The 56,973-nt window shown below is 71.1% G+C and carries 50 protein-coding genes and 4 tRNA genes (2 of these 54 running past the window's edge); 24 read left to right on the top strand and 30 right to left on the bottom strand.

Annotated elements, in window-relative coordinates:
* From ACZ5K7_RS17545 to ACZ5K7_RS17535, 3 genes are all read right to left on the bottom strand, one after another.
* On the bottom strand, positions 1-72 hold the 5' end (the start) of the coding sequence (locus ACZ5K7_RS17545) for a response regulator transcription factor (RefSeq protein ID WP_194078854.1). The gene continues 669 nt to the left of window position 1, outside the view; 72 of the gene's 741 nt are visible here — the first part of the coding sequence; its start codon is at positions 70-72; its stop codon lies off the left edge, out of view.
* A 306-nt stretch (positions 73-378) separates the two neighbouring features.
* Complete coding sequence (locus tag ACZ5K7_RS17540) at positions 379-1,251, bottom strand: DUF2797 domain-containing protein (RefSeq protein WP_468914401.1); 873 nt, start codon at positions 1,249-1,251, stop codon at positions 379-381.
* Positions 1,252-1,321: 70 nt separating this feature from the next.
* Complete coding sequence (locus ACZ5K7_RS17535; protein ID WP_468914399.1) at positions 1,322-1,690, bottom strand: HGxxPAAW family protein; 369 nt, start codon at positions 1,688-1,690, stop codon at positions 1,322-1,324.
* Between the two features lie 196 nt (positions 1,691-1,886).
* Between ACZ5K7_RS17535 and ACZ5K7_RS17530 the strand changes: the two genes are divergently transcribed.
* The 3 genes from ACZ5K7_RS17530 (at position 1,887) to ACZ5K7_RS17520 (ending at position 5,481) form a co-directional block, all read left to right on the top strand.
* A complete protein-coding gene (locus ACZ5K7_RS17530; protein WP_468914398.1) occupies positions 1,887-2,447 on the top strand; it encodes a MarR family winged helix-turn-helix transcriptional regulator in 561 nt (186 codons plus the stop codon).
* Between the two features lie 83 nt (positions 2,448-2,530).
* Complete coding sequence (locus ACZ5K7_RS17525) at positions 2,531-3,052, top strand: hypothetical protein (protein ID WP_351695677.1); 522 nt, start codon at positions 2,531-2,533, stop codon at positions 3,050-3,052.
* 122 nt (positions 3,053-3,174) lie between these two features.
* On the top strand, positions 3,175-5,481 hold the full coding sequence (locus ACZ5K7_RS17520) for a hypothetical protein (RefSeq protein WP_468914396.1): 2,307 nt from the start codon (positions 3,175-3,177) through the stop codon (positions 5,479-5,481).
* A 454-nt stretch (positions 5,482-5,935) separates the two neighbouring features.
* Here the strand turns inward: ACZ5K7_RS17520 and ACZ5K7_RS17515 are convergent, their stop codons facing one another.
* Entirely contained in the window at positions 5,936-6,157 is a 222-nt protein-coding gene (locus tag ACZ5K7_RS17515; RefSeq protein ID WP_351695681.1) for a hypothetical protein, read from the bottom strand.
* A 228-nt stretch (positions 6,158-6,385) separates the two neighbouring features.
* Positions 6,386-8,344, bottom strand: coding sequence for a SpoIIE family protein phosphatase (locus ACZ5K7_RS17510; RefSeq protein ID WP_468914394.1), 1,959 nt, complete (start codon positions 8,342-8,344; stop codon positions 6,386-6,388).
* Positions 8,345-8,592: 248 nt separating this feature from the next.
* Here ACZ5K7_RS17510 and ACZ5K7_RS17505 point away from each other — a divergent pair, with 248 nt between their 5' ends.
* The gene (locus ACZ5K7_RS17505; RefSeq protein WP_468914392.1) at positions 8,593-9,546 is read left to right on the top strand and encodes a DUF5996 family protein; all 954 of its coding nucleotides are present in this window, start codon (positions 8,593-8,595) and stop codon (positions 9,544-9,546) included.
* A gap of 277 nt (positions 9,547-9,823) precedes the next feature.
* On the opposite strand, the gene ACZ5K7_RS17500 is transcribed toward ACZ5K7_RS17505, so the two are convergent.
* Positions 9,824-10,159, bottom strand: a complete 336-nt coding sequence (locus ACZ5K7_RS17500) for a hypothetical protein (protein WP_468914390.1) — start codon at positions 10,157-10,159, stop codon at positions 9,824-9,826.
* A 1,625-nt stretch (positions 10,160-11,784) separates the two neighbouring features.
* Positions 11,785-13,068, bottom strand: coding sequence for a calcium-binding protein (locus ACZ5K7_RS17495; protein WP_468914388.1), 1,284 nt, complete (start codon positions 13,066-13,068; stop codon positions 11,785-11,787).
* 449 nt (positions 13,069-13,517) lie between these two features.
* On the opposite strand from ACZ5K7_RS17495, the gene ACZ5K7_RS17490 reads away from it, so the two are divergent.
* The gene (locus ACZ5K7_RS17490; protein ID WP_468914385.1) at positions 13,518-13,682 is read left to right on the top strand and encodes a hypothetical protein; all 165 of its coding nucleotides are present in this window, start codon (positions 13,518-13,520) and stop codon (positions 13,680-13,682) included.
* 23 nt (positions 13,683-13,705) lie between these two features.
* Here ACZ5K7_RS17490 and ACZ5K7_RS17485 read toward each other — a convergent pair.
* Both ACZ5K7_RS17485 and ACZ5K7_RS17480 read right to left on the bottom strand, forming a co-directional pair.
* A tRNA-Arg gene (locus ACZ5K7_RS17485) sits at positions 13,706-13,778 on the bottom strand.
* Between the two features lie 255 nt (positions 13,779-14,033).
* Positions 14,034-14,124, bottom strand: a tRNA-Ser gene (locus tag ACZ5K7_RS17480).
* Positions 14,125-14,296: 172 nt separating this feature from the next.
* Between ACZ5K7_RS17480 and ACZ5K7_RS17475 the strand changes: the two genes are divergently transcribed.
* Together ACZ5K7_RS17475 and ACZ5K7_RS17470 are read left to right on the top strand one after the other, a co-directional pair.
* Positions 14,297-14,719, top strand: a complete 423-nt coding sequence (locus ACZ5K7_RS17475; protein ID WP_468914382.1) for an SSI family serine proteinase inhibitor — start codon at positions 14,297-14,299, stop codon at positions 14,717-14,719.
* Between the two features lie 303 nt (positions 14,720-15,022).
* Positions 15,023-19,162 carry a hybrid sensor histidine kinase/response regulator gene (locus ACZ5K7_RS17470; RefSeq protein WP_468914379.1) on the top strand — a complete coding sequence of 1,380 codons (4,140 nt, stop codon included), beginning with the start codon at positions 15,023-15,025 and terminating at the stop codon, positions 19,160-19,162.
* Between the two features lie 119 nt (positions 19,163-19,281).
* Here ACZ5K7_RS17470 and ACZ5K7_RS17465 read toward each other — a convergent pair whose 3' ends face one another.
* The 8 genes from ACZ5K7_RS17465 to ACZ5K7_RS17430 form a co-directional block, all read right to left on the bottom strand.
* A complete protein-coding gene (locus ACZ5K7_RS17465; RefSeq protein ID WP_468914376.1) occupies positions 19,282-20,937 on the bottom strand; it encodes a long-chain fatty acid--CoA ligase in 1,656 nt (551 codons plus the stop codon).
* A gap of 125 nt (positions 20,938-21,062) precedes the next feature.
* Positions 21,063-21,620, bottom strand: a complete 558-nt coding sequence (locus ACZ5K7_RS17460) for a SigE family RNA polymerase sigma factor (protein ID WP_351695693.1) — start codon at positions 21,618-21,620, stop codon at positions 21,063-21,065.
* Positions 21,621-21,813: 193 nt separating this feature from the next.
* Positions 21,814-22,980 carry a lipid-transfer protein gene (locus tag ACZ5K7_RS17455; protein WP_468914373.1) on the bottom strand — a complete coding sequence of 389 codons (1,167 nt, stop codon included), beginning with the start codon at positions 22,978-22,980 and terminating at the stop codon, positions 21,814-21,816.
* Positions 22,977-23,399, bottom strand: a complete 423-nt coding sequence (locus ACZ5K7_RS17450) for a MaoC family dehydratase (RefSeq protein WP_468914370.1) — start codon at positions 23,397-23,399, stop codon at positions 22,977-22,979. Before ACZ5K7_RS17450 ends, ACZ5K7_RS17455 begins: the two co-directional genes overlap by 4 nt.
* 16 nt (positions 23,400-23,415) lie before the next feature.
* Positions 23,416-24,663, bottom strand: coding sequence for an acyl-CoA dehydrogenase family protein (locus tag ACZ5K7_RS17445; protein ID WP_468914367.1), 1,248 nt, complete (start codon positions 24,661-24,663; stop codon positions 23,416-23,418).
* Position 24,664: 1 nt separating this feature from the next.
* Positions 24,665-25,621: a bifunctional MaoC family dehydratase N-terminal/OB-fold nucleic acid binding domain-containing protein gene (locus ACZ5K7_RS17440; protein WP_468914364.1), complete on the bottom strand. Its 957-nt coding sequence runs from the start codon at positions 25,619-25,621 to the stop codon at positions 24,665-24,667.
* Positions 25,605-26,774, bottom strand: a complete 1,170-nt coding sequence (locus ACZ5K7_RS17435; RefSeq protein ID WP_468914361.1) for an acyl-CoA dehydrogenase family protein — start codon at positions 26,772-26,774, stop codon at positions 25,605-25,607. Before ACZ5K7_RS17435 ends, ACZ5K7_RS17440 begins: the two co-directional genes overlap by 17 nt.
* A gap of 342 nt (positions 26,775-27,116) precedes the next feature.
* Positions 27,117-27,434: a hypothetical protein gene (locus ACZ5K7_RS17430; RefSeq protein ID WP_468914359.1), complete on the bottom strand. Its 318-nt coding sequence runs from the start codon at positions 27,432-27,434 to the stop codon at positions 27,117-27,119.
* 359 nt (positions 27,435-27,793) lie between these two features.
* Between ACZ5K7_RS17430 and ACZ5K7_RS17425 the strand changes: the two genes are divergently transcribed.
* Positions 27,794-28,768 carry a bifunctional DNA primase/polymerase gene (locus ACZ5K7_RS17425; RefSeq protein ID WP_468914356.1) on the top strand — a complete coding sequence of 325 codons (975 nt, stop codon included), beginning with the start codon at positions 27,794-27,796 and terminating at the stop codon, positions 28,766-28,768.
* Positions 28,769-29,216: 448 nt separating this feature from the next.
* Here ACZ5K7_RS17425 and ACZ5K7_RS17420 read toward each other — a convergent pair.
* Together ACZ5K7_RS17420 and ACZ5K7_RS17415 are read right to left on the bottom strand one after the other, a co-directional pair.
* Positions 29,217-29,303 (bottom strand) — tRNA-Ser (locus ACZ5K7_RS17420).
* 60 nt (positions 29,304-29,363) lie between these two features.
* Positions 29,364-30,845, bottom strand: a complete 1,482-nt coding sequence (locus ACZ5K7_RS17415) for a S1C family serine protease (protein ID WP_351695709.1) — start codon at positions 30,843-30,845, stop codon at positions 29,364-29,366.
* Between the two features lie 257 nt (positions 30,846-31,102).
* Here ACZ5K7_RS17415 and ACZ5K7_RS17410 point away from each other — a divergent pair, with 257 nt between their 5' ends.
* The 4 genes from ACZ5K7_RS17410 to ACZ5K7_RS17395 all read left to right on the top strand — a co-directional run bounded on the left by ACZ5K7_RS17410 (position 31,103) and on the right by ACZ5K7_RS17395 (position 34,092).
* Complete coding sequence (locus ACZ5K7_RS17410) at positions 31,103-31,930, top strand: glycerophosphodiester phosphodiesterase (RefSeq protein WP_351695710.1); 828 nt, start codon at positions 31,103-31,105, stop codon at positions 31,928-31,930.
* A gap of 13 nt (positions 31,931-31,943) precedes the next feature.
* Entirely contained in the window at positions 31,944-32,090 is a 147-nt protein-coding gene (locus ACZ5K7_RS17405) for a hypothetical protein (protein WP_468914353.1), read from the top strand.
* 141 nt (positions 32,091-32,231) lie between these two features.
* Entirely contained in the window at positions 32,232-32,870 is a 639-nt protein-coding gene (locus ACZ5K7_RS17400) for an ATP-binding protein (RefSeq protein ID WP_351695712.1), read from the top strand.
* 232 nt (positions 32,871-33,102) lie between these two features.
* Positions 33,103-34,092 carry a DUF5926 family protein gene (locus tag ACZ5K7_RS17395; RefSeq protein WP_351695714.1) on the top strand — a complete coding sequence of 330 codons (990 nt, stop codon included), beginning with the start codon at positions 33,103-33,105 and terminating at the stop codon, positions 34,090-34,092.
* Between the two features lie 269 nt (positions 34,093-34,361).
* Here the strand turns inward: ACZ5K7_RS17395 and ACZ5K7_RS17390 are convergent, their stop codons facing one another.
* Together ACZ5K7_RS17390 and ACZ5K7_RS17385 are read right to left on the bottom strand one after the other, a co-directional pair.
* Entirely contained in the window at positions 34,362-35,081 is a 720-nt protein-coding gene (locus ACZ5K7_RS17390) for a hypothetical protein (RefSeq protein WP_468914350.1), read from the bottom strand.
* A gap of 54 nt (positions 35,082-35,135) precedes the next feature.
* On the bottom strand, positions 35,136-35,810 hold the full coding sequence (locus ACZ5K7_RS17385) for a bifunctional DNA primase/polymerase (protein WP_351695716.1): 675 nt from the start codon (positions 35,808-35,810) through the stop codon (positions 35,136-35,138).
* Positions 35,811-36,423: 613 nt separating this feature from the next.
* On the opposite strand from ACZ5K7_RS17385, the gene ACZ5K7_RS17380 reads away from it, so the two are divergent.
* The 3 genes from ACZ5K7_RS17380 (at position 36,424) to pdxR (ending at position 40,880) form a co-directional block, all read left to right on the top strand.
* Entirely contained in the window at positions 36,424-37,809 is a 1,386-nt protein-coding gene (locus ACZ5K7_RS17380; RefSeq protein WP_468914347.1) for a PP2C family protein-serine/threonine phosphatase, read from the top strand.
* A gap of 105 nt (positions 37,810-37,914) precedes the next feature.
* Positions 37,915-39,423 (top strand): aminopeptidase P family protein, encoded by a 1,509-nt coding sequence (locus ACZ5K7_RS17375; RefSeq protein WP_468914345.1) that lies wholly within the window; start codon positions 37,915-37,917, stop codon positions 39,421-39,423.
* Positions 39,424-39,515: 92 nt separating this feature from the next.
* Positions 39,516-40,880, top strand: coding sequence for a MocR-like pyridoxine biosynthesis transcription factor PdxR (pdxR, locus tag ACZ5K7_RS17370; protein WP_450971817.1), 1,365 nt, complete (start codon positions 39,516-39,518; stop codon positions 40,878-40,880).
* Between the two features lies 1 nt (position 40,881).
* Here pdxR and ACZ5K7_RS17365 read toward each other — a convergent pair whose 3' ends face one another.
* The 4 genes from ACZ5K7_RS17365 to ACZ5K7_RS17350 all read right to left on the bottom strand — a co-directional run bounded on the left by ACZ5K7_RS17365 (position 40,882) and on the right by ACZ5K7_RS17350 (position 43,813).
* Positions 40,882-41,697 (bottom strand): triphosphoribosyl-dephospho-CoA synthase, encoded by an 816-nt coding sequence (locus ACZ5K7_RS17365; RefSeq protein WP_351695721.1) that lies wholly within the window; start codon positions 41,695-41,697, stop codon positions 40,882-40,884.
* Positions 41,698-41,707: 10 nt separating this feature from the next.
* Complete coding sequence (locus ACZ5K7_RS17360) at positions 41,708-42,640, bottom strand: intradiol ring-cleavage dioxygenase (RefSeq protein WP_468914342.1); 933 nt, start codon at positions 42,638-42,640, stop codon at positions 41,708-41,710.
* Positions 42,641-42,761: 121 nt separating this feature from the next.
* Positions 42,762-43,337: a GNAT family N-acetyltransferase gene (locus ACZ5K7_RS17355; RefSeq protein ID WP_468914341.1), complete on the bottom strand. Its 576-nt coding sequence runs from the start codon at positions 43,335-43,337 to the stop codon at positions 42,762-42,764.
* Between the two features lie 38 nt (positions 43,338-43,375).
* Positions 43,376-43,813, bottom strand: a complete 438-nt coding sequence (locus ACZ5K7_RS17350; protein ID WP_468914339.1) for an ATP-binding protein — start codon at positions 43,811-43,813, stop codon at positions 43,376-43,378.
* Between the two features lie 240 nt (positions 43,814-44,053).
* Between ACZ5K7_RS17350 and ACZ5K7_RS17345 the strand changes: the two genes are divergently transcribed.
* From ACZ5K7_RS17345 to ACZ5K7_RS17305, 9 genes are all read left to right on the top strand, one after another.
* Positions 44,054-44,962 (top strand): hypothetical protein, encoded by a 909-nt coding sequence (locus ACZ5K7_RS17345; protein WP_468914338.1) that lies wholly within the window; start codon positions 44,054-44,056, stop codon positions 44,960-44,962.
* 159 nt (positions 44,963-45,121) lie between these two features.
* The gene (locus ACZ5K7_RS17340) at positions 45,122-45,856 is read left to right on the top strand and encodes a YcnI family copper-binding membrane protein (RefSeq protein ID WP_351695731.1); all 735 of its coding nucleotides are present in this window, start codon (positions 45,122-45,124) and stop codon (positions 45,854-45,856) included.
* 129 nt (positions 45,857-45,985) lie between these two features.
* On the top strand, positions 45,986-46,639 hold the full coding sequence (locus tag ACZ5K7_RS17335; RefSeq protein WP_351695733.1) for an SCO family protein: 654 nt from the start codon (positions 45,986-45,988) through the stop codon (positions 46,637-46,639).
* A gap of 77 nt (positions 46,640-46,716) precedes the next feature.
* Positions 46,717-47,178 (top strand): copper chaperone PCu(A)C, encoded by a 462-nt coding sequence (locus ACZ5K7_RS17330; RefSeq protein WP_450971882.1) that lies wholly within the window; start codon positions 46,717-46,719, stop codon positions 47,176-47,178.
* 14 nt (positions 47,179-47,192) lie between these two features.
* Positions 47,193-49,250 (top strand): copper resistance CopC/CopD family protein, encoded by a 2,058-nt coding sequence (locus ACZ5K7_RS17325; protein ID WP_468914336.1) that lies wholly within the window; start codon positions 47,193-47,195, stop codon positions 49,248-49,250.
* Between the two features lie 8 nt (positions 49,251-49,258).
* On the top strand, positions 49,259-50,542 hold the full coding sequence (gene efeB, locus ACZ5K7_RS17320) for an iron uptake transporter deferrochelatase/peroxidase subunit (protein ID WP_468914334.1): 1,284 nt from the start codon (positions 49,259-49,261) through the stop codon (positions 50,540-50,542).
* 178 nt (positions 50,543-50,720) lie between these two features.
* Entirely contained in the window at positions 50,721-51,656 is a 936-nt protein-coding gene (pheA, locus tag ACZ5K7_RS17315) for a prephenate dehydratase (RefSeq protein ID WP_468914332.1), read from the top strand.
* Between the two features lie 530 nt (positions 51,657-52,186).
* Positions 52,187-53,464 (top strand): serine--tRNA ligase, encoded by a 1,278-nt coding sequence (serS, locus tag ACZ5K7_RS17310; protein ID WP_351695741.1) that lies wholly within the window; start codon positions 52,187-52,189, stop codon positions 53,462-53,464.
* Positions 53,461-54,258, top strand: coding sequence for an HAD family hydrolase (locus ACZ5K7_RS17305; RefSeq protein WP_468914331.1), 798 nt, complete (start codon positions 53,461-53,463; stop codon positions 54,256-54,258). The genes serS and ACZ5K7_RS17305 overlap by 4 nt, the downstream gene beginning before the upstream one ends.
* 43 nt (positions 54,259-54,301) lie before the next feature.
* On the opposite strand, the gene ACZ5K7_RS17300 is transcribed toward ACZ5K7_RS17305, so the two are convergent.
* From ACZ5K7_RS17300 to ACZ5K7_RS17280, 5 genes are all read right to left on the bottom strand, one after another.
* Positions 54,302-54,407 (bottom strand) — tRNA-OTHER (locus ACZ5K7_RS17300).
* Positions 54,408-54,620: 213 nt separating this feature from the next.
* Positions 54,621-54,836, bottom strand: a complete 216-nt coding sequence (locus tag ACZ5K7_RS17295; protein ID WP_351695745.1) for an SGM_3592 family protein — start codon at positions 54,834-54,836, stop codon at positions 54,621-54,623.
* Positions 54,837-54,915: 79 nt separating this feature from the next.
* Positions 54,916-55,635: an ABC transporter permease gene (locus tag ACZ5K7_RS17290; RefSeq protein WP_351695747.1), complete on the bottom strand. Its 720-nt coding sequence runs from the start codon at positions 55,633-55,635 to the stop codon at positions 54,916-54,918.
* A 10-nt stretch (positions 55,636-55,645) separates the two neighbouring features.
* Positions 55,646-56,557, bottom strand: coding sequence for an ABC transporter ATP-binding protein (locus ACZ5K7_RS17285; protein ID WP_351695749.1), 912 nt, complete (start codon positions 56,555-56,557; stop codon positions 55,646-55,648).
* A protein-coding gene (locus ACZ5K7_RS17280) for an ABC transporter permease (RefSeq protein WP_351695751.1) crosses the window boundary here: on the bottom strand, positions 56,554-56,973 show its end. It continues 489 nt past the right edge of the window; 420 of the gene's 909 nt are visible here — the last part of the coding sequence; its start codon lies beyond the right edge, outside the window; it ends in the stop codon at positions 56,554-56,556. The genes ACZ5K7_RS17285 and ACZ5K7_RS17280 overlap by 4 nt, the downstream gene beginning before the upstream one ends.

Genomic DNA, 56,973 nt, shown 5'->3' with positions numbered 1-56,973 from the left:
CACAAGCACTCGGACGGGGCTCCCGTCCGGCCTCAGCAGTTCGGTGCGCCCCTGGGGCGAGGTCGTGGTCATGGTGGACACCTTGTCGGGGTCCTCTGAGAACACGCTTTCACTAATCTGTGATTTCCCTAAGAAACACACAGGCGCCTCTCAGGGAACGCCTGGGAATCCCACCACGTGCGCACCAACTCGGGCCCGGCGCCCACCTCCCGGCTGTGCGGATCATGTACGTCCGGTGTGCGTCCGGCCCACTGATGAAAGGCCGATGAACCGCTGATGAGAGCGTACCGGGGTGGGCGACAGGGCGCCTGGTGGGTGGATTCGGGCGGACCTCGGCAGGTCCGTCCCGGGGGATCCTTCCCGGATGTCCGGCACGGGTCAGAACAGCCCCTCCTGGGGTGCGGTGAACTCCCGCACGGGTACGCCGAGTTCCCCCTCGTCCCCGGCTCCGGCGGCGATCAGCTCCCACCCGGGCAGCAAGCGCGTGTCGAGGACGACGACCCCGCGCCGGGTGGCGAGATGCAGATCCGGCCCGGCGGCCGCGACGAGCTCACCGCTCACCACGCCACCCGGGACCAGCTCGACCACCTCGCCGACGGCGGCGGGCACCCCGTCAAGCCCGAACACCCGCACGTGGTCGACGACTTGGCAGGGCTCGGGAACGAGCGCCTCGGGCCAGGCCCCGAGCGCCAGGGCCCGCGCATGCAGCACGACGACCTCGGCGGCACGCTCGGCATCGCTTGCCGGCAGGGCGGCCCGTACGACGCGCTTGTCGCCGTAGGGAATCCGGTCGGGCACCTTGAGCGCGGCCCGCAACAACTCCTCGGCCCGCCGCGCGGCCATCAGCGGCCCGGCACCCAGCCAGCTGAAGCACACGGCCCCCTGCTCCAGCAGCCGCGCCGGCCCGCGCTCGGCGGCGGTGATCCCGACCTTGACCATGCCGGGCCCGAACCACGCCAGGTACACGTGGTACGGCCGAGGATCATCGGCGATGCCGTCGGCGGCCACGGAGTGCGCCCGGTCCAGCCGGGCACACTCTTCGCAGCGCGCACCGGTACTGCGCGCGGACACGGACGCGCGGACCGCGCAGGGATGCCCCCGCGCCCCCACGCACTCCCGCACAGCTCCGTCGGCCGTCCTGAAGGCGACGCGCTTCCCCGGCCCGAGCACACTGCGCCGCCCGCCGCTCCACACCAGCACGGGCCCGCCGTCCGACCACCGCAGCCCCGAGCATTTCCACACCTGTGCCATCACTCGCGAGCGTAGAGGGCGGCACTGACAACGGAACGGGCGACGTGGGAGGGGGAGCGCGGACTCCTGGTCAGCCGCCGGCCCGGGCGGTCGCGGGCTCGGTCTCACCGGTGGTGGTCACCGGCTCCAGCACGGACCCGGTGCGTCGTCCGCGGCCCGCCAGACGGCACGACACACATCCGGGGTGACCGTCGCGGGCGCCGGTGTCCCGGGCCCCGAGCGGCCACTGCGTCCGGGGCCGGGGGCCGGGCGGCTTGCCCCAGCCGGCGAGGTGCAGAGACCAGGTGACCAGGACGCTCACGGCACTCACCGCGGCCCCTCCGACCAGGGCCGGGACCGAGACGGCACACACCCCCAGCCCCAGCAGACCGCTTCCGACCGTCGCGATCGCGGTACCCGTCCACCCGGCGACCGTGTGACCTTCGTCGTGCTGACTCACCTACCCGCCTCCCCTTCATAGGCAGCGGAAACTTCATGGCAGCAGAAACACAACGTCCGACGCGAGGACGACTAGAATCCCTCACGGGCTAAGAAATTTACCCCGTAGATCTCTCACGCGCTAAGGGATTCGGCGAATCTTCGAGGATCGACGGGTCTCCAGGGACCCGCGAACCCCCAAGGAATCGGGAACGACCATGCACGGCAAGCCCCGACCGCCCGCGGACCCCGCCCGGGCCCGGTCCGCGATGGACCACCTGATCGCGGCCCACGTGATCGGCCAGCAGGAGCTGGCCCGGCGGCTCGGGGTCAACGTCACGGACCTCACCTGCTTCGGCTTCGTCCTGGAGGCGGGCGAGGACCTGCTGACGGCGGGCGACCTGGCCGCCCGCGCGCATGTGACGACGGGCGCGGTGACGGGCATCCTCAACCGCCTGGAACGCGCGGGCTACGTGACCCGGCGCCCCGACCCCGACGACCGCCGCCGGGTCCGGGTGGCCGCGGTCCCGGACGCGGTCGTCCGCGTCGAGGCGGTGTACGCCGGCCACTACGCACGCCTCGCGGACCTGTTCGCCGACTACACGCCCGACGAACTGGCCACCCTCACCGACTGGTTCACCCGCGCGACGGAGCTGGCCCACGAATACCTGGAACGACTGAACCGCAGCGGCTCCAAGGACACCAAGGACACCGTGGCCTCCAAGGACACCGCCGGCTGCGGCGACGTCACGAGCCGTGCTGAGTCCTCCCCCGGGTAGAGCGGCCGCATCCACCCGTTTTCCACCCTGCTTCCACCCATGGGTCCAAGTGCCGGACGGGGTCGGAACCGGATAGTCGGGGCATGACGATTTCCGACTGGATCATCGATGTGGCGCTCATCCTCGTGGTCATCAAGCAGATGCGGGAGGAGCGGCTGACGGCCTTCAGGCTGCTGCTGCCCCTGGGCCTGGTCACCTGGGTGGCGACCAGCTACCTGCACGACATCCCGACCGCGGGCAACGACCCCTCCCTCATCGCCGCGTTCGCCGGAATCGGCATCGCCTGCGGCGTGGCCGGCGGCCTGCTCACCCGGGTCCGGTTCGCGGACGGGCACGTCCGGGTCAAGGCGACCCTGGGCGCGGCGGCCCTGTGGGTGCTCAGCATGGGCTTCCGCCTGGGCTTCGCGATCTGGACCTCCCACCCCTCCGGCGAGACCCACATAGCCCACTTCTCCGCCACCCACGACATCACCGGCGGACAGGCATGGGTCGCCGCGCTGGTCCTCATGGCCGTCAGCGAGGTCGTCATCCGCCTGGGCATCATCGTGGTACGCGGCCAGACCCTCCGCGGCCGCGAGCGCACCCGCGTCCTCACCACGGCGTGAGCCGGAACCATCACGGCGGCCCACGGATCCACCGCCACGACCCCCGGCCCCCCACGCTCCTTGTCAATTCCCTGTGTTAGGTTGCGCGCCTTGATCGTGAAGGTTACGTGGGGGGCCCGTTCATGAAGTCGGCGAGATTCTCGCTGCCAACCACCGCAGCACTGCTCGTGGGACTGACGACCGTCATCGGTCCGGGCGCCGTCGGCGCGTACGCGGCATCGGACACACCGCTGCCGATCGCGCACTTCGCGCACATGGTCGTGGACGCTCCGCACGGACACCTCTTCATCAGCGGCGGCGCCGACACCGACGGCATTCTCGTCACCGACCTCGACGGCGGAAACCCGACACTGATCGACGACGAGCCGGGGGCCACCGGCCTCGCCGTCTCCGCCGACGGATCCACGTTGTACGCGGCTCTCCCGGGCCAGGACGCGATATCGGTGATCAGCACGGAGAAGCTGACCGAGTCGGCCCGTTACGCCACGGGCGCGGGCACCCGTCCGGACTCCCTGGCCGTCGCCGGGGGCACCCTCTGGTTCGGATACGGCACGGCGGGCGCCGGCGGCATCGGATCCGTCGACGGCACCGGCGCGGTCACCCTCCAGCAGGATCCGGGCAGTTGGACGGCACCGCCGATGCTGGCCACGACACCCACGGCCTCCGGCGTCCTCGCGGCGGCCGCGCAGACGGGCGACACCTCCGCCTTCGTGACGTACCGGGCCGAGGACGGTGCCCTGACCCGGCAGGCCGCGAAGCAACTGCCCGTCCCCGACCTGAGCGACCTCGCGGTCACGGCGGACGGACAGCATCTGGCGGTCGCGTCCTGGCTGAGGGCGACCTCCATCCGGTACCGGACCTCGGACCTGGCCGTGGACGGGCAGTTCCCCGAGGCGCTGGCAGGCAAGTCCGTCGCCGTGGCCCCGGACGGCACCCTGGCCGGCTGCGGCTGCAACTACGGGTTCGAGGCCTTCCCGGAAACCGGCAGGGGCAGCTACAACCTCTACGAGATCGACGCTCCGCTGCATCTGGCCCCGGCCGGCCTCGCCTGGGCGCCGGACGGCAGCCGGCTCTACGGCGTGGCCGTGGACGCCTCCGGCGGAACACCGACGCTGCGGATAGCCCGCAACCCGGAATCCGCGTGGGTCAGGCTCTACGGAGGCCCGACCACCACCCCGCTCGCCCCCGGCGAGGCCTACTCGTTCCGGACGCGCTTCGATTCGGACCTCATGCTGAGCCCCGGTCAGACCCTGCTGCCGGGCACCGTACGGATCACGCGCTACGACGACGCCGACCCGGACGGCGTGCTCGTCCCGGACCCGACGACCACCCCGGCGAGCATCGCCGACTTCTTCGGCTCCTACTACGTCGCCGGCACCGCTCCCCTCACCGGCCCGCTGAGCTTCCACGTCGACTACTCGGGAAGCGGCCACTACGGCCCGGCCGCCCAGACCTTCACCGTCCCCGTCGCGAAGTACGCGCCCACCCTGACGCTGACCGGTCCGGCCACCTCCGGCCGTGCCGCGCCGCTGACCGTCACCGGGCGGCTCACCTGGCCGCACGCGCATGTGAGGACGGGCGCGGTGCACGTCGTCAAGACCGACCTGGCGCACCCCTCCGGCTACTCGGTGGGCACCGCGTCCGTCGCCGCCGACGGCACCTTCGCCTTCCACGACACCCCGCAGGTCGGCGGTACGAACACCTACGCCTTCACCTACGACGGCGGCACGTCCTACCTCCCGGTCTCGGCGTCGGCGAAGGTCCAGGTGTCCCGGGCCGCTCCCGCCCTGACCGTGACGACCGACGCGAAGTCGTACCGCTCCGGCGCGACCGTCAAGGTCACCGCCCACCTGGGGAACACGTACAACTCCCGCACCGTGACGCTCTACGACCAGCCCGCGGGCAAGCCCAGGGCACAGCTCAGGAGCGGCAGGGCCGACGCGCACGGCAACCTCGTCACGTCGTTCAAGGTCACCCGCAACACCGTCTTCAGCGCCGCCTTCGCGGGTGACTACCGCTACGCACCGCGCACGGTGACCACCACCGCAACCGTCACACCGACGACCCGGACGCAGATGCAGTGGCCGCTCTCGACCACCCGCATCGGCTCCACCACCTACCAGGTCTTCTACAAGCCCCAGGTCAACATGGGCTTCAACGTCCAGGTCACGCCCCGTCAGTCCAGCGGCTGCACATCGGTGTTCGTCGAGCACTACCACTCGGGGTCCTGGCACCAGGTCACCTCGAAGAGCTGCGTCCCCCTGTACGCCGACGGCTGGTACGGCTACGGCCGGTCTCTCAAGCTCTTCACGAGCAACGACCGCTACCGCATCCGCGCCCACTACACACCGCCGGCCAAGGGCGCCCAGACCGGCAGCACCTGGACCCGGTGGACCTACCTCACGGTCCGCCCCGGCAATCCGTCGTAAGCCCTGACCCCTCGGCCACCCCGCCCCGAAACGCCAAAGGCCCCGGACCGAACCGGGGCCTTTGCTGTCGGTTGCCGAAGCTGAGGACGTTGGGGGGCGGTAACGGGCGCCGGCTCCGTCACGCCCTTCCGGGGCGTCCAGACGCCCGCGCTCCACGCGGCACCGCAGCGCCACGACACTCGGCGGTCATCCGTCGAACCGGCCGCTAGGCAGCCTCGGGCCGCGTCGCGCGTGCGTCCGGGGCGGGCTCCTGTCCGTCCTCGGGCCAGGAGATCTCGTCTTCTCCGAAGTCCGGGGCCTGGAAGGGCTTTGTCGTCGGAGGCGGCGATACAGCGGTGGAACGGCGGGGTTGCCCTTCCAGGGCGGAGAACAGCGACGTCGAGTCGATGAGAGGTCTGCCTTTCGTTACAGGTCCCTGACGGGGCCTGGCGTGCCGCGACCGGGCACGGCGGTCCTACAGCTTGGTCATCTTGGCGTACGGGCTCAAGATCCGCATTTGCGCCGAACCGAAGTCGACGAGCGCGGCGGTTCCCTCTTCGATGCCGATGACCCGGCCGAGACCGTACACATCATGGGTGACCTGATCGCCCATCGCAAAGTGCTTGGGAGCTGGTGCGACCGGGGCTTTGAAGGGGCTGGTAGGCAGGTGACGCTTCGGTGCCGCAGGCTTTGTCATGGCTCAGTATGAGCCTACGCGCGGCCCGTTTGCTGTGGCCGTCGGCACAGATCCAGATGTGCACCCTCATGCCAGGCCGCTGACCTGGTGTTTCGAGACGCGGTGCCGTCAGAACCTCCATCGAGCCGGGGCCGCCTCACTCGCATGTTCGCCCCGCGCTCGGCTCAGGGCATGTCGGCCAGGGCTTCTGCACACCCATCTGTGCCGATCGGGCGGGCAAGGGGCGCGTCATGCGCGTCGGACGATCAGCACGGCGACGTCGTCGGGGTTGTTGGAGGCGATGGCGGCGTCGAGGATCCGGTCGGCGGTCTCCTCGGGGCTCAGGCCGTCGTGGAGGGCCTGAGCGGCCAGTGTGCCGGTCTGCTCGAGCCCGGCGTCCAGCGGGAGGTCCGGCCCTTCGACCACGCCGTCGGTGACCATGACCAGCGCGGTGTCCTTCTCCAGGGTGAAGGCCTCCTGCGGGTAGTCGGCGTCCGGCAGGACGCCCAGGAGCGGACCGCCCGGCAGCCGGCGTACGTCATGGCTGCCGTCGTCGCGGGCGCACAGCAGGGGCACATGGCCGGCACTGGCGCCGGTGACCTGTCCGCTGCCCGAGTCGATGCGCAGCATGCAGCAACTGGCGAACCGTGGTGCGTCCATCGCGACGAGCAGCTGGTTGGCGTTTCTCAGCACGGTTCCGGGGTTCGGCTCGTGGGCGGCGATCGCGCGCATGGAGCCGCGCACCTGACCCATGAAGGCGGCCGCGTCCACGTCGTGCCCCTGGGCGTCGCCGATCTCCAGGGCAACCGTGCCGTCCGGCATCAGGAAGGCGTCGTACCAGTCTCCGCCGATGTCGAGCCCGGAACCGCAGGGCCGGTAGCGGGCAGCGACCCGCAGGCCCGGCAGGTGCTCGGGCAGCTGCGGCAGCATGGTGCGCTGGACCGCCGTGGCCAGCTCGACGCGGGCCTGCTGGGATCTGATGCGCACCAGTGCCTGGCCGGCCAGCTCGGCCATGGTGAGCGTGAACGCGCTTTCGTCCGGGGACGGACGGTGCCCGATCTCGTAGGTCACCACCCAGGCCCCGAGGGGGTGGTCGACGGCGAGGCCGAGGGGGGTGATCGATACGGCGACGTCGGGGCCGACCCGCTGCTGGGGCGCTGCGCACGCGTGCGGCCAGCGGCGCAGAAGCTCCGTCCGATCGGCGATGAACTGCGGCTCGCCCGTACAGATCACCTGGGACAGCGGATGCCGCTCGTCAAGGTCCATGCTGCGCACCTCGCCGGCGTGCCACGCGGGGAACCCGCCGTCCGAGGAGACGGAGAGGTGCCCGTCGTCGACGAGCGCGAGTGCAGCGCTGGTACCGCCGAAGGTCGCGGCGAGCCGTGTCAGAACGACCTGCTGTAGCTCCTGCTCGGAGGCGGTGCGGATGAGGGCGGAGGAGAATTCGGCGATCTCGTCGGCGCGGCGCCGCTCGGCCCCCAGCCTGGCCAGCATCTCCTTGCGGCGGGCCTCGTGCTTGGTGTCGTCGCGGATCATCCCGAAGACCTGCTCGGGACCGTCGTACCCCAGACGGACCCTACGGGTCTGGCAGGCCAGGTCGTACCGGTCGCCGTGGTCGGTGTGGAACCGCAGTCTGGTCCAGGTGCGCTGGGGAGCCTCCGCGGCCAGGAGCCGTCGCAGGGAGTTCCGATCGTCGGGGTCGACGTGCCGGACCACCCAGGGCAAGGACACCGAGGCCTCCGGGAACAGCGCGCCCACGTCGGCCGCGCCTCCCAGCCATTCGAGCTCCTGCACCTCGGGGTGGTAGATGCACAGGCCGAGGCCGGCGGCCCTCGCCGACAGCCGGAACGGCATCAGCAGGCTGCCGAGGTCCTTCTGCACGTTCAGGGAGTGCATCCAGACGAGCTGCTCGCCCCCGTCGGTGGTCACGGGCCGCGCCTCGACGAGGAAGGCCAGAGATGCTCCGTCGGGACTGGGAAGGTCCAGCACCCGCATCGCCAGCCGCTGCCTGCTCGCGTGGGTCACCAGGCGAGCGACCACAGGGCGCTGGCTCTCGGGCACCAGCTCCCATGCGTACCGGCCCACACACTGTTCCGCCGGCCTGTCGAGCGACGTGGCCATCGCCGTGTTCAGGGAGCGGACGATGCCGTTGGGATACAACAGAGCCGACGGTTCAGCCCCTCGCAGGAGTTCGTCCGACGCATCCATCTGTCGCTCCTCGCGATCACCGAGGGATCAGCCGGTAGTTCCAATCATTGCATTCCGGTCATTTCGTCGCGCCGTCAACGCTTTGGGGCAATGCTTTGCCTCAATGCCCTGGGCAACCTCTCGGGGGCACGGGTGCCGAAGCCCTGCGGTGGACGAGGAGCGGAGACCCGGACCTGCGTGTGACAATCGGTTGGTGGATCGCGGTTCCGCGTCCGAGGCTCGCCCGTCGCCGCGATGGGAGGCTCTCCGTGAGCGACCGTCTCAATGCGTGGCCGACGCTGGTGCGAGTGGACCTGGCGCCGATGGTCGACTACCTGAACCGGGTGGTACAGGTCGCGGGCAAGTACACCCTCGACGAGCCGTTCGAAGCCGGCTGGGGAAACACCGTCCTCGATGTCACCCCCCGTGGGCTCAGAACGCCGACACTTCGGCAGCGAGGCACGACCTTCACGGTGCACTACCGCCTGCTCGACGGTGATGTGGCCATCGAGACCGACAAGGGCTCGCGGACGGTGACCTTGTCCAAGGGATCGGTCGCCACGTTCTACGCGTCTTTCTGCGCCGCGGCGCACGAGCTCGGCATACCCCGACCGCGCAGCTCGCTGATATGCGAGATTCCGGATGCGCCGCCACGCTTCGAGGACGATCACGTCGAACGCGTCTGGGACGGCCACGCCGCCCGGCTGATCTGGACGGCGCTGGACCTTGCCGCTGACGGGCTCGAGGCGTGGCAGGCCCCCTTCCTGGGATACCGCCCCCGGGTCGGCGTGATGTGGGGCGGCTTCGACCTGTCCGCCACGCGTTACCGTGCGCGGCCCGCCGTGCCGACGCCCCACCAGCCGCCATTCCTGCAGAACGCCCAGCTCGACACGTACGTGTCGGTGGGATTCTCCTTCGGGGACGCCAAGGCGCCGAACGTCGGCATGTACGCGTACATCTGGCCCCCGCCGGACGGTCTCGGCGACCGGTCCTGGGGTGTTGAGGGCGCCGCATGGCATCCCGACGCCGGCCTGGTCCGTCTGCCGTGGGCCAGGCTCAGGGAGACAGCGGACCCGCACCAGGCCATCGTGGCGTTCGGTGACGCCGTCTACGACGCGGCCGTCGAGACAGCGGGCTGGCCGTCAGACCTCGTCGGACCCCGTGTCGAAGGCTGGTACATGAGCAGGACACCGCCCGGGTCCGTCCAACCCCAGCACGACTGACCCACCGGCCGCCGTCCATCCGTCCGCGTGGTCGCCGGAGTTCGAACCAGGGCCCTTTCACTTCGCCGCCGTACGCCCCCCGAAACAACAAAGGCCCCGGACTGATCCGGGGCCTTCACTCTGTGTGCACTCGGCAGGATTCGAACCTGCAACCTTCTGATCCGTAGCTCTGCAGAGATCGGTCGTTAGAGGTCATACAGGCTGCGGGGAGGGGCGTGACGGCCGACATTGGGTGCTGACGGTTGCTGGGATTGCTGTACTCCGTTGCTGTACCGCATCACAGATCCACTCGGGTCTCCGTCTCCCGGCTCCCCTGCCGCAGCACGACGTGGGCCGGCCTGAACGGCAGACCGCGAAGGGTCGGCTCCATCACCTTGAAGAGCGCCTCCGCATCCGCCCCGTAGGCGTACAGCACGGCTTCGCCTCCGCCGAACTCGTTCCCATCCACTTCACCGACTCCCGCCTCTCCGACGGCGGCCGTCATGGTGCGCTCAGCATCAAAGATCGCTTCCCGCTCGGCACGCGAGCCGTACTGGTCATCGCTCAGCCGATAGCGAGCAATGACGGCTTCTTCTGGCGTCTCCGGTTCGGGAAGATCAAAGAGCGTGTCCATGCGGGCACGATGCCACCAGCCTCTGACAACGCGCCCACACCGTGTCGGCCGGCCGCGAGCGGACCGACGCACGCTTTCCAACTGTCTTGGTGAGGTGTTGGGCTGGGTGCGGGGGCGTTCACCTGCGTTCATGGGTGGCTGGCCGCTGGTGCGGGGACGGCTCCGGGTCTCGCCTGAACGGCCGTGAACGGGGCTGAATGAGACGGAAACCGAGACGGAAAGGCATCGTCTGACCAGGTTGTTCGATTACGGGCCGCCGGCGCGTTCGGCTGCTTCCGTCAGATGCCGTGGGTGTCCGTCATCGTCGGTCGATGTCGGCCGACCTCGCACGGCCGAGAGACGACCCGGCGATCGGCCGCTATAGAGGCCTGGCCGTGCCCAGTGAGAGACTCAGCGTGCTGATCACTCGCCCCAGCCGCCTGGCCTCTGGCCAAGCGGCTGCGCGCCGGCTCTTTCCAGTTGCCGTTGGGGTGTGCTCGGCGCTTTCTGGAAGAGCGGGTGGGGGCCGTTCTTCCAGGAGGAGCGCACCATGGTGCAACCGGTAAGCCGGCCAACGATCAGCGCTGAGCAGTTCAGTCGAGTGTGTGACGAGATCAGGAGCGCGGCGGCGCCCGAGATGGGCGCTCAGTCCGTCCGGGACTGTGCTCTGCGCATCGTGCAGACCCTGGGCCTGGCGCTGTCCACGGATGATCTGAGCGGGCTCCTCGCCGGACTCATGGTCCCTGGTGCGGCCCCACCACCTGAGAGCCCTCGGTATACCCGAGAGCCCATCCTGGACATGCCTGACGAACGGCCAGGAGAAGATGAAGGTCCGGTCAGGTAGGCCGGGCCTTCACGACCACGAACCACGACCCACGCGACGATGCCACTGTCCTGTACCTGGACTGGCCCCGGGCCGTGAGCACCTCGGCCGGCACTTCGGCGAACGTCGGCCGACGATATCGAAAACCGTCGTGGCTCGAGTCACCGTGGGTTCAAATCCCACACCCACCGCGTGACGTTGACGGCCCCTGACCAGGCAGTACGGTCGGGGGCCGTTGACGTGTGCGCTGCCCGCCGGACACCGCTGTTCCCCCTGGTTTCCCGCTCTATCGGGCACGGAAGCGGAGCGAGGCTTCCCGACACGCCGTTGCCGCCCTGTACGTGCCGACGCTGCCGGGGCGGCCAGGCGGACATGAGCGAAGGGGCCGCACTCGGCACCGTCTCGATGTGCGTCGCGGCGGCCGGGCTCCTCGACCAGCCGACGCCGATGGGCCGCGAGACTCTTCGCCGAGGACTTCCGCCTGATCCGTAGGCGCGTGCAGCACCATCACGAACCGCTCGCCTGCTGGAATCTGTCGGCTCGTCCACCGATCACGGGCGTGCCACGGTGCGCGGTTGTACGCCTCTGTTGATGTCAGCTACTGATGTCACGCAACATGCCCAGGTCGGGGGCAGCTGCTGGAGTTGCGGTACTTCACTGCTGTACGCCTGTCCCGGGAGACGGCTCCGCGTGCGAGCAGGCTTACTCTCCTCGGTTGGACAAAGCGTTGAAACGGGCCTCGTGCGTTGGTCGCCGCTGCGACGAGGGGTGCGCCGGGGCCCGTTTCTGATGTTCGTCGATCAGGTCGGCGGTGTGGGGTGGGTCAGGGGCAGCCGGGTCCGGTGGAGGGGTTGAAACAGCCGTTGGCGCCGGGGCCGCCGTCGTTGGTGTTGGTACCAGGGCCGCCGAAGAGGGCGTCGTTGCCGGGGCCGCCGAAGAGGGCGTCGTTGCCGTTGCCGCCGTTCAGGGCGTCGGCGCCGTTGCCGCCCTCGATGCGGTCGTTGCCGTCACCGCCGGACAACGAGTCGTTGCCGTCGCCGCCGCAGATGAGGTCGTTGCCACCGCGGCCGTCGACCACATCGCTGCCGCCGAGAGCGAAGATCACGTCATCGCCGGGAGTGCCGACCAGGAAGTCGGGGCCGTTGGTGCCGGTGATGGTCGGCGTGGCGGTCGCGCAGGTGGGGGGGACCGGCTCGTAGGTGATCGTCACCTTGGCCGCTCCTGTGGCAGGTCCGGAGGTACCACCCGTGGGGACGAAGTTCGACGCACCACCGCCGCCACCAGGACCGCCACTGGGAGAGGCGCCACTCGTGATGATGTTGCAGCCTCCGCCGCCGCCTCCACCGAACCAGCCGCCCCCGCCTCCGCCGGCCCCGAAGCCGCCTCCGCCGTTGCCGCCCGCACCGCCGGTGCCCGGAGTGCCGGATGTACCGATGGAGGGGCATGCGGCTCCGCCCGCGCCACCGGCTGTCTGGGTTCCGCCGCCGCCGCCCTGGCCGCCGGCCGGTCTCTGGCCGCCGGCCCCGCCGGTGTTTCCGGCGTCTCCGCCGGTGGCCTGCGGGACCTGGCCTCCGGGGACGCCGGTTCCGCCGCCGCCTCCGCCGCCCGCGACGATGAGGCGGGGGTCGGTGCCGGGGACGCCGGTCAGGGTGCAGCCGGGGACGGCCGAGCTGCAGGTGCGGACATCGCTGGAACCGCCGCCGGCACCGCCCGGGAAACCCGCCACTCCGCCGCCGGCGCCCCCGCCCGTGCCGACGTTGACATAGAGGGTGGTGGTGCTCGGCGGCACGGTGACGTTGCCGGTGACGGTGGCGCCGCTCCCGCCTGCGGCGCCGTTGGACCCGTTCTGGCCTGCGGCGCCGGTGGCGGTGACGGTCAGTTGGGTGACGCCGGCCGGGACGGTGAAGGGCTGGTTGGCGCCCGCGTTGAAGGTGACGGTCACGGGCACCGCCGCAGCGGCGGGCGTGGCCGTGGGCACCACCAGGGCCGCCGGCAGCGCCACCGTGGCGAGCAGGACGGCAGCACGCCGGGCCGGGTGCCGCAGCCACTCACCAGCGGTTTTGGCACCACACCGTTGGAACACAGCATGTCGCAGGGTCGGTCTCACGATGGGGGACTCCTCGACAAAGAGCGCGGCACTCAGGGCGTGCCGCGGACGTCGGTTGATGCTCAGGCCCCTGCCGGGACCGCCCGACGATCAAGCCACACCCACCCTGCGCGGCCGTACAGACACACCGTCATACCGCCCGCGATCAACCGACCAGCCGCTGCCCGACCACGAACTCGGTCCTGTAATCCGTAGGCGTGTTCACCTCGAACAAGCACACCGGGCCAGCCTGGCCAGAGGATGGCCGTGCGAGCCCGTCACCGGTTCCGTCCCAGCCGACTTCAGCCATCGTCGCCGAGCGCCGCAGAGGCCCAAGAGGATCCTCACATGCACCTGCCGCCCGGCAGTTGCGCCTCCGCAGGCTGGCGAGCATACCGCTAAGCGTCAACATGACGATAAAGTCTCTGGCGGGGGTGCGCCCGCTCGACGTTGGCAAGTAGCCACCAAACATGAACACGACGCTCAAGGCCGCCGCCGATCGCAGGGACGACGCTCTTGGGCTGGAAGACCCGAAGGAAGATTCACAGAAAGAGCAGGAGCCCGAGAGCGAGGAGCGAGCGGCGCTCTCAGCCGCGTTGATGTCAGCCGTTGATGTCAAAGGCCCCGTCGGATGAACCGACGGGGCCTTTCACCTGTGTGCACTCGGCAGGATTCGAACCTGCAACCTTCTGATCCGTAGTCAGATGCTCTATCCGTTAAGCTACGAGTGCTTGTTCTCTTGTCTTTTTTGTCTTCGCTTCCGGCCCTTCCGGCCCGCTCGCGGCGACAGGAAGAACATTACATGACTGCCGCCGCCATGTGAAATCCGTTAGGTGCACCCATTGTGACCTGCGGAAACGCCATATCTCGGGGTCCTGCACGCACCGGCCGGCAGGGGTGGTGGTGATCACGTCGGAGCGCTGACGGGACCGTAAACGACTCAGGGAGCCCAGACCGAAAATGGTCGGGGCTCCCTGAGTCAGGTGCGGAGGCGGAGGGATTTGAACCCTCGATGGGATTGAAGTCCCAAACCGCATTAGCAGTGCGGCGCCATAGACCGGACTAGGCGACGCCTCCCGCACAGCCGCCCGCGCGAGCGCGAGTGGTGCGTGCAGATGATGACACAGTCGAGCGTGCTGTCACCAATCGGCTCCCACGGTACTAGGCAGTCGGGCCGCAGGGCAAAGCCCTTCCCGTGAGCCCCGGGGGCGCGCCGCAACGTCCGGGCGGCCGGCGCGTTGGGCAGGGCATGTCTCACTTCGCCGTGCGGGGCGCCCTCGGGGCCGTCGCCGCCGTTCTCGGATCCTTCCCCGCCCTGCCCGCCTCCGCCTCCGCCGCTGTCCAGGGCGACCACCTCACCGTCACCGTCCGGCACGCCGGGGACGGGCGGGACGGCACGTACGAGCTGTCCTGCCATCCCGGCGCCGGCAGTCACCCGGACGTGAGCGGGGCCTGTCAGGCGCTCGACCGGAACACGCGCTGGGGACGGGACACCTTCGCCCCGGTCGCCCCCGACACCGCCTGCACCATGCTGTACGGCGGCCCCGCCACCGCCCATGTCACCGGCACCTGGGCCGGCCGCCCGGTCGACGCGACCTACGACCGCAGCAACGGCTGCGAGATCGGACGCTGGAACCGCATGGTGCCCCTGCTGCCCGACCTGGGTTCCTAGGGTCCTGCCAGACCTGGGTTCCCAGGGTCTGGCGGCCCGGTCGCCCATCGAGCGATTCAGCCGTCAGGGCGGCACAGCGGTTTCATGGCGGGGGCCCCGTTCCCGTAGAAGTCTCGCGGAGGTACGGCGGAGGTGAGGCATGTCGGTCACATGTTCACCGTCACTTCGTCGTGCGACCTCCCTCTCATCCGGCGCCCTGAGCGCAACCGGTGCCTTTAGACTCCCTCGCGTGACACGCCGCGGGCCGGTTGGCAAGATGGCCCGAGCGGTCGGCAAGGTGCGGTAACAGGGAGGAAGCGTCTCGTGAGCAGCAGGCCATCCCGAGGCGCTGCTCGCCTCGCAGCCATACTCGATGCGCTGCCGGACGCGTTGGTGCTGGTCAACGCCAACGGGACCGTCGTCAACGCGAACACGATCGCTCTGGAGGCGTTCGAGGCACCGGGTACCGCGCTGGTCGGGCGAGGGCTGCTGGATCTGCTGCCGCAGTTCGACTCCCGGCTCATCCCGGGGTCCATGCGGCGGCCCGATCACATGGATCCGCGCGGGCGTACCAAGCCGACCCGGATGGTGGCGCGACGGACCGACGGCTCCGAGTTCCCGGTCGAGGTCACCAGCGCCAACCTGGAGAACGGGCAGCAGGCGTACGACGGTTACGGCTACGGCGCCGACGAGCTGCTGATGCTGGTCGTGCGCGACCTGACCGGCACCGTGGACACCGAGGCCGAACTGGCCCGCTCGCAGCGGCAGACCGAGATGATCCTGCGGGCCGCGAGCGAGGGTGTCGTGGGGACGGACACCGACGGGCGGATCGTGCTCGTGAACCCGGCCGCCGCTCAGATACTGGGTTACCGGGCCGGTGAGCTGGGCGGCAAGGAGCTGCACAATCTGGTGCTGCACGCGCGCGCGGACGGCTCGCCCTTCCCGTACGCCGAGTCGCCGCTCGCCGACACCCTGCGCTCCGGGCGCAAGCACCGGGTGCGCGGCCAGGTGCTGTGGGCCAAGGGCGACAAGAAGGTGCCGGTCGATCTGACGACCGCGCCGGTACGCGACGGCGACCAGCTCGTCGGCGCCGTGATGACCTTCACCGACCGGCGGCCGTACGACGCCCTGTCCGAGGAGAAGGACACCCAGGAGAAGACGCACGCCGAGGAGCTGGAGCGGCTCGCCGAGGAGCACGCCTCCGACCTGACCGCGCTGCGCCAGAAGCACGTCACCGAGGTCGAGGAGCTGCGCGAGCGGCACGCCGAGGAGCTGGCGTCCGGCGAGGAGCGGTACGCGGCCCTCGGCGAGCGCGAGAAGGACCGGTACGAGGCCCTCTCCGGGCGGCACGAGCAGCTGCTGACCCTGCTCGCGCAGTCGCTGCGCGGCCCGCTCGACGAACTGCGCCGGGAACTGGCCGCGCTCGCCGCCGACGACGCCGGGCAGCTGTGGCCCGAGGCCAACCAGGTGCTCCATCACCTTTCGGCCGGTTACTCGCGCATCACCCAGCTCATCGACAACGTGCTCGGCTACCAGGCGCTGGACGCCGGGACCGAGGACATCAACCGCACGAAAGTGATGCTGGACGCGGTCGTCGCCGCCGGTGTGGACGGGGCGGTGGAGCTGATCGGCCCCGGGCGGGTCCAGTTCGCCGTGCACGCGCCGCCCATCGAGGCCGAGGTGGATCCGCAGCGGCTCGCCGTCGCGCTCGCGCATCTCGTCGCGGACGTCGCGGGTGTCGACGCGACCGGCAACGCGCCCGTCTCCGCCGGCGGCTACATGGACAACACCGTGGTGGTCGCGGCGGCGCAGCGCGGTGAGGTCGTCCGTATCGAGGTGCGCGGGCCCTACCCCGGGGGAGACCCGGTGCACGAGCCGATCGTGCGCGGGATCGTGCGCGCGCACGGCGGTGTGCTGCAGACGCACGAGGTGCCCGGCATGAGCGGCAGTGCGTTCGTCCTGGAGGTGCCGATCGGAGGCGGCGCCGGGGCCGTGCCCCCGCCGCCCGGTACGGCGGTGGCCATGATCCCGGCCGCCGACGACAGCGGTGCCGGTGGGCGGCGGCGGGCCCGGCGGTCCTCCGTGGATGCCTTCCTGGAGAGCGATGTGCCCGGCGGCGAGGGCGGCGAGGGCGAGGTCCCGGCCGTGGCGCCGACCGGGCGGCGGCGCCGGCGTGCCGCCGAGGCGGCGGCCCTGGAGAGCGGGCCCGCCGCGATCGAGAGCGCCGCGAGCGTCGAGAGCGCGGAGTCGGGGTCCGGCGGTACCGGGCGGCGCCGCGGCCGGCCGGCCGACGCGGGCGCCGACGGAGACGCGGGGGACGCCGGTGTCGCCGGCGTCTCCGAGGGTGCCGTGGTGACGGCGGCCGAGCAGGGCGCCGGTACGGCCGCCGCGGGTACGGGGCTCGGTGGCACCGTTCCGCCGCAGGGCGTGCCCGCGCCGGCGGCGGGGCGACGTGCCCGGCGTGAGCCCGACGAGCGGCAGGCGCTGCCGCCGGCGCTGCCCGCCCCCTCGGCCACACCCGCTGCCGCTGCCGTGCAGGACGACGAGGGGCAGCCGAGCGGGCGGCGGCGCCGTGCGCTGGCCGCGGCCGCCGAGCGGGCGGAGCAGCAGCAGGCGGGCCCCCGTCCGGTCTTCGCGCTGCCGCCCGCCGACGCCGACCGCACCCCCGATCCGGTCGCGGTGGCGGGCGAGGAGGGCTGGCACGACGCCGTGGCGCACGACCAGGCCGACGACCACACCCCGCCGCAGCCGCATCCCACCAACGCGCCGACGGGCCGCCGTCGACGGGCCGTGGGCCAGCCCGAGGAGGCCGCGCCGTCCGTCGTGCCGACGGTGCCCGCGCAGGCGAGCGCACCCGGCCAGCCCGGCCAGCCGGTACCGCCGGGGCACCTTCCTCCCGGTCAGCCCGGACAGGGCGTCCCGGCCCAGGCCGGGCCCGCGGCCCAGGCCGCCGCGCCGTCCGGCATCCCGGTCGCCCCGGCGGCCGCCGGTCAGCAGCCGGTGCCACCCGTGCAGGCGGGTCAGCCCGGCCGGCCGGTTCCGCAGCCGCTGCCGGGCGCGGCCGCCGTACCGGCGCAGGCACAGCAGCCGCAGCCGCAGATCCCCGCTCCGGCGGCCCCCGGCCGGCCGACCCCGGCCCAGCCGGCGCCCGCGCAGCCCGCCCCGGCCGCTGAAGCCACCCCGGCCGGCGCCCAGCCGCTGCCGGCGGAGGCCGCGCCCGTGGCCCCCGTACCGCAGCAGTGGCCGGGCGGCGCCGACGAAACGCCCGCGCCCGCCGCCCAACCCGCCCGCGCCGCGCAGCCGTTGCCCGCCGAGGCGGCGGCGACGCCCGCGCCGGCCGACCCGGACTCCACGCAGGGCCGGGCGTTCAGCGTGCGGACGCTGGGGCAGGGCGTGCCGTTCTCCCGGCAGGCCGCGCAGGTGCAGCAGCCGACGGCGACCCCGCCCCCGCACCAGCCGGGCGGCAACGGACGGCGCCGCAAGCTGGGCACGCGCAACGAGCAGCAGCCCGAGCAGGCGGCCCGGCCGCATCCGCCGGCCGAGCAGCCGGTGGCCCAGCCGCTGCCCCAGCCGTCGCTGGCCGGGCAGTCCCGGCTCACGGGCGCCACCGAGGGCGCCGGACGGTCGTACGCGATAGGCGCACCGGACGTGAACGCCGCCGAGGGCCCGGAGCCGCTGGACGGTCCGGGCGGGGCGGTCGAGGTCGCGGATCCGCCGCGCCCGCAGCCGATGGACGACGAGCTGCCCCCGGAGCCGCTGGACAACCCGCGCCGGCTGCTGGTGTGGCCCGCGCCGGACGTCACCACCCAGCAGGCGCTGAGCGACCGCGGCTACCGGCCGGTGATCGTGCACTCCCGTGAGGAGGTCGACGCGCAGATCGCCGCGTTCCCGGCGGCGCTGTTCGTGGACCCGCTGACCGGGCCGATCACACGGACCGCGCTGCAGTCGCTGCGGCAGGCGGCGGTGGCGGCCGAGGTGCCGGTGATGGTCACGGCCGGGCTGGGACAGGCGACGCGCGAGGCGGCGTACGGCGCCGATCCCGCCGTACTCCTGAAGGCGCTCGCGCCCCGGGACAGCGAACAGCATCCGCCGCGGGTGCTGCTCATCGAGGAGCACGCGGAGATCGCCCTCGCCCTGACCGCGACGCTGGAGCGGCGCGGCATGCAGGTCGCGCGGGCGGCGAGCGACGCGGACGCAGTGACGCTGGCCGGGCAGCTGCGGCCGAACCTGGTGGTGATGGACCTGTTGCAGGTGCACCGCCGCCAGGCCGGCATCATCGACTGGCTCCGAGCGAACGGGCAGCTCAACCGGACGCCGTTGGTCGTCTACACGGCCGCCGTCGACCAGGCGGACCTGCCGCGGCTGGCGTCGGGGGAGACGGTGCTGTTCCTGGCGGAGCGGTCAACGAGTACCGAGGTGCAGGACCGGATCGTGGACCTCTTGGCGCGGATCGGAACGAACTGAGAGCGCGCTGTTCGGGGAACTGCCGTCCGTCGGCCGCGGGTTGAGCGTGGCTGGTCGCGCAGTTCCCCGCGCCCCTGACGGGGCGCTTCAGTGCGGGGCGCTCAGAGGCTGCGGGGCACTCACAGGCTGGTGATGTCCAGCTCGCCCTCGGCGTAGCGCCTCCGCAGCACCTTCTTGTCGAACTTGCCGACGCTGGTCTTCGGCACCGCCTCCACCACCGTCCAGCGCTCCGGCAGCTGCCACTTCGCGATCTTGCCCTCCTCGGCGAGGAAGACACGCAGCGTCTCGAAGGTGGCCGTGGAGCCCTCCCGCAGGACGACCGTCGCCAGCGGGCGCTCGCCCCACTTCTCGTCGGGTACGGCGACCACCGCGGCCTCGGCGACGTCCGGGTGGGCCATCAGCGCGTTCTCCAGCTCGACCGAGGAGATCCACTCGCCGCCGGACTTGATGACGTCCTTCGCGCGGTCGGTGAGGGTGAGGAAGCCGTCGGGCGAGATGGTCCCGACGTCACCGGTCTTCAGCCAGCCGTCCTCGCTGAACTTGTCCGCGGGGCGCAGCGGGTCGGCGTCGGGGCCGTTGTAGTAGGCGCCCGCGATCCAGGGGCCGCGCACCTCCAGCTCGCCGGCCGACTCGCCGTCCCAGGGGAGGCGTTCGCCGCCGGGGCCGGTCAGCCGGCCCTGCACACCGGCCGGGAAACGGCCCTGGGTGAGGCGGTAGGCGAACTCCTGCTCCGTGCCGACCGCGTGGGCCGGCGGGCGGGAGACCGTGCCCAGCGGCGAGGTCTCGGTCATGCCCCAGGCGTGACAGACCCGCATGCCCAGCTTGTCGAACGCGGCCATGAGGGAGGGCGGGCAGGCCGAGCCGCCGATGGTGACCTGGGTGAGCGAGGCGACGTCCCGGGGCCGGGCGGTGAGTTCGCCGAGCAGGCCCTGCCAGATGGTGGGGACCGCGGCCGCGTGCGTGGGCCGCTCGCTCTCGATCATCGCGGCGAGCGGGGCGGGCTGCAGGAAACGGTCCGGCATGAGCAGGTTGACGCCGGTCATGAAGGTGGCGTGCGGCAGGCCCCAGGCGTTGACATGGAACTGGGGCACGACGACCAGGGAGGTGTCCTGGTCGGTCAGGCCCATCGACTGGGTCATGTTGACCTGCATGGAGTGCAGGTAGATCGAACGGTGGCTGTACACCACACCCTTGGGGTCGCCGGTGGTGCCGGAGGTGTAGCACATGGCGGCGGCCTGGCGTTCGTCGAGCTCCGGCCAGTCGTACGCCGTCGGCTTGCCGGCGATCAGGTCCTCGTACTCGTGTACGGCCACGGTCGCGCCGTCCAGCAGGGAACGGTCCCCCGGGCCGGAGACCACGACATGCCGCAACGGCTTCAGGTGGGGCAGCAGCGGGGCGAGCAGCGGCAGCAGCGAACCGTTGACGATCACGACCCGGTCGGCCGCGTGGTTCACGATCCAGGCCAGCTGTTCGGCGGGCAGCCGCAGGTTGAGCGTGTGCAGGACCGCGCCCATGGAGGGGATCGCGAAGTACGCCTCGGTGTGTTCCGCGTTGTTCCACATGAGCGTGGCCACCCGGTCGTCGCCCTGGACACCCAGGTCGTCGCGCAGGGCGTGGGCCAGCTGGGCGGCGCGGGCGCCGACATCGGCGAAGCTGCGGCGGTGCGGCTCGGCCTCGCCCGTCCAGGTGGTCACCTGTGACTCGCCGTGAACCCTCGACCCATGCGTCAGGATCGTGGAGATCAGCAGCGGTACGTCCTGCATGGTGCTCAGCACGGCGGTCCTCCCGGGGGCGACATTGCCTACTCGGTGGTAAAGGGGCTGCGCTGATTCTGCTCACATACCGGGCGGTATGTCACTAGGGGAGAGCCAACTAACACCCGCCGACGACTGTCCGTTCGCTATCGGACGACGTCCAGCTCAGGGTCCTCGCGCAGCTTGCCGAGCGCACGCGACACGGCGGACTTCACCGTGCCCACCGACACCCCGAGCACCTCGGCCGTCTGCACCTCGCTGAGGTCCTCGTAGTACCGCAGCACGACCATCGCCCGCTGCCGCGCGGGCAGCTTCATGATCGCCCGCCACATCGCGTCGCGCAGCGCCTGCCGTTCGGCCGGTTCGTCCCCGCCGCCCGCCGGCTCCGGCTCGGGCAGTTCGTCGCAGACGAACTCGTCGACCCGGCGCTTGCGCCACTGCGAGGTCCTGGTGTTCAGCAGCGCCCGGCGCACGTAGCCGTCGAGCGCCCGATGGTCCTCGATCCGCTCCCAGGCCACGTACGTCTTGGCGAGCGCGGTCTGGAGGAGGTCCTCCGCGTCACTGGGGTTCGCGGTCAACGACCGGGCGGTGCGCAGCAGGACCGGCTGGCGGGCCCTGACGTACGACGCGAAGGACGGGTACGGCCGGGTCTGCCTCGCCGAGACAGCGGCGTCCGAAGCGCTGGTGCAGACGGGTGTGGTCATGGCTCCACGCTATGAGCGAACAGCGTGACGGCGGATCGGCCGCAGGTCCCGATGGAGAGTCCGCCTCAGGTTGTAGGGGTAGAGCTGGCTACACCTCCTGAAGGTGGAGTACGCGGGCAGTCCTCCTGCGGGTTTACCCCTGAGGGGGCGGTACGGCCGAGGTGGCGGACCGCGCCCCCGGCGGGCCGCCGGGTCACCCGTCCGAGGTCAGGACCAGGCCTGACGTCGGTACCCCGGTACCGGCGGTCACCAGGACCCGGCCCGCGCCCGGTATCTGGTTCACGCCCGTGCCCCGCAACTGGCGTACCCCCTCCGCGATCCCGTTCATCCCATGGAGGTACGCCTCCCCGAGCTGTCCCCCGTGCGTGTTCAGCGGCAACCGTTCCTCGGCCACGAAGTCCGCCGCCTCCCCGCGTCCGCAGAACCCGAACTCCTCCAGCTGCATCAGCACGAACGGGGTGAAGTGGTCGTACAGGATCCCCACGTCGATGTCGGCCGGGGCGAGCCCGGAGGTGCGCCACAGCTGCCGGGCCACCACGCCCATCTCCGGCAGCCCGGTCAGGTCGTCCCGGTAGAAGCTGGTCATCTGCTCCTGGGCCCGGCCGGCGCCCTGCGCGGCCGCCGCGATCACGGCCGGCGGACGCGGCAGATCACGCGCCCGCTCCACCGACGTGACGACGAGCGCCTGTCCGCCGTCCGTCTCCTGGCAGCAGTCGAGAAGCCGGAGCGGTTCGACGATCCAGCGGGATGCCGCGTGGTCGGCGAGGGTGATCGGACGGCCGTGGAAGTAGGCGGCGGGATTGGTCGCCGCGTACTTCCGGTCGACCACCGCCACCCGCCCGAACGCCTCCGGGGTCAGCGCGTACGCGTGCAGGTAGCGCTGCGCCGCCATCGCCACCCAGGACGCCGGGGTGAGCAGCCCGAACGGCAGCGCCCAGCCGAGCGCCGCACCCTCCGCCGACGGCTCCCGGTGCTGCACGCCCGAGCCGAACCGGCGCCCCGACCGCTCGTTGAACGCCCGGTAGCAGACGACGACCTCGGCCACCCCCGTCGCCACCGCCAGCGCCGCCTGCTGGACGGTCGCACAGGCCGCGCCGCCGCCGTAGTGAACGCGGGAGAAGAAGGACAGCTCGCCGATCCCGCAGGCCTGGGCCACGGTGATCTCCGGGCTGGTGTCCATCGTGAACGTCACCATCCCGTCCACGTCCGACGGGGTCAGCCCCGCGTCGGCCAGCGCGGCCCGCACCGCCTCCGCCGCCAGCCGCAGCTCACTGCGCCCCGAGTCCTTGGAGAACTCGGTGGCCCCGATCCCCACGATCGCCGCCCGCCCGCCGAGCGAGTCCCGGCCCCGGACGCTCATGAGTCCCCCTCGTCGGTAACGGTGACGGTCACCAGACCCCCCGTGAGTTCGACGGTCACCGTGCCGGTCACGTGGTTGCCGATGCTGTTGGCGCCGACCACCCGGATCGTCGCCGTGCGCGTCTCGCGGTCCAGCTCCTCGATGCGGCCGGTCAGCACCATCGTGTCGCCCGGGTAGTTGGGCGCGCCCAGCCGGATGGAGACCTTGCGGAGCTCTGCCGTCGGGCCGAAGTAGTCGGTGATGTACCGGCCGACCAGGCCGTTGGTGGTCAGGATGTTCATGAAGATGTCGGGGGAGCCCTTCAGCCGCGCCAGTTCCGCGTCGTGGTGCACGTCCTGGTAGTCCCGGGAGGCGATCGCGCCGGCCACGATCAGCGTCCGCGTGATCGGGATCTCCAGCGGCGGCAGCGCGGTACCCACCCCCGGCCGTGTCGTCTCAACTCCCACTCGCGATCAACTCCCCCAGTTCCTGGAGCACTTCGCCCCCGCTGCCCAGATACGCGTCCAGCTGGCGCCCCCACAGGAAGTGCCGGTGCACCGGATGCTCGACGTCGGCGCCCGCGCCGCCGTGCAGATGCTGGCCCGTGTGCACGACCCGCTGCCCCGCCTCGGACGCCCACCAGGCGGCGGTCAGCGCGTGCGTGGCGTACGGCAGCCCGGCGTCCCTCCGCCAGGCCGCCTCGTACGCCGTCACCCGTATCGCCTCGGTGTCCATATGGGCGTCGGCTGCCCGGAGTTGCACGGCCTGCCGAGTGGCGAGCGGGCGCCCGAACTGCTCGCGGGTGTTGGCGTGCGCGACGGCCCGCGCGAGGGAGCCCGCGCAGACACCGGCCTGGAGCCCGGCGAAGGCGATGCGGGCGGTGGCCAGGATGTCGGCGTAGGCGTAGGCGTAGGCGGTGGGGCCGAGGCTCGGGCCGGGGTCGGTGCCGGTGCCCGGACCCGAGCCGGAGTCGGTGCCCGGACCCGAGCCGGGGTCGGGGGCGCCGGTGCCCGAGCTGGGGTAGGTGTCGGCGCCCGAGCCGGGGTCGGGGTCGGTGCCGGTGCCCGTGCCCGGACCCGAGCCGGTGTCGGGACCCGAGCCGGGGTTGGGACCCGAGCCGGGGTTGGGGGCGGGGCCGAGGGGCTCGGCGGGGGTCTCGTGGAGGGTGAGGCGTCCCGCCGACCAGGGGGCGGTGAGCTCGGTCTCCTCGATGCCGGTGCCCTCGCCGAGCGGCACCAGCCAGAGCCGCCGGCCGGCGTCCGCGACCAGGACATGCGTGGCATCGCGCAGCCACGGGACGACGGGGACGGTGCCGGTCAGCCCACCCCGCCCGGAAGGCCGTACACCCTGCTGGGCGGGGAACGCACCGGCGACGACCACCGACCCGTCCCCGATCCCCGGCAGCAGCCGCTCCCGCTGTTCGCTCGTGCCGTGGGCGGCGACTGCCAGCTGTCCGTACACACAGCTCGCCGCGTACGGCACCTGGGCCGTGGCGCGGCCCTGTTCCTCCAGGAGCAGCACCAGCCCCAGCAGGCCCAGTTCCTCGACCGCGGCCACCAGCCCGGCCGCGGTGAGGGCCTTCCACAGCTCCGGGTCGCTGCCGGTACCGGCGGCCCGCAGTCGCTCATGGGTCGCGAGGTCGGCGAAGATCCGGGCGGCCAGGTCACGGGCCTCGGCCTGCGCCTCGGTGGGCGTGAAGTCCATGTCAGACCTCCCCGTCGAGACCGGCAAGACCGTCGAGGGTGTCGAGGGTGTCGAGGGCACGGAAGACGGGCAGGGTCAGCGCGCCCTCCTCGTCCTCGTACCGGCGGAACTCCACCCGAACCGGCAGCCCGATCCGCACCTTGTCGTACGGCACCCCCACCACGTTGCTCACCATCCGCACGCCCTCGGCGAGTTCGATCAGGCCCACCGCGTACGGAGGGGCGAAGGCCGGGAAGGGCGGGTGGTGCATCACGACGTACGAATAGACCGTGCCCTCGCCGGCCGACTCGACCGTGTCCCAGTCGAGGCAGCCGCAGGCGTTGCAGCCCGGCAGCCAGGGGTGGCGCAGCGTGCCGCAGTCGGCGCAGCGCTGGATGAGGAGACGGCCCTCGGCCACGCCCTCCCAGAAGCCGGCGTTGTCCCGGTTGACCACCGGGCGGGGCCGCCGGGCCTTCCCGGCGGGCGGCCGGGCGCTCGGCGCGTACTTGAGGATGCGGAAGCGGTGGGTGCCGGCGAGGTCGTCCCCGACCCGGACGTCCGTGCGGGTCGTGACGAAGTACCCGGTGCCCAGCTTCGTCCGCTTCCGCTCCGACACCGACTCGATCACCGTGTCGAAGACCACCTCGTCGCCCGGCCGCAGCGGCTTCAGGTACTCCTGCTCGCAGTCGGTGGCGACCACCGAGGTACAGCCCGCCTCGTCGAGCAGGGCCATCAGCTCGTCGTACGCGCCGGTGCGCCCGCCGTGTCCCGACAGGCCGCCCATGGTCCACGCCTGGAGCATGGTGGGCGGGGCGACGGCGTCGGGCCCCTCGTACGCCGGATTCGTGTCGCCCGTCGCCTCGCACCAGTGCCGGATCATGGGCAGGTTGACCGGATCCCTGCCCACGCCCGAGACCGCGGCCGGCTGCCCCTCGTACACCCTGAGCCGCGCCCCCAGCTCGTCAGTCCCCCCGGCCACGGCCACCCCTCCTCATCCCGAGCCGCATCGTCGCGACGATCTCCCGCTGCACCTCGCTCACCCCGCCCCCGAACGTGTTGATCTGTGCCGCCCTGTTGAGCCGCTCCAGCTCGCCGTCCTCGAACACCCCCGGCGATCCGGACCGGACCAATGCCGTCTCGCCGACGATCTCCTGACACATGCGATACGTCGCGACTGCCGATTCCGTTCCCGCGAACTTCACGCCGCTGGCCTCCGCGGGGGCCACCCGGCCCGCCCCCGTGTCCCCCACCAAACGCCAGCTGAGCAGGCGGTTTGCCGCCAGCCGGGCATGCGCTTCGGCCAGCCGAAAACGTACCCAGGGCTCGTCAACACGGCGTCGGCCCGTCACCGGATCGGGGGTGCGGGCGGCGGTGAGCGCGGCCTCGTAGAAGTCCTCGGCCTGCATGGCGGTCGCGGCGAGGCCGACCCGCTCGTGGTTGAGCTGGTTGGTGATGAGCGACCAGCCGTCGTGCTCGGCGCCGACCAGGTGGCCGGTGGGGACGCGGACGCCGTCGTAGTAGGTCGCCGTGGTGATCTGGCCGCCGACCGTCTCGATCGGGGTCCAGGAGAACCCGGGGGCGTCGGTGGGGACCAGGAGGATGGAAATGCCGCGGTGCCTGGGCGCCTCGGGGTCGGTACGGCAGGCCAGCCAGATCCAGTCGGCGTGCTGGGCGCCCGAGGTGAAGATCTTCTGCCCGTCGATCCGCCAGCCGTCGCCGTCCCGCACCGCCCGGGTGCGCAGCGAGGCGAGGTCGGTACCGGCGGAGGGTTCGCTGTAGCCGATGGCGAAGACCAGGTCGCCGCTGAGGATGCCGGGCAGGAAGCGGGCCTTCTGTTCGTCACTGCCGTACTTCATGAGCGTGGGCCCGACCGTGTTGAGCGTGACCATCGAGACGGGGGCGCCGGCCCGGTACGCCTCGTCGAAGAACACGAACTGCTCCTCGGCGCCCCGCCCTTGACCGCCGTACTCGACAGGCCACCCGAGGCCGAGCAGGCCGTCCGCGCCGATGCGGCGCAGCAGGGCCCGGCGTTCCTCGGGCGCCTCGGGTGCGGGGGACGGGATCAAGGACCGGAAGTAGGCACGGAGTTCGGCGCGCAGCCGCCGCTGGCGTTCGGTGGGGGCCAGATGCATGGTTTCTGACTGTCCGTCAGATACGGCCCACTGTCAAGGTCGAACAGGCGGCACGCAGGGCGGGAAGGCCGGGAGCCTCCGGAAGGAGGCGCGGGAAGACGGTGAGCCGCGGGAAGACGGAAAGCCGGGAGAAGACGGAAAGCCGCGGGAAGGCCGAAAGCCGCGGGGAGACCGAGAGTTGCCGGAGGAGGGGGAGTTGCCGGAAGAGGGGGGAGTCGCCGGAAGACAGTGCGCGTCGACCGGCGCGTAGCCGGAAAACGCCTGCGCGGCGGTACCGGAGTACCGCCGCGCCGGCGTGCTGCCATCCCCACAGAGCACACCCCACCAGGGCTCAGACGGGGACTACCACAGCTGGGTGAAGTGGACGGCGACATTGTCGTTGCCCTGCTGGACGGCCGTCCACGCGGAGCCCTTGACCTGCGCGGTGTTGCTCTGGTTCGAGGCACCGTTGCCCACCGCGTTCTGCTGCGTGGTGGAGGAGTTGCCGTTGTTGTCGTGGCCGACACCGCTGCCGATGATGCCCGCCACACCGGCGTTGGCGCTCGATCCGTTGCCCGCGATCGCACCGTTGTCCGCGGCGGCGACACCGGCGAAGAGAGCGGCGGCGAGCGGAAGGGCGGAGACGGCGGCGAGAACGCGGGCGGTACGGATGCTTGCCATGTTGTTTCCTCTCAGAGCCCGGCTATGCCGGAAAGTACGTCAAGTAAGGCTGTTTCCAAGGCAGTTGGCCGACCGCCTCGGTGGTTGTCATCGACGTCGCGAGATCAGAATTGCCCACCGAATCCCCGGCGAACCACCCCGGACAGGCTCATTCGCCCTCAAGCGTGATGACAAGTCGATAAACCCCTTTCGCCATCTTTGGTTGACTCCAGCCCCAGTCATGACGAGTCCGTACATCACCTCTCCAAGCACCCCAAGGGGAGAACCGATCCGGCACCTTTTCCGGCCAAGCTGCCGCCCTCGGCGTGTCACACCCGACCCCTCTTCCCTTTTTCGAACATACGTACGAACATGGATGCATGGCCACCACCGACCGGCAGGCCACGACGCTGGCCCTCGCACACGCCCTGTCAGCCGCCGAGCGCGGCCTGGCCGTCATCCCTCTGTCCCGGACCAAACTCCCGGCCCTGCGCTCCCCGCACCGATCCCTGTCCCCGGACCGATCCCCGGGCCGATCACCGGGCAGCTCCCTGTCCCCCGACCGCTCTCCGGACCGTTCCTCGGACCTCGGCTCCCCGGACCTCGACGGGCCGGAACCGGCACTAGCGCCCTGCCACGGCGAGTGCGGCCGCCCCGGCCACGGGGTGTACGACGCCACCACCGACCCGGCCCGCATCCGCGAACTGTTCGCCGCGGCGCCCTGGGCAACCGGCTACGGCATCGCCTGCGGGCTGCCCCCGCACCGCCTCATCGGCGTAGACCTCGACATGAAGTCCGGTACGGACTCCACCGCCGCCCTGCGCGAACTGGCACTGCGGCACCTGTTCACCATCCCGCCCACGGTCGTCGTGCTCACGCCGAGCGGCGGCCGCCACCTCTGGCTGACCGGACCGCCGGACGCCGTGATCCCCAACTCGGCCGGCCGGCTCGCCCCCGGCATCGACATCCGGGGCGCCGGCGGCTACCTGGTCGGCCCCGGCTCCCGCACCGACCACGGCGTCTACGCCACCGCCCCCGGCACCGAACACCTGGTCCCGGCCCCCTGCCCGCCGTCCCTGCTCCGCCTCCTGCTCCCACCCCCACGGGCACCCCACCCCGCGACCCACCCCTCGGTCGGCAACCGCGGCCAGGGCCTGGTCCAGTTCGTCCTCGCCGCCCACGAGGGCCAGCGCAACACCCGCCTGTTCTGGGCGGCCTGCCGCGCCTACGAGAACGGCATCGGCCGCGCCCTGCGGGCCCCGCTGATCGACGCGGCGGTCCACACCGGCCTGACGGAACGCGAGGCCCGCGCGACGATCGCGTCAGCGGCCCGCATGACCGGCCACCGCCCCTGAAAATCGAACACGGAAAGTGGCCCGCGATCTCGCACGCCACGTCCGCGTGGCGCGCGTCGGGTTCGGCTCGACTTCGGAGTCGCTCGGCAGCGACGAAAGATGCGTGGACGCAGACTTTCGGGAGCTGATCCGGGCGGGGCCCGCTCGGCATGCTGGCGGTATGGATCAGGCGAAGATTTCCCGGCGTCCGCTGATGGGCGCGGCCGCTGCCGCCGCCGCTTGTTGGCCGACCGCGAGGGGCCGTCGGCAGCAGACCTCGAACCGCATGATCGATGCGGCCTTGGCCGACGAGAGGGGGTCGTGACCAGCATGGCCGGCCTGGCCACGGGTTGGCCACACGCGCTGGTCAATCGCGGGATATGACCGACTCGGGGTGAGGCAAGGTGAACGCAGAAGGGGTGCCCCATGTCCGGGGCACCCCTTCTGACCTGCATGTCTATGACCTGCGCGGTGGGTGTGGGATTTGAACCCACGGTGACATTGCTGCCACGACGGTTTTCAAGACCGTTCCCTTAGGCCGCTCGGGCAACCCACCCCGCGCCGACCGAGATCGGCGCGGGGAACAGAGTAACCGGTTCGCGCGGGGGTGTGCGGGTCAGTTGTCGCCGACGCGGGAGCCGAGGGTGACGGTGACCGTGTGTTCGCTGCCGCCCCGCTTGTAGGTGATCTGAACCTTGTCCTCGGGCTTGTGGGTCCAGATCTCGCCGATCAGGGTCGGGCCGCTGTCGATCACCGAGTCGTCGAGCTTGGTGATGACGTCGCCGGGCTTGAGGCCGGCCTTGTCCGCGGGGCCGCCCGACTCGACCGCGGCGGAGCCGCCCGTACCGGCGTCGGTGATCTGCGCCCCGTTCGTCGAGTCCTCCAGGGACACCGACGCGCCGATCTTCGCGTAGACCGGCTTGCCGGTCTTGATCAGCTGCTGGGCCACGTACTTGGCCTGGTTGATCGGGATGGCGAAGCCCAGGCCGATCGAGCCCGACTGCCCGGTGCTGCCCAGGCCGCCGCTGGAGGCGGACTGGATCGCGGAGTTGATGCCGATCACCGCGCCGGAGGCGTCCATCAGCGGGCCGCCGGAGTTGCCCGGGTTGATGGAGGCGTCGGTCTGCAGGGCGCTCATGTAGGACGCCTTGCTGGTGGAGCTGCCGTCACTGGAGGCCACCGGGCGGTTCTTGGCGCTGATGATGCCCGTGGTGACCGTGTTGGACAGGCCGAAGGGGGCGCCGATCGCGATCGTCTCGTCGCCGACCGCCACGTTGTCGGAGTTGCCCAGGGCGAGCGGCTTGAGGTCCGACGGCGGGTTCTTGAGCTTGATGACCGCGACGTCGTAGCCCTGCGCGTGGCCGACGACCTCGGCGTCGTACTTCTTGCCGTCCGGGAAGGTCGCGGTCAGCTTGCCGCCGTCGAGGGCGTCGGCGACCACGTGGTTGTTGGTGATGATGTGGCCCTGGGTGTCGAAGACGAACCCGGTGCCGGTGCCGCCCTCGCCGCTGGTCGACTCGGCCTCGATGGTGACCGTGCTGGGCAGCGCGTTGTGGGCCACCGCCGCGATGGTGCCGGCCGCGCGCTTGACCTGGGTGGCGCCGCCGTCGGAGGAGGCGGAGACGGTCGTGGAGCCCGTGCCGTCGTTGTTCTTGGCCAGCGTGTAGCCGATGCCGCCGCCGATGCCGCCCGCGACCAGCGCGGCCACCAGAACGGCGGCGATCAGACCGCCGCGCCCGCTGCCCTTCTTCGGCGCGGCCTGCGGCTGCTGGAACGGCTGGTGCTGCTGGTACTGCTGGTGCTGGTCGTACGGCGAGCCCCAGCCGGCCCCGGCAGCCGCACCTGCACCCGCGCCGGCGTCCGCGTAGGAAGGGGTCGCGGGGGGCGGGGGCGGCCAGGAACCCTCGGCGGGGGCCTGCGGCGGGGGCGCGTAAGGGTCACCCGCGGGCGCGCCCTGGGGCACCGGCTGGATCGGGGTCGTCGGCGCTTCCCCGCCGTCGGACGCGGCCGCCTGCGGAGCGGCAGCGGGAGACGTCGGCGGCACGGGAGGTGCGGACGGGGCCGGGGGTACCGGGTTGCCCTCGTTCTCGGTGCTCACAGCTTCTCTCCTCGGTCCACGGCTTTTCTTCTCGGTCGCACTCGGTCACGCTCTTTCACGCTTGCTGTCGGTCCGGCGCGATTCAGCTGTGCATGTGCTTTTGTATGCCGTCAGCTTTTCCCACAGGCCGTCAGAGCACCATAAGCGGTGGCTGTGGGTACACCGATAACCTTTATATAGGGCCTGTCCGACAAAAGTTCCCTTTGCTGGCATCGGGGATGCCCCCACGTACGCCCGCGCGATGGCACCATGTCGCGGTGACCCACGCACCACAGCATCGCATCCAGGTCGTCGCGCACCGCGGGGCCTCCGAGGACGCCCCCGAGCACACCCTTGCCGCCTACAAGAAGGCCATCGAGGACGGCGCCGACGCCCTGGAGTGCGACGTCCGGCTGACCGCGGACGGCCACCTGGTCTGTGTCCACGACCGACGGGTCAACCGTACGTCCAACGGGCGGGGTGCCGTCTCGGCCCTGGAGCTCGCGGATCTGGCGGCCCTGGACTTCGGTTCCTGGAAGAGGGGCCCGGCCTGGCGGGGGCGGGACGAGGAGCCCGAATGGGAGTTCCGGCCGGAGGACCGCGAGGACACCTCCGTACTCACGCTGGAGCGATTGCTGGAGCTGGTCGCGGACGCCGGGCGGCGGGTGGAGCTGGCGATCGAGACCAAGCACCCCACGCGGTGGGCGGGGCAGGTCGAGGAGCGGCTGATGCTGCTGCTGAAGCGGTTCGGCCTGGACGCTCCGGCCACGGCGGCCGAGTCGCAGGTGCGGGTCATGAGCTTCTCCGCGCGGTCGCTGCACCGGGTGCGGGCGGCCTCGCCGACGCTGCCGACGGTCTATCTGCTGCAGCTCCTCTCGCCCCGGCTGCGTGACGGCCGGCTGCCGGCCGGAGTGCGGATCGCGGGCCCCTCGATCCGGATCGTGCGCAACCACCCCACCTACGTCGAACGGCTGAAGCGGAACGGCCACCAGGTGCACGTCTGGACGGTGAACGAGCCGGAGGACGTGGATCTGTGCCTGGAACTCGGCATCGACGCGATCATCACCAACCGGCCGGGGGCGGTGCTGCGGCGGCTCGGACGATGAGCCCGACGAGCCGATGCCCGTCCTGCCGGTCAAAGCGCCGATCAAGCCACTGGTCACGGCACTGATCAAAGCGCCGATCGATGTGCGGATGGATGTGCTGGTCGGTGTGCTGATCGAGGCTCAGATAAAGAGTCGCGTAAGGAATCCGCGCACCCCTTGACCCGGCAGCTCACTCACAGCATCCTCACGTATCGGCCACACCATCGAAATCAAGCCACACGAAGCCATACCTGGGGGATATGGCGACGAACCCGTCACAGGGTGTGCTCCGGCGCGTTCGGTCCGCATTCGTTCGTTGCGAATGCGTCACCGGACATTCATTGGCCGGTTTCCGGTTCAGGCCGATGGGGCATCCACACCGTGGCGTGGGGCAAAGGAGGTCTCGGGGGTGGCGTTGGTGGTGGCACAGGAGGTGCCCACGTCGTCGAGCATGGCCGTACCCCATGGCCCTGCGGGCGTGGGGAAGGCGAGGCACCGTATGCGCGATCAGTTGCGCACCGGTGGCGTATCGGAATCGGTCATCGACGATGCCGTACTTATCCTTTCCGAACTTTTGAGCAATGCGTGCAAACACGGGCGCCCCTTGGGGGACGCGCTGGCCGGGGACGGCGACGTCCGGGCCGCCTGGCGGGTGGACACGCGCGGCCGGCTGATCGTCGAGGTGACGGACGGTGGCGGACCGACCCGCCCGGCTCCCATGACCCCGTCGGTCACGGCACACGGCGGCCGCGGACTGAACATCATCACGGCCCTGGCGGACGACTGGGGGGTCCGGGACGACGCCCGGGGCGAGGTGACGGTCTGGGTCGTGGTCCAGAAGGACGTGAGCGATCCGGATGGCACGGTCCGCCGCGACGCCTTCGCTACGCGCGTCATGGCACCCGCGACCCCGGAGATGACCGGTCTGGACTTCGCCGACGCGTTCGACGACCTGGACTGACCGGTACCGACCGGTACTGACCGGTCCCGCCTTGGGCTGACCGGTACCGGCCTGTACCGAGCCGAACGGAGCCGGGCCAAGCCGGACCGACCCGGACCGAGCCGAGCCGAGCCGGACCGACCCGTCCGGCGGGGCCCACTCCCGCGGCTCTGTCCACAGGTACCCGTGGTCCAGGGCGTGAACGGCTAGGCTCCCGCCAGTACGAGACGAGCCGTAACCGGGAGACACCCAGATGGCCAAGAAGCGACCCCAGACAAAGGCCACGCGGCCGCAGCTCAGCGATGCGGCCCGGGCCGAAGGCGCTGATGGAGACTTTCCGGTTGTCGGTGCCCGTGAACCCTGCCCCTGCGGCAGCGGCCGGCGCTACAAGGCGTGCCACGGCCGGGCGGCCGCGCACGCGGCGACCGAGCTGGTGCACCGCCCGTTCGAGGGGCTGGCGGGCGAGGGCGACTGGGTGGCACTGCGCGAGCTGGTCCCCGCCGCCACGGTCGAGCTGACCCTGAAGGACGGCCTGCCCGAGGGCGTCCCCTCGGTCACGCTCGCGACGGTGCTGCCGATGGCCTGGCCGGCGCTCCGGCGCGAGGACGGCAGCGTCCTCCTCGGCCTGCAGAACGACACGGCGTCCGGCGACATCAGCCGCGACCTCGCCGACACCCTCCAGCGCGCCCTCGCCGCCGACCCGGGCACCCCGGTGCAGGGCCGCCGCGCCCCCGCGGACAGCCCCCGGCTCCAGGACCTGCTCGACCCCGAGGGCCCGTTCGTGCCGGTCGTGCACGACGGCTTCGAGTTCTGGGTGCAGGACGCGGAGAACGCCACCGCGGAGGTGACCGCCTCCCTGGAGCGGGCCAACGCCGCCGCCATCCCGACGGTGAAGCTGACCGGCGTCGACTCCGCCTACTGGTGCGAGACGCCCGAGAAGAACCATCTGCGGTGGGTCATGCCGTATCCCGAGGAGCAGCTTCTGGACGCTCTCGCGCGGCTGCACGCGGCGGGCAGGTCCGGCCTCGGCGAGGGGACCCGGCTGGTCGGTTCCTTCCGCGCCCACGGTCTCACCGTGCCGGTCTGGGACCTGCCGAGCGGGGTCGGCGCCGAGGACGTGGAGAAGCCGGCCGCCGAGTTCGCCGAGCGGCTCACGACCGCTCTGGCCTCGGCGGCACCGCTCACGGCGGACGAGCGCCGGGCCCGTGGCGGGCTGACCAACCGACAGGTGACGCTCAGCTGACGATCAGGGCCGGCGGAGGGACGCGGCTGACCGACCGGTCAGCCGCTCCGGGCCCGTTGACTCGGGTGACCCCTGTCACAACTTCCCTACGTGGCAAGCAAATACGTGTCCGAATAGCCGAGACCGAATTTGCGAACCGCCGATCTCTTGTTACCGTCTCAGTAGCCCGGTTGCTGGTGCATCCCCCGTCGCCAGCAACCGGGCCTTTTCGTGCCCGCGTTCATGCCGGCGTCCGGTGTACGGACCGTAGCGATACGTCAACTCCCGTTTTACTTATGGGAGTTGCTCTCGTACGAGTCCCCGGAGCTGTCGGCCGAGTCGCCCGCGGCGCCCCGCCCGAGGTCGCTTCCGGCGCCACCCGCGGCCCCGCTCCCGGAACCACCGCCGGAGCCACTCCCCGAGTCACCGCCGGAGCCACTCGCCGAGCCACTCCCCGAGTCACTGGCGGAGTCGCGCGCAGAGTTGCTCGCGCTGCGCAGCAGCAGCGGTCCGTCGCCGTCGGGCGCCGCGAACTCCGTGACGGCCGTATAGGCGTCCAGCGCGCCCCGCGTGTGCTCCCGGGGCGTCTCACAGATGGCAGGCTCGTCGGCGGCGTCCGCGACGCAGTGCGACTGCACCGTGCGGCCGTGCGGGCCCAGGAGGCTCAGCACGGGCTCCAGGTCCGCCCCGGTGGCGTTGCGGTAGTAGGTGCGCGCCCAGGTGTCCGCGCCCTGGGCCATCACACAGGTCTGCGCCTCGACTCCGCCGGGGGAGGTGAGTTCGGGACCGCAGCGGGCGGCCGTGGCCAGGCCGAGGCCGAGCACCAGGGGGGACCGGACGTGCGCCGGCAGCTTCTCGTCGTCACTCCGGGCAGGGTGTCCGGCGGCATCGCCCACCTGGCCCGCGGACGCCACGGTCAGCGGCAGCGCGACCGCGCACACCATGACACCCGCGAGGGCGAGCAGACGTAGTCGGGGGTCTGGGGGTTGCCCCCCAGAATTACGCAGCATGTGCGGAAGATAACCAGCGAGGCACGAGAAGCCGGGTTCTCGCGCCCGACACCCTTACAACTCGGGTGCGCTCACACCCGTACGGGTGAGGGCGTCGACCACGGCGTCCACCACGGCCTCCACATCAGGCACCCAGGGCTTGGCCGAGCCGGGCAGCGGGGCACGCTCCCAGCGGATGGCGCCCTGACCGGTCTCGGAGGGGGGCAGAGCGAGATAGCCGCCCTCACCGTGGAAACGGAGCGAGCCGGGGACGAAGTCCTTGGCGTACAGCAGCTCGCCCAACTGCTCCATGGAGTACGGCTTGACGAGCAGCGCCCAGCGGGTGGGCGCCGCGACCACCGGGCCGAGGCGCATGCCACGGCGGTCGAGAAGAGTCAGGGCATGGGAGGCCGCGAGGGCGGGCAGACTGACCGCGCAGGGCGCGTTTCCGCCGACGGCTCCGGTGGCGAGGATGATCGGCGCGGCCGGCCGGTTGCCCCACCACCAGCGCACCATGCGCTCGTCGGTGGTGGCGGCGAGCAGACCGGGGTCGAAGGGGTGCGCACCGGGCACCGTGCACTCCGGGTCGGGGCAGGCGCAGCGGGCCCGGCCCTGCGGATCCGGGGCCACACCCGGGAGTACGGGCCACTGCCATTCCGTCGCGAAGGTCAGGGCCGCGCCGAGAAAATCAGGCCCCTTGTCTTTTCGCCTGGACAGGAGCCTGCGTCGCCTTCCGAGGATCTCGCGCATGAGCGCTCGTTCCTTTCCGTTGCACCGCTGGCAACACCGTGGACCACATCACATCATGTGTCGATCACTTCACTGTGCGTACCTGTTGGCGCATCACACCCCTGCACTGGCAAGGGGAACCCCAAAGGGTCGAGCCGGGGGCCGCGCCCGCATCCAATACTGCGTCTATCAAAAGCACGGCCACGGCGTGGGGGTGGCGAAGTCTGGCGTTTTGCCGTTCCGAGTGTTTCTCTCCGCCGCCGCCACGGGAGGATGGGGCACGGTCGTCGGTGGTTAAGACGCCCGGGTCCGTCGCCAGGTTCCGGGTGATCCCCAACCACCCCTGGCCTTCTCCGAGTACGTACCCATCACGACCGCTGTGACGCTCCGTGGAGCAAGGCCAGTCGACCGCAATGAACCGTTACCCGAGTCAGTTTTAAGCCAACTTTGCTTTTGTGCAAGCCGTCCAGGAGAAGTGACCGGGAGACCCACGGACACCAGGAATCCCTGCAGGACAATGCTGGACATCCCCTCACGAGTGCGTGTACATGTGGAGACACCGCTAGCGGCGCAGAAAGACATGGGGGTTTGCGATGCTTTTGAGCAATACGCACAGGTCTGAAAGCCGGCCACGATGAACGCCCCGCACCCTCCGAAAGTGGCTGGAATCGATTCAACGGTCCCCACGCCCGCACACACTGTCGCGCCGGTTCCCCCCGCCCCGGGCGCACCTTCCGTCCCAAAGGCCCCCGCCGCACCAGCACCGGGCACCCTCCTCCAGGACCGGCTGGCCGGCTGGGTCTCCGACCTGACCACCCTCCACGAACTGACCGAACGGCTCGCCCGCACCGACGGACTGGAGCCCGCCCTCCAGGAACTGCTGCGCGCCGGTACCGCCCTCGTGGGCGCCCGGCGCGGTCTCGTGGCGCTGGAGCCCGCCGACGGCCTCGGCCCGCACACCACGATCGGCCTCGGACTCGGCCGCGCGGACCTCGGCCACATGGAGACCGTCCCGAGCGGCGCGCTGCCGTACGACACCGGCACCGCCGCCGAGATCGTCCACCCCGACCTGTTCGCCGAGGACGGCCTGGACCCCCGGCACCGCGAGGTCGCCGCCCGACTCGGCTACGCCGCCAGCTACGCGCTCCCCCTGACCACCGACGCGGCCGCCCGCCTGGGCGCGGTCCTGTGGCTGTACGACGAGCCGGCCGAGCCGAACGAGCGCCAGCGCCACCTCATCGGCCTGTACGTCCGCTTCGCCGCCGAGCACCTGGCCCGGCTGCTGGAAGTCGAGCGCACGCGCGCGTGCATGGCGACCATCGCCGAGGAGCTGCTCCCCTCGCGGCTGCCCCGGGTGGCCGGTGTCCAGCTCGCCGCCCGGCACCGCACCGGCCCGCGCGGCGGCGGCGACTGGTACGACGCGCTGCCGCTGCCCGACGCCGCCCTCGGCCTCGCGGTCGGCTCGGTCACCGGCTCCGGGCCCAGCGCGGTGGCCGCCATGGGCCGGCTGCGGGCCTCGCTGCGGGCGTACGCCGTGATGGAGGGCGAGGACCCGGTCGCGGTCCTCTCCGACCTCGAACTGCTGCTGCGGCTGACCGAACCGGCCCGCTCCGCCACCGCCCTGTTCGCCTACTGCGAACCCGCGCTGCGCAGGGTCACCCTGGCCGGGGCCGGACACAGTCCGCCGCTGCTGATCGGGGAGCGCCGCACCGAGTTCGCGGAGACGTCGGTCTCGGCGCCGCTCGGGATGCTGGCCTGCTGGGAGGCGCCCAGCGTGGAGATCGAGGCCGAGGCAGGGGAAACGGTGCTCCTCTACACCGACGGGCTGCTGCACCGCACCGGCGACCCCATGGACCGCGCCTTCGCCCGGCTGCACGCGGCCGCCGCGGGCGTCCCGCGCGCCCTGCGCCACGACCCCGGGGCGATCGCCGACCATGTGCTGCGCACGGTGCTGCCGAACGGACTGGACTCGGCCGGCAGCGAGGAGGACGTGGTGCTGCTCGCGGCCCGTTTCGACTGATCGGTCAGTCAAAACGCCACGTCACCCGGGCAGGATTCGTCCGGACCTGGGTCGCCGTTCGGTACGACCGTACGATGGACGGGATCCAGTGCAGTGTCGAGGAGGATGACCGTGGCCGACGAGCTCACACCGGCAGTACCTGATTCTGCTGCTGACGCAGCGGGCCCGGAGACTGAGTCGGAGGAGACCGATTCGGAAGAGCCGATCAAGCAGCGCAAGAACGGCCTGTACCCGGGCGTGTCCGACGAGCTCGCCGAGAACATGAAGTCCGGCTGGGCCGACACGGAGCTGCGCGACCTGACCCCCGTCGAGCAGGCCGAGCACACCGCCCGCCGCCGCGCCGAGCTGTCCGCCCGCTTCCCTGGCGACCGCCTGGTGATCCCGGCCGGCAACCTGAAGACCCGGTCGAACGACACGGACTACTCGTTCCGGGCGTCGGTCGAATACGTCTATCTCACCGGCGACCAGACGGAGGACGGCGTACTCGTCCTGGAGCCGAAGGACGACGGCCACGTGGCCACCGTCTACCTGCTGCCCCGCTCCGACCGCGAGAACGGCGAGTTCTGGCTCTCCGGGCAGGGCGAGCTGTGGGTGGGCCGCCGCCACTCGCTGACCGAGTCCGAGGCGCTCTACGGCATCCGCGCCGCCGACGTCCGCGAACTCGCCGACAAACTGCGCGAGGCCACCGGCCCGGTGCGGGTCGTCCGCGGGTACGACGCCGGCATCGAGGCCGCGCTGACCGACAAGGTCACCGCCGAGCGCGACGAGGAACTGCGCGTCTTCCTCTCCGAGGCACGGCTCGTCAAGGACGACTGGGAGATCGGCGAGCTGCAGAAGGCCGTCGACTCCACGGTCCGCGGCTTCGAGGACGTGGTGAAGGTCCTCGACAAGGCCGAGGCCACGTCCGAGCGCTACATCGAGGGCACGTTCTTCCTCCGCGCGCGCGTGGAGGGCAACGACATCGGCTACGGCTCCATCTGCGCGGCCGGCCCGCACGCCTGCACCCTGCACTGGGTCCGCAACGACGGCCCGGTGCGCTCGGGCGACCTGCTCCTCCTGGACGCCGGCGTGGAGACGCACAGTCTCTACACCGCCGACGTCACGCGCACGCTGCCGGTCAACGGCGCCTACAGCGAGCTGCAGAGGAAAATCTACGACGCGGTGTACGACGCCCAGGAGGCCGGCATCGCGGCGGTGCAGCCGGGCGCCAAGTACCGCGACTTCCACGACGCCGCGCAGCGCGTGCTGGCCGAGCGGCTCGTCGAGTGGGGGCTCGTGGAGGGGCCGGTGGAGCGGGTGCTGGAGCTCGGGCTGCAGCGCCGGTGGACGCTGCACGGGACGGGGCACATGCTCGGGCTCGACGTCCACGACTGCGCCGCCGCGCGGACCGAGACGTACGTGGAGGGCGTCCTTGAGCCGGGGATGGTGCTGACCGTCGAGCCGGGACTGTACTTCCAGGCCGACGACCTGACCGTTCCGGAGGAGTACCGGGGGATCGGGGTGCGGATCGAGGACGACATCCTCGTGACGACCGACGGGAACCGGAACCTGTCCGCAGGGCTGCCCCGGCGGTCGGACGAGGTCGAGGCGTGGATGGGTTCGCTCAAGAGCTGACGTGTGGTGTCAATGGCCGGGTACCTGGGTGGGTGCCCGGCCATTGTTGTGTTCCGCGGGTTCGCGGGGGATCCAGTCAACGGGGGTTACGAGTGGACGACTTCTGGAGTGCCGTAGTACCGCGCCTGGAAGGTGATACCGGCGACGGGCGGCGGGTCGGGCTGGAGCGCGCCCTGCGGGACGCCGTTCGCGTCGGGCGGCTGGTGCCCGGGGCCCGGTTGCCGGCCACCCGGCGGCTCGCCGCCGAGTTGGGTATCTCCCGGGGTACCGCCAAGGCCGCCTACGACCAGCTGGTCGCCGAGGGGTATCTGACCGCTCGGCAGGGGTCCGGGACCCGGGTCGCCTCGCTCCCCTCCGGCGCGTCCGACGCTCCCGAAGCCGCCGCTCGCGCGCGTGCCCCGCTTTTCGATCTGCGGCCCGGCGGACCGGACGTCGGGGCGTTCCCGGCGGCCGCCTGGCTGCGGGCCCTGCGCCGGGCCGTCGTCGGCGCGCCCTCGCTGGCGTACGACTACGGCGATCCGCGCGGGCGGATCGAGCTGCGGACCGCCCTGTCGGGGTATCTGGTGCGGGCCCGCGGGGTGGTGGCGCCGCCGGAGCGGATCGTGGTCACCTCGGGGTACGTGCAGGGGCTCGCGCTGCTCACCCGGGTGCTGGGCGGGGCCGCCGCGGTGGCCATGGAAGACCCCGGGATGCCGTTCCACCGGGAGGTGGTGCGGAAGAACGGCGGGATCGTGGTGCCGGTGCGGGTGGACGAACGAGGGGCGCGTGCGGCGGAGCTGGGCGACGCGGGGGCGGTCGTCCTCACCCCTGCCCATCAGTATCCGACCGGAGTCACCCTGCATCCGGAGCGGCGGCGGGCCGTGGTGGACTGGGCACGCGCGCGTGGCGGGGTGATCGTCGAGGACGACTACGACGGGGAGTTCCGCTACGACCGGCAGCCCGTGGGTGCCTTGCAGGGGGTGGCGCCGGGGCAGGTCGTGTATCTGGGGACCGCTTCCAAGACGCTGGGGCCCGCGCTGCGGCTCGGTTGGATGGTGCTGCCGCCGCATCTCGTCGACGCCGTCACCGACGCCAAGCTGCACAGCGATCATCACACCGAGTCCATCGGGCAGCTGGCGCTCGCCGAGCTGATCGAGAGCCATGCCTACGACCGGCACGTGCGTGCGTGCCGGTTGCGGTACCGGCGACGCCGGGACCAGCTGCTGGGGCGGCTGGGTGCCGGACGGAACGTGCGGGGGGTCGCGGCCGGGCTGCACGCGCTCGTCTCCGTGGCCGACGAGAAGGAGACGCTGGCCCGCGCGGAGGCCGCGGGTCTCGCGGTGGGCGGCCTCGGGGAGCACTGGCACACGGGTGGCGGTGCGGGGCGGCCGCAGGGCCTGGTCGTCGGGTACGGGACACCCCGGGAGCGGGTCTACCCGGAGGCCCTGGAGGTGCTCGCCAAGGTGCTGGACGGCTGACTCAGCGGGTCGGGAGGGCGTCCAGGAACAGGGCCCCGGCGAGCAGGCCCGCGCTGCCCCGCGGGCTCCAGCCGCGCTCGTACAGGTCGGCGTCCAGGGCCGTCAGTGCCTCCGCGCCGGCCCCGGTCGCCGTACCGCCCGCTTCCAGGACCCCGCGGGCACCCGCCTGGACGTGGCGCAGGCCCAGGGGGCCCGCGGTGTAGAGGAGTTCGGTGTCCTGGAGGGTGGACATCACGGTGAGCAGGGCGTCGAGACGGGCCTGGTTCTCGGTGGCGCCCCCCTTGCGGGCCGTCGCCAGTGCGTCCAACGCCCTTCGTACGTGCGGGAATCCGGCCCTGGCCTCGCCCCGGGCGCCGGCCGCGCCGTACTTCGCGGAGATCGACGAACCCCGGGAGGGGCGCTTGGGGGCGCCCTTGTCGTTGAAGGCGGCGATCTTGCGCGCCGTGGCGGCGATCTCGCGCGCCTTGGCCCGGGGGTCCAGGGCGGCCGCGGCGACCAGGAGGCCGAGGGCCCACAGGGCGCCCTTGTGGCCGCCGCCGGCCAGTCCGACCGAGTGCTCGGTGGACCGGCCGATCGAGCCCAGCTCCGCCCGCAGCACCGGCGAGGCTTCGCCGGTACGGCGGGCGGAGGCGGCCATCGCCGCGAGGCCGGGCGCCAGCGCCCTGGCCGACCAGCGCAGACTGTCGTGCTCCCGGCGCGTGCTGCGGGCGTCCAGGTCACGCGGGTCGGGCAGCCCCGGCTTCGGGGCCAGCGCCAGCTGACCGGTGAGCGCGGCCACGGCGGCCTGCGCCAGCGCGTCGTCCTCGCGGCTTGTCATGTCCCTTACCTTAAGAGGAGGCGGACGCCGAAGGGGAGGCGCTGTCGCTGGGCGGAGCGCCTGTGGGGGCGCCGCTGGGCGGGGTGCCGCCCCCGCCGCCGCCGGCGCCGGTGTTCTCGGCGTCGGGGTCGATCCCCAGGGCCAGGGAGCCCTTGTAGCCCTTCGAAGGGTCCTTCTTGTGCACGGCCTTCAGGGTCAGCAGACCGCTGGAGGCACCGCCGCCGTCGTACACCATGTCGTCGGCGAGGACGGTGTAGCTGCCGGCGTGCTTGGAGTACGGGTCGAGGGTGAAGATCTCCTCGGCGATGGCGTCGTCGAAGAACAGCTGACCGGTGTAGTTGACCTTGCCGCCCTCGTAGGTGCCGTCCTCCTTCTCGCCGCCCGTGTGGACCTTCACGTGGATGTGGCAGGTGCGTGGGGTGTACCAGCCGGGGAAGATCGTCTCGAACTTGACGACCCCGTTGGCGCCCGCGATCTGGTAGCCGCGCAAGTAGGTGTTGTCGTCGGCGGAGTCGCCCTCCTCGCTCTCCGCGGGGGCGGAGCCGCCCGGATTGGCGGTGGTGTAACCGGAGTAGTAGCCCCAGGCGTCGCAGTGCCAGATCTCGACCGCGGCACCCTTGACCGGGGTGCAGCCGTCGGTGGCGTCCACGACGGTCAGGCGCAGGGTGAGCGGAACACCGGCCTTGCCCTCGGTGATGTCCTTGCGCACCAAGGCACCATCGAGGTAGTACGGGCCCTCCGTGACGCTGCTCATCAGCGTCATGCACGCACCGCTGGTGGAACTGGCGGAGGCCGTGGCGTCCGCGTCGCTACTGGTGTCGGCCACATCGGCGAAGGCCGACTGGAAGCCGGCGACCGCGAGGCCGCCGGCCGCCACCGTACCGCCGGACACCACGAGGGCGCGGCGGCGGGTGATCGACGTGTCTTTGTGGTTTCCCGTCATGGTCGACGAAGCTAGGAACGCCGTTTGTCAGGGGCATGGGCAGGGGCTGGCAACCGGCTGTGAACGCCCAGGAAGCTGAAGTCGGCGGGAAAACGCTGGTCACAGGGGCGGGGTGACGCTGTCACAGAGCCGGATCACGGTCGTGCAGAACCCGCTGGAACAGCCGGCTGTCCCGCCATTCTCCATTGATGTGCAGATACTGCGGAGCATCGCCGATCGTCTCGAATCCACATTTCTTCAGCACCCGTTGCGACGTCGTGTTGTCGATCAAGGTGGACGCCTCGATCCGGTGGAGTCCCACGACATCCCGGGCGATCTCGCAGACCCGCTCCAGTGCGGCGCTGGCCAGCCCGCGGCCCTGCTGATCACCAGCCACCCAATAGCCGACGTACGAACTGCAGAAAGGTCCCAGGGAAATTCCGGAAAGGGTGATCGCGCCGACGATCCGGCGGTCCCCGGCCGACTCCATGACCCAGGGGACCATGATCCCGTCCGCGGCCTGTCGCAGCAGGCCATCGATGCGTTCGGTCTGCCCCTCGACGGTGAAGAAGGACTCGGGTCTGAGCGGTTCCCAGGGTTCGAGGTGCTTTCGGTTGCCGACGTACGCGGCAGCCAGCGGTTTCGCGTCGCCGACGGCAATCGGACGCAATATCACGCCGGGCAGGATTGCGATTTCTTTAATCTTTTCCAGAATCATGCGCGCACCTTAGCGCGCGGGTTATGCAGGAGGGAGAGTCATGCCGAAAGCAGAGAAGGATCTTTGGTCCACTTGAGGATCTTGTCGAAGCTGACCACCGTCCCGCCGCGGCCCGGTTTGTTGCCGATGTGGACGTGATCGGCGAGTTCTCTGATCAGACAGAGCCCTCTGCCGTGCTCGGCGTCCGGACGGGCGGGTCTGATCTCCTGGGTGCGGGCGAACCCCGGGCCGGAATCGGCCACTTCGATACGGCACTTCTCACCGTCCAGATAGGCGGTCACCCGATACGCCTCCGAGGCACGGCCCGCCCCGCCGTGCTCCACGGCGTTCGCGCAGGCCTCACTGAGCGCGACCGAGAGGTCGTAGGAGATCTCGGGGTCGACACCCGCCGTCTCCATCGTGCCGATCAGCAGTCGCCGGGCGAGCGGGACGCTCGCGGCCTCGCGCCGCAGATGGAGTGACCACCAGATGCTCATGCTCCAGCCTCCTGGCTGCGGCTCGACATACCGATACCTATTGCCACCCGTGCGCGGGTGTAAGCACTCCGTTCATGTGAGAACGCCCATCCGGGGGATGCGCCTTGGGAGGTTTCGGTGTATGAGCGGGTGGTTCACAGCAAGGACGATCTTCCGGTTCTTTCACTCCTTTCACCTGTAACCGAATCTTGTGGACCTGCCGTATGGCGGGCGTGAGCCCAGTGCGATGATGAGCGCGCCATGAACGCCCCCCATCCGCGCACGGCGCGCACCGGAAGCGGACTGCGGCTCCTGCGGGCCGCGGTGTTCGCCGCGCTCTGTGTCGTACTGGCCGCGGCGGGGCACACGCTGGCATCCTGCGCGACCGTTCCGCTGTGGACGCTCGGCGCGGGCTTCCTCGGCACCCTGACACTCGTCGCCCCGCTCACCGGCCGGGCCCGCACGCTGCCGGGGATCGTGGCACTGCTCGCGGTCATGCAGACCGTGCTGCACACGCTGTTCGGGCTCGGCCAGCACGGCGGCGCGGCGATGTCGGCCGGCACGATGTCGGCCGGCACGATGTCCGCCGGCTCGATGTCGATGTCCTCGATGTCCTCGATGCCGACCATGTCGTCGCTTTCGTCGCTGTCTTCCCTGTCGACGAGTGACGCCTCGCTGGTCGAGCGGGCCGCGCGGCTGGTGTGCGGGGCCGGGGCGGCGCAGATCAGCCCCGCCCACGCGTACAAGATCCTCTCCGACGCGCATCTCAGCACCTCCGGTTCGGCCGCCGGCCTGAGCGGGACGAGCCACGCGGCGGACGCCACCGGGGCCTCCGGCTCGCTGTTGCCCTCCGTGCCGATGCTGCTCGGACACCTCCTCGCGGCCGTCGTCGCCGGATGGCTGCTGCGCCGGGGCGACCTGGCGCTGCTGCGCCTGATCGAGCTGTCGGCGCACGGAGTCGCCGAGGGGGCGCTCGTCCGTTCCCTGCGCGGAGCGCTCGCGCTGGCGCGCGCTCTGTGCGCCGGGCTCGTGGCCGTACCCGAGGCGCCCGCGCACAGCCGTCGCGGCACCTGGGACGAACCGCCCGCGCCCCACACCGTCGCACTCCAGCACTCCGTGATCCGGCGCGGGCCGCCCATGGCCGCCGCCGTACTCGTTCTCGCCGCCTGACGCGACGCGACCAGAGCACTTCCCGGGATCTGTCCGGATCCGGAGGGGCCTGCCGTCGTCGCGCGGCACGCGCGCGTGCGCTTCCCGCTGCCCGCGCGCCCCTCGACGACAGAACTCACTCAGAGTGGAGTGCTCCCTGCCATGCAGGCTTTCCGTGCCATGAAGATCTCTCGTGTCGCCGCCGTCACCGCCGTCGCGGGCACGGCCGTCCTGGCCGTCTCCTCCCCCGCGTTCGCACACGTCAGCGTGCAGCCCGAGGGCACCGCCGCGAAGGGCGGCTACGCGGTCATCGACTTCAAGGTCCCCAACGAGCGCGACGACGCCTCGACCACCAAGCTCGAGGTCAACTTCCCCGCCGACCACCCGCTGGCCTCGGTGATGCCACAGCCGATGGCCGGCTGGAAGGTCGAGGTCACCAAGTCCAAGCTGGACAAGCCGTTGGAGATGCACGGCGAGAAGATCGACGAGGCGGTCACCAAGGTCACCTGGACCGCCGAGGACAAGGGGATCGAGCCCGGCTACTTCCAGAAGTTCCCGCTCTCCGTGGGCGCCCTGCCCGAGGACACCGACGAACTGGTCTTCAAGGCGATCCAGACGTACTCCAACAAGGAGGTCGTCCGCTGGATCGAGGTCCAGCAGAACGGCCAGGAGGAGCCCGAGAACCCGGCCCCGGCCCTCGCGCTGTCCGCCGCCACCGACGACCACCACGGGACCACCACGGCCGAGGACACCGCGGCCAAGACCGAGACCACCGCCTCGGACGACTCCGACTCCTCGTCCGGCGGCAGTGACACCACCGCCCGCGTCCTCGGCGTCGTCGGCATCGTGGTCGGCGCGGCCGGGGTCGCCTACGGCGTCCTCGCGGGCCGCCGCCGGTCCACCTCCGAGGCCTGAGCTCCACGTCCGTAGCGCGCACAGGGGGCCGTGCGAGGCTGTCGTGGCTCCGACAGCTCTGGTACGCCCCCGATAGTTCTCGTACGCCCCCGGTGCGCGCCGGATCTCTCACATCTGGGACATTTTCCTATGCGCAAGAAGACGTTCGCCGCGGCCGCGCTGCTCGCCGCCGCCACCCTGACCCTCTCCGCCTGCGGCAGCGGCGACGACGGCAAGTCACCCGTCACCGTGGTCGCCGGGGACAGCACGAACAAGGCCGCGACCATCCTGGACCAGCCGTTCGAGAAGCCGGACCTGGTACTCACCGACACCCACGGCAAGAAGTACGACCTGCGCGCCGAGACCAAGGGCCGGCCGACGCTCATCTACTTCGGCTACACGCACTGCCCCGACGTCTGCCCGCTGACCATGAACAACCTCGCGGTCGCCAAGAAGGCGCTGTCCAAGGCCGACCAGGCCGAACTGCGGGTCGTGTTCGTCACCACCGACCCCGCCCGCGACACCCCGGCCGAGCTCGGCAAGTGGCTCAAGGGCATCGACTCCCAGTTCATCGGCCTGACCGGTGACTTCTCCACCATCCAGGCCGGCGCCCGCACCCTCGGTATCTCCATCGAGCCGACCCACAAGGACAAGAAGACCGGCAAGACCGTCTCGGTGCACGGCACCCAGGTCATCGCGTTCTCGCCGAAGACCGACGGCGGTTACGTCCTCTACGGCGAGGACGCCACCGTCGACGACTACACCAAGGACCTCCCCAAGCTGATCAAGGGGGAGAACCCGTGAGGCGTCGGGCCCGTGCCGTCCCGGCACCGCCCCGCCGGGCGCTGCCCCTTCCGGCGCTGACCGGGCGGCGGCTCGCCCTGACCGGCGTGGCCACGACCGGCATAGCCCTCGCGGGCGCCCTGGTCCTGGCGGGCTGCGGCGGATCGGACTCTTCGGGTTCGTCGGGAACGGAACTGTCCGTCGGCGCCTCTTACATGCCCCAGCCGGTCTCGGCCGACATGGCCGCCGGGTTCCTGACGATCACCAACAAGAGCGGGACGAAGGACGAGCTGACGTCCGTCACCAGCGACTCCGCCGGCGAGGTCACCATGCACGAGACCAACGGCGGTGCGATGGACGAGGTCAACTCCTTCGAGGTGCCCGCGCACGGTCAACTCGTGTTCAAAAGCGGTGGCAACCATCTGATGTTCGAGAAGCTGAAGCGCCGCCCGAAACAGGGCGACACGATCACCCTGAAACTGAAGTTCGCCGAATCCGGTCCACTCACCGTCGAGATGCCGGTGAAGTCCGCCACGTACAACCCTTCGACCGGACACTGAGGGAGGGACCGACCTTGACGCGGACCATCACCCCCCGCCTGCGCACGCTGGTGCTGCTGTTCCTCGCCGTCACCGGCGCGCTGCTGGCCGGCGCCGGGCCGGCCTCCGCGCACGCCGCGCTGACCGGCAGCGACCCCGCCCAGGGGGTGGTGGTCCCGAAGGCACCCGACCAGGTCTCGCTCACGTTCTCCGAGAACGTGTCGCTCAACGACAACTCGATCCGGGTCCTCGACCCCAAAGGCAAACGGGTCGACCTGGCCAAGCCGAACAACCTGACCGGCACGACCTACGGCGTCCAGCTCAAGAGCGGGCTCGGCACGGGCACCTACACCGTGGCCTGGCAGGTCGTCTCCGCGGACAGCCACCCCGTCGCCGGCGCCTACACCTTCTCCGTCGGGGCGCCCTCCACGACCGTCGCCTCGGTCGGGGACCAGGACGCGGGCGGCGGGGTCGTCGGCTGGCTCTACGGCTTCGGGCGGTACATGTCGTACGCCGGGTACATCGTGCTCGTCGGCGGCGCCGCCTTCGTACTCGCCTGCTGGCAGCGCGGCTCCGGCGTACAGGCCCTGCAACGGCTGGTCGTGGGCGGCTGGCTGACGCTCACCGCGGCCACCCTCTGGCTGCTGCTCCTGCGCGGCTCCTACGCCACCTCCGGCAGCGTCGGCGACATCTTCGACCTCAACCTGCTGGGCCAGGTCCTCCAGACCAAGACCGGCGCGGCCCTGGTCTCCCGGCTGCTGCTGCTCGCGGCCGCCGCGCTGTTCATCGCCGTCCTCTTCGGGGCCTACGACAAGCGTGAGGAGGGCGCGGAGAAGCGGGACCTGACCTTCGGGCTCGCCATCGGCGGGACCGTCGTGGCCGCCGGGCTCGCGGCGAGCTGGGCCATGGCCGAGCACGCCTCCACCGGACTCCAGCCGGGCATCGCGATGCCGGTCGACGTCATTCACCTGCTCGCCGTCGCCACCTGGCTGGGCGGTCTGACCGCCCTGCTGGTCGCCCTCTACCGGGCGCCCGCGGACACGCCCGTCGGGGCCGTCGCCGTGGGCCGCTTCTCCCGCGTCGCCTTCGGAAGCGTGGTGGCACTGGTCGCCACGGGCATCTACCAGTCCTGGCGCCAGCTCGGCTCCTGGTCGGCGTTCACCGACACGGCCTACGGGCAGCTGCTGCTGGTCAAGATCGCGCTGGTGGCACTGCTGGTCGGCATCGCGTCCATCTCACGGCGGTGGACGCGACAGCTCGCGGACACGGCGGTGACGGAGACCGAGGAGTCGGCCGGGGCAGTCACCGACGCGGAGGAAGAGGCGGCGGAAGAGGCGGCGGAAGAGAAGGAGACCGTCAAGGCGTCCGCCGCCACCAAGGAGGCGTCGGTCAAGTCCGGCGTGTCCGGTGTGTCCGCCGCTTCTGACGCTTCCCGCGCGTCCGGCGCCCATGGCTCCGGTGAGGACACCTCCGTCGATGACGACTCCGCGGACCCCGAGCGGGCCGCCCAACTGGCCCGGCAGCAGGCCGCCAAGGACTCCGCCCGGCAGAAGCGCGTCCGGGACGCCGACCCCAACCGCTTCGGCCTGCGTCGCTCGGTGCTCGCCGAGGCCGGGGTCGCCGTCGCCCTGCTCGCGGTCACGACCGTGCTGACGCAGACCGAGCCGGGCCGCACCGAGCAGGACGCCAAGGCCACCGCCGCGGCGGCCTCCTCCTCTTCGTCCTCGTCCTCGGCATCGAACTCGTCCTCGGGGGCGCTGACCCTCGACATGTCCTTCGACACCGGCGGCAAGGACGGCAAGGGCGTCGTCCGTGTCGACCTCGACCCCGCGGCCGTGGGCACCAACGAGATGCACGTCTACGTGCAGCGCCCCAACGGCCGGGCCTTCGACATCCCCGAGGTGAAGGTCGCCTTCACCCTCGCCGCCAAGAAGATCGGGCCGCTTCCCGTGGCTCCCGACCACGTCACCACCGGCCACTGGGCCGCCAACGGTGTGCAGATCCCCATGGCCGGCGACTGGCAGATCGCCGTCACCGTGCGGACCTCCGACATCGACCAGGTGACCGTCTCCAAGAACGCGCAGATCGGCTGAACCGCACCATGGCTGAACCGTCCCAGTCCCTCCGTCCGTCGGTCACCGAGGAAAGCCCGTCGGCTCCCCCGGCCGGAGGCGTCAGCCGGCGCGCGCTGCTCGGCACCGCCGGGGCCACCGGACTCGTACTCGGCGCGGCGGGCGCGGGCGTCGGCTACGCGGCCGCGCCCGCACCGGCCACCCCGCTCAGCTCGGTGGGTTCCGACCGGACGATGTTTCACGGGAAACATCAGCCCGGCATCACCGAGGGCCTCCAGGCGCGCGGCCATCTCATCGCCTTCGACCTGGCGGCGGGCGCGGGCCGGAAAGAGGCCGCCGCGCTGCTGCGTCGCTGGTCGACGACGGCCGAGCGGCTGATGGCCGGCGAGGCGATGACCCAGGACGACACGGATGTGGCCCGTGACGCCGGTCCCTCGTCGCTGACGATCACCTTCGGCTTCGGCAACAGCTTCTTCGCCCGCACCGGCCTGGAGAAGCAGCGCCCGTCCGCCCTGGACCCGCTGCCCGACTTCTCCTCCGACCACCTCGACAGGTCGCGCAGCAACGGCGACCTGTGGGTGCAGATCGGCGCCGACGACGCCCTGGTCGCCTTCCACGCCCTGCGCGCCATCCAGAAGGACGCGGGCAGCGCGGCCAAGGTCCGCTGGCAGATGAACGGGTTCAACCGGACCCCGGGCGCCACCGCCCACCCCATGACGGCCCGCAACCTCATGGGCCAGCTGGACGGCACCCGCAATCCGAAGCCGGCGGACTCGGACTTCGATCAGCGGATCTTCGTTCCGGCGACCGGTTCGAACGGCCCCGCCTGGATGGCGAACGGCTCCTACGCCGTCGTACGCCGGATCCGCATGCTCCTGGACGACTGGGAGAAGCTCTCGCTCGCGGCCCAGGAGGACGTGATCGGGCGCAGGAAGTCCAATGGAGCGCCGCTGTCCGGAGGCACCGAGACCACGGCGATGGACCTGGAGAAGACCAGGTCCGACGGCGACTACGTGGTCCCGATCAACGCCCACGCCCGGATCACCCGGCCCGACCAGAACGGGGGCGCGGCCATCCTGCGGCGCCCGTTCTCGTACCACGACGGCATCGATGCCGACGGGACGCCGGACGCGGGGCTGCTCTTCGTCTGCTGGCAGGCGGATCCGCTGCGCGGGTTCGTACCGGTGCAGCGGAAGCTGGACCGCGGCGACGCGCTCTCGCAGTACATGCGGCACGAGGCGAGCGGACTGTTCGCGGTGCCGGGCGGGGCGGCCGACGGGGAGTACGTGGGACAGCGGCTGCTGGAGGGCTGAGGCCGGGTATCTCGTGTAGTGGATTCCGGCGTGCGGGCGGTGGATTCCGCGCGGTGGCCGCGTTACCACGGTGGAGTCTGATCACTATTGGCGCGTTTCCGGGTTTCAAACCACCCGGTCGAGTGGTTCCGACGCGACAAGTGAGTCCTGCTCCCTTGCGCCCATTAGGGTGAGGGACATGCCAGCGAGCTATGCGTATCTCGGTCCCGAAGGCACCTTCACCGAAGTCGCCCTGCGCACGCTTCCGGAGGCGGCCACCCGGGAGCTGATCCCGTACGTCTCCGTTCAGTCCGCGCTGGACGCGGTACGGGGCGGCGAGGCCGAGGCCGCGTTCGTGCCGATCGAGAACTCCGTCGAGGGCGGGGTCACCACGACCCTGGACGAGCTGGTCGCGGGCGAGCCGCTGACGATCTACCGCGAGGTGCTGCTGTCGATCACCTTCGCGCTGCTGGTCCGCCCGGGCACCAAGCTCTCCGAGATCAAGACGGTGACCGCGCATCCGGTCGCCCAGCCGCAGGTCCGCAACTGGCTGCGGGCCCACCTCCCCGACGCCCTCTGGGAGTCCGCCGCCTCGAACGCGGACGGCGCCCGGCTGGTGCAGGAGGGCCGCTACGACGCCGCGTTCGCCGGTGAGTTCGCGGCCGAGCGGTACGGCCTGGAGGCCCTGGAGACCGAGATCCACGACGCGAAGAACGCGCAGACCCGGTTCGTCCTGGTCGGCCGTCCGGCCCGGCCCGCGGCCCCGACCGGCGCGGACAAGACCTCGGTCGTGCTCTGGCAGAACGACGACCACCCCGGCGGGCTGCGCGATCTGCTCGGCGAGTTCGCCACCCGGGGCATCAACCTGATGCTGCTGCAGTCCCGGCCCACCGGTGCCGGCATCGGCAACTACTGCTTCTGCATCGACGCCGAAGGCCACATCTCCGACCGCCGCATGGCGGAGGCCCTGATGGGGCTGAAGCGGATCTGCCGCCAGGTGCGGTTCCTCGGGTCGTACCCGCGTGCGGACATCAAGCCGGGCGAGACCGCGGAGCCGACGCGGCCGGGGACGTCGGACGAGGAGTTCATGGCGGCCTCGGACTGGGTGGCGCGCTGCCAGGACGGCCGCTTCTAACCGGCCATACGTTCACATCTTCGTTATCCACAGAAGTTATCCACAGGCCTTCAACTCGACCTGGGGACAAGTCGACAGCACCACCTGACTCTGTCGACAAATCGGCCTACGGTCCACAGGCAGGCCGGTGATCACTCACGTCACCCTTCGTCCACTCGTTTCCCATGGTTCATCTTTTGGAGCGACTCCTTTCCACTCGAAAGTGGGTGTTGTCCAGGTTTGGGCGGGGAATTCCTCTCTTCGGGTACCGACTTCGAAGTGATCAATTCCGAAGTCCACACTCCATCCACACACCCTGTGGATAACTTTCGGGAGGGCGTGGATTCCTGTGGACAACCGGGCTCCCAAGTCCCGCTCCCCGCAAGGGAATCCAGTCAACCGCAGGCCGCGCGCATGCCCCGTCTCGGGGAGTGAGACACTTTTTATTGACACGCTCGGCAATTCCCTCATAACGGAACGTAAGCCGCGATTCGGAACACGGGTCAATAGTGATTCGTGGGGGGCAACCCCACACCGGTAGCCTTGGCTCCGTGATTGACCTACGCCTGCTCCGTGAGGACCCCGACCGTGTGCGCGCGTCCCAGCGCGCCCGTGGAGAGGATGTCGCGCTCGTCGACGCCCTCCTCTCTGCCGACGAGCGGCGCAGGTCCTCCGGCGTCCGCTTCGACGAGCTGCGCAACGAGCAGAAGTCGCTCGGCAAGCTCATCCCCAAGGCCGCCGGTGACGAGAAGGCCGAGCTGCTGAAGAAGGCCGGCCAGCTCGCCGCCGACGTGAAGGCCGCCGACGCCGAGCGGGACGCCGCCGCCGCCGAGACCCACGAGCTGCTGCTCAGGCTCGGCAACCTCGTCCACCCCGACGTGCCCGTGGGAGGCGAAGAGGACTTCGTCACCCTGGAGACGCACGGCACGATCCGCGACTTCGGAGCCGAGGGCTTCGAGCCCAAGGACCACCTGGAGCTGGGCCAGCTGCTCGGCGCGATCGACGTCGAGCGCGGCGCCAAGGTCTCCGGCTCCCGCTTCTACTTCCTGACCGGTGTCGGTGCCCTCCTGGAGCTGGCGCTGGTCAACGCGGCGATCGCGCAGGCCACCGAGGCCGGCTTCACGCCGATGCTGACCCCGGCGCTGGTCCGGCCGCAGTCGATGGCGGGCACCGGCTTCCTCGGTCAGGCGGCCCAGGACGTCTACCACCTCGACAAGGACGACCTCTACCTGGTCGGCACGTCCGAGGTGCCCCTCGCCGCGTACCACATGGACGAGATCATCGACGCCGAGCGCCTCCCGCTGCGCTACGCCGGTTTCTCGCCCTGCTTCCGCCGCGAGGCCGGTTCGCACGGCAAGGACACCAAGGGCATCTTCCGCGTCCACCAGTTCGACAAGGTCGAGATGTTCTCCTACGTCGCCCCCGAGGACTCGGAGGCGGAGCACCAGCGCCTGCTGGCCTGGGAGAAGCAGTGGCTGGCCTCGTTGGAGCTGCCGTACCGCGTGATCGACGTCGCCACCGGTGACCTCGGTTCCTCCGCCGCGCGCAAGTTCGACTGCGAGGCGTGGATCCCGACGCAGGGCAAGTACCGCGAGCTGACGTCGACGTCGGACTGCACCGAGTTCCAGTCCCGCCGGCTGTCGATCCGGGTCCGCGACGGCAAGCAGGTCAAGCCGCTGGCCACGCTGAACGGCACGCTGTGCGCCGTACCGCGCACGATCGTGGCGATCCTGGAGAACCACCAGCTGGCCGACGGTTCGGTCCGGGTCCCCGAGGTGCTGCGCCCGTACCTGGGCGGCCGAGAGGTCCTGGAGCCGGTGTCCCGGTGAGCTTCCCGTACGGGCTGATCGCCACCGACCTCGACGGAACACTGCTCGGTCCCGACGAATCGATCTCGCAGCGCACCCGTGACGCGCTCGCCGCGGCCACCGCGGCGGGCGCCGCGCACATCGTCGTCACCGGCCGCGCCGTCCCCTGGACCCGGCCCATCCTCGACGACCTCGGCTACCACGGCCTCGCCGTGTGCGGTCAGGGGGCGCAGGTGTACGACGCCGGGTCGCACCGCCTGCTGACGTCCGTGACGCTGGACCGCCAGCTGGCCGGGGTCGCCCTGGCGAAGATCGAGGCGGAGGTGGGCCCGCTGTACCTCGCGGCGAGCCGCGACGGCCTCGACGGCGAGGTGCTGGTGGGGCCGGGGTACGCGGTGACGGGCAAGCTCCCGTCGACGCCGTTCACGGACGCGGCGGATCTCTGGACGGCGCCGCTGAACAAGATCTACATCCAGCACCCCGGGCTCTCCGACGACGAGCTGGCCGAGGTGGCACGTCATACGGCCGGCGGCTTCGTCACGGTCGCCATGGCGGGCGAGGGAATCGTGGAGCTTCTGCCGCTGGGGCTGTCGAAGGCGACGGGCCTGTCGCTGGCCGCGCGCCGGTTGGGCCTGAAGTCCGCCGACACGATCGCCTTCGGCGACATGCCCAACGACATCCCGATGTTCGCCTGGGCGGCCCGGGGTGTGGCCATGGCCAACGCGCACGACGAGCTGAAGGCCGTGGCGGACGAGGTGACGTCTTCCAACGAGGAGGACGGGATCGCGGTGGTGCTGGAGCGTCTGCTGGGCTGAGGCGCCTTCACGGTGTCACGGCTGAGGCGCCTGCAAGGCGTTGCGGAGGATGCACGAATCGAACGTGCGCGGGCTTTCCGGGCCCGACCAGGGCTTGCTCTTGATGGAACACAGCGCAAGCCAGTGCCTTACCACTCGGCCAATCCTCCGGGTGGGCGGCCCACGCGAGAGCGACCATCGCGTGCTCGAAGCGGCCGCCCCGGGCAGCTACATGGCGATCCGCCGCGGGCTGCCCTGACGGGAGCGGGACGTACTGTCGTGCATGGACATCGTCCGGCTCCTCTCCCGGTTCGGGGGCTGACACGACAACTGTGCCTGTGGACCGAGTGGGAAGCCACCGAATTAAAGGCGATCAAAGGCGCCTACCGACGCCACCACCTGCGCCGCGCCTTGCTGAAGAACCAGCCGGCGGGCGGCTCGTCCGACCGCCACGGCTGAGGCTCCGGCGACTCCGCCCGCCACTTCGCCGCCAGCATCCGCGCCCGCGCGGACGGCTCCGAAGTCCCCGCGGACCGTATGAAGTTCTCGTCCAGGACAACCCCGTCGTCCCAGTCCCCGTCTCCGAAACCCTCAGCCATCCCGCGCCTCCTACGCAGTACACCCGCTTTGTCCAGTGTGCCTGGACAGAGGTGAAGCCCCCGTCAATAAGCCGGGCGTCTACTCCTCGCCCGCCAGCGTCAGCGAGCGCAGCTTCTGGCCGGCGTACCAGGTCGCCAGGACCGTCACCGCGATCAGCAGCACCGTGGCGGTCGCCAGGGAGACGTCCGACGTGACCAGTTCGCCGCCCGTCACCTTGTGGGCGACCGCCAGGGACCACTGCTGGACGCTGAGCGTGCGCGCGCCCGGGACGAGGGAGCCGAACAGGGCCTCCCAGACCAGGGCGTAGACGAGCCCGAAGACCACCGCGTGCCGGGACACCGTGCCCAGCAGCAGGAAGAGCGCCGCGTAGGCGATCGACGCGACCAGTGCGGCCACCGTGTAGGCGACGGCGATCTGCTGGCCGTTGCCGTTGAGGATGAAGCCCGCGATCAGCGTCGGCAGGGCCGAGAAGACCATCGTCACGGCGATCGCCACGATCAGCTTGGTGAGGATGATCGTGGGCCGTTTGATCGGCTTGGACAGCAGGTACACCACCGAGCCGTCGTCGATCTCCGGGCCGATCGCACCCGTGCCGGCGATGACGCCGATGATCGGCACCATGGTCGCGAGCGCGAGGCCGCCGAGCAGGTCGGAGGCGGTCTGGTCGTCGGCACCGGCAAGGCCCCTGACGACGACCGAGATCGCGATGAGCAGCAGGGGCAGCGCCCCCAGGATGAGGGCCCGGCGACGGCCGAGCAGGGCTCGATAAGTGAGCCGGGCGACTGTGGGGTCGTACATCTTCGGCCTCCTACGCCGCGACCAGATACGAGAACACGGATTCGAGGGACTCGTCGGACGGCGAGACCGTGAGCAGCCGGATGCCGTGGTCGCGGGCGACCCTCGGCAGCAGGGCGGTGAAGCGGCCGAAGTCGACGGCCTGGATCCGCAACGCGCCCTCGGTGAGGTCGACTTCGATGCCCGAGGTCGACGGGTCGGCGATCAGCGCGGCCGCGAGGGCGCGGTCGTCGCTGGAGCGGACCAGGTAGCGGTGCGGGCGGTCGGTCATCAGACGGCGGATCTTGCGGAAGTCGCCGCTGGCCGCGTGCCGGCCGGCGACCACGACCTCGATGTGCCAGGCGAGTTGTTCGACCTCTTCGAGGATGTGCGAGGAGAAGAGCACGGTGCGGCCCTCGTCGCCCATCTTCCGCAGCAGGTCCATCAGCTGCATCCGCTGGCGCGGGTCCATGCCGTTGAAGGGCTCGTCGAGCAGGAGCAGCGAGGGGTCGTGGACCAGGGCGGACGCCATCTTCACGCGCTGGCGCATGCCTTTGGAGTACGTCGAGATCTTGCGGTCCTGCGCGTACTCCATCTCGACCGTGGCCAGCGCCTTCTGGGCGGCCTTGGCGCCGAGGCCGTGCAACTCGGCGTTGGCGACGACGAATTCGCGGCCGGTGAGGAAGTCGTACATCGCCTCGCGCTCGGGGACGATGCCGATGTGCTTGTAGATGGCCTCGTTGCGCCAGGTCGGCTGCCCGTCGAGGGTGACCGTGCCGGTGGAGGGGGCGAGGAAGCCGCCCATCATGTTGATGAGGGTGGACTTGCCGGCGCCGTTGGGGCCGAGCAGGCCGGTGACGCCGGGGCCGATGGTCATGGTGATGTCGTTGACGGCGACCACGTTGCCGAACCAGCGGGAGACGTGGTCGATGGAGAGCGTGGTCACAGTCCCACCTTCTTGTAGCGGCGCAGCAGCAGGCCGTAGCAGGCGGCGATGAGGCCGACGATGACGAGCAGGTACACCGCGCCCTGGGCGTGGGAGGGCCCGTCGCCGCCCGGGAAGGTGTTGGTGCCGCCGAGCAGGGCGGTGCTCAGGCCGCCGACCAGGGTGACCGGCGAGAACAGGCCGATCCACGCGATGGCGCCGGTGCTGCCCTGGGAGTCGGCGATGGCCTGGAGGGTGGAGACCGCGCCGTAGGAGATGGTCAGTACGGCGATCACGGCGGCGATGCCGAAGCCGCGGCGCGGCGTGACCGAGGCGATGACCAGGCCGATGCCGGCGAACAGCAGGGACAGCAGGGCCACCGAGACCAGTCCCTGGCCGAACCCCTTGCTCTGGTGGGCGAAGTCCATCTTGGACAG

The organism is Streptomyces sp. NPDC031497, from assembly GCF_055580905.1.
The sequence above is the reverse complement of the archived record's forward strand: the minus strand, read 5'-3'. Positions and strand labels throughout refer to the sequence as shown.

Coding starts and splice junctions, on each gene's coding strand:
- ACZ5K7_RS17365 (WP_351695721.1), bottom strand. CDS start 41,697: ATGACAAGCCGCGAGGACGACGCGCTGGCGCAGGCCGCCGTGGCCGCG.
- ACZ5K7_RS17425 (WP_468914356.1), top strand. CDS start 27,794: ATGGCCACCACCGACCGGCAGGCCACGACGCTGGCCCTCGCACACGCC.
- ACZ5K7_RS17340 (WP_351695731.1), top strand. CDS start 45,122: ATGAAGATCTCTCGTGTCGCCGCCGTCACCGCCGTCGCGGGCACGGCC.
- ACZ5K7_RS17525 (WP_351695677.1), top strand. CDS start 2,531: ATGACGATTTCCGACTGGATCATCGATGTGGCGCTCATCCTCGTGGTC.
- ACZ5K7_RS17290 (WP_351695747.1), bottom strand. CDS start 55,635: ATGTACGACCCCACAGTCGCCCGGCTCACTTATCGAGCCCTGCTCGGC.
- ACZ5K7_RS17540 (WP_468914401.1), bottom strand. CDS start 1,251: ATGGCACAGGTGTGGAAATGCTCGGGGCTGCGGTGGTCGGACGGCGGG.
- ACZ5K7_RS17405 (WP_468914353.1), top strand. CDS start 31,944: ATGCCCGTCCTGCCGGTCAAAGCGCCGATCAAGCCACTGGTCACGGCA.
- ACZ5K7_RS17355 (WP_468914341.1), bottom strand. CDS start 43,337: ATGATTCTGGAAAAGATTAAAGAAATCGCAATCCTGCCCGGCGTGATA.
- ACZ5K7_RS17475 (WP_468914382.1), top strand. CDS start 14,297: ATGTCTCACTTCGCCGTGCGGGGCGCCCTCGGGGCCGTCGCCGCCGTT.
- ACZ5K7_RS17335 (WP_351695733.1), top strand. CDS start 45,986: ATGCGCAAGAAGACGTTCGCCGCGGCCGCGCTGCTCGCCGCCGCCACC.
- pheA (WP_468914332.1), top strand. CDS start 50,721: ATGCCAGCGAGCTATGCGTATCTCGGTCCCGAAGGCACCTTCACCGAA.
- ACZ5K7_RS17345 (WP_468914338.1), top strand. CDS start 44,054: ATGAACGCCCCCCATCCGCGCACGGCGCGCACCGGAAGCGGACTGCGG.
- ACZ5K7_RS17520 (WP_468914396.1), top strand. CDS start 3,175: ATGAAGTCGGCGAGATTCTCGCTGCCAACCACCGCAGCACTGCTCGTG.
- ACZ5K7_RS17500 (WP_468914390.1), bottom strand. CDS start 10,159: ATGGACACGCTCTTTGATCTTCCCGAACCGGAGACGCCAGAAGAAGCC.
- ACZ5K7_RS17390 (WP_468914350.1), bottom strand. CDS start 35,081: ATGCTGCGTAATTCTGGGGGGCAACCCCCAGACCCCCGACTACGTCTG.
- ACZ5K7_RS17385 (WP_351695716.1), bottom strand. CDS start 35,810: ATGCGCGAGATCCTCGGAAGGCGACGCAGGCTCCTGTCCAGGCGAAAA.
- ACZ5K7_RS17530 (WP_468914398.1), top strand. CDS start 1,887: ATGCACGGCAAGCCCCGACCGCCCGCGGACCCCGCCCGGGCCCGGTCC.
- ACZ5K7_RS17295 (WP_351695745.1), bottom strand. CDS start 54,836: ATGGCTGAGGGTTTCGGAGACGGGGACTGGGACGACGGGGTTGTCCTG.
- ACZ5K7_RS17515 (WP_351695681.1), bottom strand. CDS start 6,157: ATGACAAAGCCTGCGGCACCGAAGCGTCACCTGCCTACCAGCCCCTTC.
- ACZ5K7_RS17350 (WP_468914339.1), bottom strand. CDS start 43,813: ATGAGCATCTGGTGGTCACTCCATCTGCGGCGCGAGGCCGCGAGCGTC.
- ACZ5K7_RS17375 (WP_468914345.1), top strand. CDS start 37,915: ATGACCGTGGCCGACGAGCTCACACCGGCAGTACCTGATTCTGCTGCT.
- ACZ5K7_RS17430 (WP_468914359.1), bottom strand. CDS start 27,434: ATGGCAAGCATCCGTACCGCCCGCGTTCTCGCCGCCGTCTCCGCCCTT.
- ACZ5K7_RS17395 (WP_351695714.1), top strand. CDS start 33,103: ATGGCCAAGAAGCGACCCCAGACAAAGGCCACGCGGCCGCAGCTCAGC.
- ACZ5K7_RS17400 (WP_351695712.1), top strand. CDS start 32,232: ATGCGTCACCGGACATTCATTGGCCGGTTTCCGGTTCAGGCCGATGGG.
- ACZ5K7_RS17455 (WP_468914373.1), bottom strand. CDS start 22,980: ATGAGCGTCCGGGGCCGGGACTCGCTCGGCGGGCGGGCGGCGATCGTG.
- ACZ5K7_RS17490 (WP_468914385.1), top strand. CDS start 13,518: ATGAACACGACGCTCAAGGCCGCCGCCGATCGCAGGGACGACGCTCTT.
- ACZ5K7_RS17360 (WP_468914342.1), bottom strand. CDS start 42,640: ATGACGGGAAACCACAAAGACACGTCGATCACCCGCCGCCGCGCCCTC.
- efeB (WP_468914334.1), top strand. CDS start 49,259: ATGGCTGAACCGTCCCAGTCCCTCCGTCCGTCGGTCACCGAGGAAAGC.
- ACZ5K7_RS17460 (WP_351695693.1), bottom strand. CDS start 21,620: ATGACCACACCCGTCTGCACCAGCGCTTCGGACGCCGCTGTCTCGGCG.
- ACZ5K7_RS17435 (WP_468914361.1), bottom strand. CDS start 26,774: ATGCATCTGGCCCCCACCGAACGCCAGCGGCGGCTGCGCGCCGAACTC.
- ACZ5K7_RS17510 (WP_468914394.1), bottom strand. CDS start 8,344: ATGGATGCGTCGGACGAACTCCTGCGAGGGGCTGAACCGTCGGCTCTG.
- ACZ5K7_RS17445 (WP_468914367.1), bottom strand. CDS start 24,663: ATGGACTTCACGCCCACCGAGGCGCAGGCCGAGGCCCGTGACCTGGCC.
- ACZ5K7_RS17380 (WP_468914347.1), top strand. CDS start 36,424: ATGAACGCCCCGCACCCTCCGAAAGTGGCTGGAATCGATTCAACGGTC.